43 protein-coding genes (1 of these 43 only partly in view) are annotated in these 57,671 nt (G+C 58.0%); 30 read left to right on the top strand and 13 right to left on the bottom strand.

Annotated features, from left to right (window positions below; translation table 11 throughout):
• Positions 1-1,683 precede the first annotated feature (1,683 nt).
• From DW151_RS04390 to DW151_RS04370, 5 genes are read left to right on the top strand one after another with little or no spacing between them, the layout of a single operon-like run.
• Positions 1,684-2,088, top strand: a complete 405-nt coding sequence (locus DW151_RS04390; protein ID WP_118334670.1) for a hypothetical protein — start codon at positions 1,684-1,686, stop codon at positions 2,086-2,088.
• On the top strand, positions 2,075-3,898 hold the full coding sequence (locus DW151_RS04385; protein WP_118334669.1) for a relaxase/mobilization nuclease domain-containing protein: 1,824 nt from the start codon (positions 2,075-2,077) through the stop codon (positions 3,896-3,898). Before DW151_RS04390 ends, DW151_RS04385 begins: the two co-directional genes overlap by 14 nt.
• 2 nt (positions 3,899-3,900) lie before the next feature.
• On the top strand, positions 3,901-4,407 hold the full coding sequence (locus tag DW151_RS04380) for a hypothetical protein (RefSeq protein WP_118334667.1): 507 nt from the start codon (positions 3,901-3,903) through the stop codon (positions 4,405-4,407).
• A complete protein-coding gene (locus DW151_RS04375) occupies positions 4,394-6,223 on the top strand; it encodes a DEAD/DEAH box helicase (RefSeq protein WP_118334666.1) in 1,830 nt (609 codons plus the stop codon). The genes DW151_RS04380 and DW151_RS04375 overlap by 14 nt, the downstream gene beginning before the upstream one ends.
• Positions 6,220-6,996, top strand: coding sequence for a class B sortase (locus DW151_RS04370; RefSeq protein WP_118334664.1), 777 nt, complete (start codon positions 6,220-6,222; stop codon positions 6,994-6,996). Before DW151_RS04375 ends, DW151_RS04370 begins: the two co-directional genes overlap by 4 nt.
• Before the next feature lie 130 nt (positions 6,997-7,126).
• On the opposite strand, the gene DW151_RS04365 is transcribed toward DW151_RS04370, so the two are convergent.
• The 3 genes from DW151_RS04365 to DW151_RS04355 form a co-directional block, all read right to left on the bottom strand.
• Positions 7,127-9,433 (bottom strand): hypothetical protein, encoded by a 2,307-nt coding sequence (locus tag DW151_RS04365; protein ID WP_118334663.1) that lies wholly within the window; start codon positions 9,431-9,433, stop codon positions 7,127-7,129.
• A gap of 80 nt (positions 9,434-9,513) precedes the next feature.
• A complete protein-coding gene (locus tag DW151_RS10905) occupies positions 9,514-9,609 on the bottom strand; it encodes a hypothetical protein (protein WP_118334661.1) in 96 nt (31 codons plus the stop codon).
• 1,013 nt (positions 9,610-10,622) lie between these two features.
• Positions 10,623-11,489 carry a Fic family protein gene (locus tag DW151_RS04355; RefSeq protein WP_118334660.1) on the bottom strand — a complete coding sequence of 289 codons (867 nt, stop codon included), beginning with the start codon at positions 11,487-11,489 and terminating at the stop codon, positions 10,623-10,625.
• Between the two features lie 276 nt (positions 11,490-11,765).
• Between DW151_RS04355 and DW151_RS04350 the strand changes: the two genes are divergently transcribed.
• From DW151_RS04350 to DW151_RS04330, 4 genes are all read left to right on the top strand, one after another.
• Entirely contained in the window at positions 11,766-12,134 is a 369-nt protein-coding gene (locus DW151_RS04350; RefSeq protein ID WP_118334658.1) for a hypothetical protein, read from the top strand.
• 37 nt (positions 12,135-12,171) lie between these two features.
• Positions 12,172-13,356 (top strand): hypothetical protein, encoded by a 1,185-nt coding sequence (locus tag DW151_RS04345; protein WP_118334657.1) that lies wholly within the window; start codon positions 12,172-12,174, stop codon positions 13,354-13,356.
• A 358-nt stretch (positions 13,357-13,714) separates the two neighbouring features.
• A complete protein-coding gene (locus DW151_RS04335; RefSeq protein WP_118334654.1) occupies positions 13,715-14,032 on the top strand; it encodes a type II toxin-antitoxin system RelB/DinJ family antitoxin in 318 nt (105 codons plus the stop codon).
• Entirely contained in the window at positions 14,029-14,346 is a 318-nt protein-coding gene (locus DW151_RS04330; protein WP_118334652.1) for a hypothetical protein, read from the top strand. Before DW151_RS04335 ends, DW151_RS04330 begins: the two co-directional genes overlap by 4 nt.
• Positions 14,347-14,459: 113 nt before the next feature.
• Here DW151_RS04330 and DW151_RS04325 read toward each other — a convergent pair whose 3' ends face one another.
• A complete protein-coding gene (locus tag DW151_RS04325) occupies positions 14,460-18,305 on the bottom strand; it encodes a VaFE repeat-containing surface-anchored protein (protein WP_147351762.1) in 3,846 nt (1,281 codons plus the stop codon).
• A 344-nt stretch (positions 18,306-18,649) separates the two neighbouring features.
• Between DW151_RS04325 and DW151_RS04320 the strand changes: the two genes are divergently transcribed.
• Positions 18,650-18,925, top strand: coding sequence for a hypothetical protein (locus tag DW151_RS04320; RefSeq protein ID WP_118334649.1), 276 nt, complete (start codon positions 18,650-18,652; stop codon positions 18,923-18,925).
• Positions 18,926-19,074: 149 nt separating this feature from the next.
• On the opposite strand, the gene DW151_RS04315 is transcribed toward DW151_RS04320, so the two are convergent.
• Positions 19,075-20,094 (bottom strand): Fic family protein, encoded by a 1,020-nt coding sequence (locus DW151_RS04315; protein ID WP_118334648.1) that lies wholly within the window; start codon positions 20,092-20,094, stop codon positions 19,075-19,077.
• Between the two features lie 193 nt (positions 20,095-20,287).
• Here DW151_RS04315 and DW151_RS04310 point away from each other — a divergent pair, with 193 nt between their 5' ends.
• Genes DW151_RS04310 through DW151_RS04290 form a run of 5 tightly spaced genes read left to right on the top strand, consistent with a single transcriptional unit; the run spans position 20,288 to position 32,666 of the window.
• A complete protein-coding gene (locus DW151_RS04310) occupies positions 20,288-20,671 on the top strand; it encodes a hypothetical protein (RefSeq protein ID WP_118334646.1) in 384 nt (127 codons plus the stop codon).
• A 1-nt stretch (position 20,672) separates the two neighbouring features.
• Positions 20,673-24,032, top strand: a complete 3,360-nt coding sequence (locus DW151_RS04305) for an RICIN domain-containing protein (protein ID WP_118334645.1) — start codon at positions 20,673-20,675, stop codon at positions 24,030-24,032.
• Entirely contained in the window at positions 24,033-26,951 is a 2,919-nt protein-coding gene (locus DW151_RS04300) for a hypothetical protein (RefSeq protein ID WP_118334643.1), read from the top strand.
• On the top strand, positions 26,952-29,828 hold the full coding sequence (locus DW151_RS04295; RefSeq protein WP_147351761.1) for a hypothetical protein: 2,877 nt from the start codon (positions 26,952-26,954) through the stop codon (positions 29,826-29,828).
• The gene (locus DW151_RS04290; RefSeq protein ID WP_118334640.1) at positions 29,829-32,666 is read left to right on the top strand and encodes a hypothetical protein; all 2,838 of its coding nucleotides are present in this window, start codon (positions 29,829-29,831) and stop codon (positions 32,664-32,666) included.
• 38 nt (positions 32,667-32,704) lie between these two features.
• On the opposite strand, the gene DW151_RS04285 is transcribed toward DW151_RS04290, so the two are convergent.
• Genes DW151_RS04285 through DW151_RS04270 form a run of 4 tightly spaced genes read right to left on the bottom strand, consistent with a single transcriptional unit; the run spans position 32,705 to position 37,770 of the window.
• Positions 32,705-34,219, bottom strand: coding sequence for a hypothetical protein (locus tag DW151_RS04285; protein ID WP_118334639.1), 1,515 nt, complete (start codon positions 34,217-34,219; stop codon positions 32,705-32,707).
• The gene (locus DW151_RS04280) at positions 34,203-35,708 is read right to left on the bottom strand and encodes a hypothetical protein (protein WP_147351760.1); all 1,506 of its coding nucleotides are present in this window, start codon (positions 35,706-35,708) and stop codon (positions 34,203-34,205) included. The genes DW151_RS04285 and DW151_RS04280 overlap by 17 nt, the downstream gene beginning before the upstream one ends.
• Complete coding sequence (locus DW151_RS04275; protein ID WP_147351759.1) at positions 35,692-37,191, bottom strand: hypothetical protein; 1,500 nt, start codon at positions 37,189-37,191, stop codon at positions 35,692-35,694. Before DW151_RS04275 ends, DW151_RS04280 begins: the two co-directional genes overlap by 17 nt.
• Positions 37,192-37,206: 15 nt before the next feature.
• Positions 37,207-37,770, bottom strand: coding sequence for a hypothetical protein (locus DW151_RS04270; RefSeq protein WP_118334634.1), 564 nt, complete (start codon positions 37,768-37,770; stop codon positions 37,207-37,209).
• A gap of 324 nt (positions 37,771-38,094) precedes the next feature.
• Here DW151_RS04270 and DW151_RS10740 point away from each other — a divergent pair, with 324 nt between their 5' ends.
• A complete protein-coding gene (locus DW151_RS10740) occupies positions 38,095-38,496 on the top strand; it encodes an HNH endonuclease (protein WP_118334632.1) in 402 nt (133 codons plus the stop codon).
• 73 nt (positions 38,497-38,569) lie between these two features.
• Here DW151_RS10740 and DW151_RS04260 read toward each other — a convergent pair whose 3' ends face one another.
• Together DW151_RS04260 and DW151_RS04255 are read right to left on the bottom strand one after the other, a co-directional pair.
• Positions 38,570-38,752 carry a hypothetical protein gene (locus DW151_RS04260; protein WP_118334631.1) on the bottom strand — a complete coding sequence of 61 codons (183 nt, stop codon included), beginning with the start codon at positions 38,750-38,752 and terminating at the stop codon, positions 38,570-38,572.
• Positions 38,753-38,888: 136 nt separating this feature from the next.
• The gene (locus DW151_RS04255; protein WP_118334629.1) at positions 38,889-39,548 is read right to left on the bottom strand and encodes a hypothetical protein; all 660 of its coding nucleotides are present in this window, start codon (positions 39,546-39,548) and stop codon (positions 38,889-38,891) included.
• Positions 39,549-39,854: 306 nt separating this feature from the next.
• Between DW151_RS04255 and DW151_RS04250 the strand changes: the two genes are divergently transcribed.
• The 14 genes from DW151_RS04250 (at position 39,855) to DW151_RS04180 (ending at position 56,738) form a co-directional block, all read left to right on the top strand.
• Entirely contained in the window at positions 39,855-40,097 is a 243-nt protein-coding gene (locus tag DW151_RS04250; protein WP_118334628.1) for a hypothetical protein, read from the top strand.
• A gap of 262 nt (positions 40,098-40,359) precedes the next feature.
• Positions 40,360-40,638, top strand: coding sequence for a hypothetical protein (locus tag DW151_RS04245; RefSeq protein ID WP_118334626.1), 279 nt, complete (start codon positions 40,360-40,362; stop codon positions 40,636-40,638).
• A 144-nt stretch (positions 40,639-40,782) separates the two neighbouring features.
• Complete coding sequence (gene cas9, locus DW151_RS04240; RefSeq protein ID WP_118334625.1) at positions 40,783-44,976, top strand: type II CRISPR RNA-guided endonuclease Cas9; 4,194 nt, start codon at positions 40,783-40,785, stop codon at positions 44,974-44,976.
• A 2,570-nt stretch (positions 44,977-47,546) separates the two neighbouring features.
• Positions 47,547-48,356, top strand: coding sequence for a hypothetical protein (locus tag DW151_RS04235; protein WP_118334623.1), 810 nt, complete (start codon positions 47,547-47,549; stop codon positions 48,354-48,356).
• Positions 48,353-48,802 (top strand): TadE/TadG family type IV pilus assembly protein, encoded by a 450-nt coding sequence (locus tag DW151_RS04230; protein WP_147351758.1) that lies wholly within the window; start codon positions 48,353-48,355, stop codon positions 48,800-48,802. The genes DW151_RS04235 and DW151_RS04230 overlap by 4 nt, the downstream gene beginning before the upstream one ends.
• Positions 48,802-49,275: a pilus assembly protein gene (locus tag DW151_RS04225; protein ID WP_118334620.1), complete on the top strand. Its 474-nt coding sequence runs from the start codon at positions 48,802-48,804 to the stop codon at positions 49,273-49,275. Before DW151_RS04230 ends, DW151_RS04225 begins: the two co-directional genes overlap by 1 nt.
• Complete coding sequence (locus tag DW151_RS04220; protein WP_118334619.1) at positions 49,276-49,923, top strand: hypothetical protein; 648 nt, start codon at positions 49,276-49,278, stop codon at positions 49,921-49,923. It begins immediately after the preceding gene.
• A 124-nt stretch (positions 49,924-50,047) separates the two neighbouring features.
• A complete protein-coding gene (locus DW151_RS04215) occupies positions 50,048-50,269 on the top strand; it encodes a helix-turn-helix domain-containing protein (protein WP_233543348.1) in 222 nt (73 codons plus the stop codon).
• Positions 50,266-51,216 (top strand): Flp pilus assembly protein CpaB, encoded by a 951-nt coding sequence (cpaB, locus tag DW151_RS04210; RefSeq protein ID WP_118334617.1) that lies wholly within the window; start codon positions 50,266-50,268, stop codon positions 51,214-51,216. Before DW151_RS04215 ends, cpaB begins: the two co-directional genes overlap by 4 nt.
• Positions 51,206-52,507: a CpaF family protein gene (locus tag DW151_RS04205; RefSeq protein WP_118334616.1), complete on the top strand. Its 1,302-nt coding sequence runs from the start codon at positions 51,206-51,208 to the stop codon at positions 52,505-52,507. Before cpaB ends, DW151_RS04205 begins: the two co-directional genes overlap by 11 nt.
• Positions 52,504-53,406 (top strand): type II secretion system F family protein, encoded by a 903-nt coding sequence (locus tag DW151_RS04200; protein ID WP_118334614.1) that lies wholly within the window; start codon positions 52,504-52,506, stop codon positions 53,404-53,406. Before DW151_RS04205 ends, DW151_RS04200 begins: the two co-directional genes overlap by 4 nt.
• 10 nt (positions 53,407-53,416) lie before the next feature.
• Complete coding sequence (locus DW151_RS04195) at positions 53,417-54,286, top strand: type II secretion system F family protein (protein ID WP_118334613.1); 870 nt, start codon at positions 53,417-53,419, stop codon at positions 54,284-54,286.
• A gap of 465 nt (positions 54,287-54,751) precedes the next feature.
• On the top strand, positions 54,752-56,164 hold the full coding sequence (locus DW151_RS04185; RefSeq protein ID WP_147351757.1) for a hypothetical protein: 1,413 nt from the start codon (positions 54,752-54,754) through the stop codon (positions 56,162-56,164).
• Between the two features lie 28 nt (positions 56,165-56,192).
• Positions 56,193-56,738, top strand: coding sequence for a DUF5067 domain-containing protein (locus DW151_RS04180; protein WP_118334608.1), 546 nt, complete (start codon positions 56,193-56,195; stop codon positions 56,736-56,738).
• Here the strand turns inward: DW151_RS04180 and DW151_RS04175 are convergent.
• Together DW151_RS04175 and DW151_RS04170 are read right to left on the bottom strand one after the other, a co-directional pair.
• Positions 56,735-56,962, bottom strand: a complete 228-nt coding sequence (locus tag DW151_RS04175) for a hypothetical protein (protein WP_147351756.1) — start codon at positions 56,960-56,962, stop codon at positions 56,735-56,737. The two genes, DW151_RS04180 and DW151_RS04175, sit on opposite strands and share 4 nt — an antisense overlap.
• Before the next feature lie 97 nt (positions 56,963-57,059).
• Positions 57,060-57,671, bottom strand: partial view of a hypothetical protein gene (locus DW151_RS04170; protein WP_118334605.1) — the 3' portion only. 390 nt of this gene lie beyond the right edge of the window; the window shows 612 of its 1,002 coding nt (coding positions 391-1,002); the start codon falls outside the window, past its right edge — the gene reads right to left on this strand; the stop codon is at positions 57,060-57,062.

Below are 57,671 nucleotides of genomic sequence, written 5' to 3'. Positions count from 1 at the left end.
CGTTTTGCCCGGTAGCGTACCGCCGCCAAGGGCGGCGCTTGTTAGGGCTCTGCCCTAAAACCCGGCGCCTGCGGCGATAAATAGTTACGCAATAACGTTATTACGTTATTGCGTAAATACAAAGTTCGTTAGTTCATCTCTTACGTAGTTCATCTCTTACGGAGTTACGTTTTACCTATATTGAGCGGTTAGATAGATCTTCATTTCGTAGCCTAAAAAGCATTGCCGGTCATCCTTTACAGGCGTGGCCCATTCGGTTTCATATTCGCAATGAGCCATAACGATACCTAGCGGATACGCCATGCTCCGATCTTGATGAATTTCACCTTGCGCGCTCTGTCAACCGAACTGCCGCCATTAGGCTGACGTGAGACGCACTAATAGAATTCGTAAGTTTGGTCAGCGGTCTTGGCGGCTTAAGCGTGGGCGCGGGATCAGGTGGTGGTATTTGATGAAGGGCATTGTCTGGAGTTCCAAACGTCTGCTACCAGCATTCCCGTTCTTTAAGTGCCCAACAGTTCCTTGTGGCATGGTCGCGCAGTTATGTTATTCGGTTTTTCTTTTGTTACGGTATGACGTACTGTCGTTATCACGTAGTTCGGTTGTTCGCGTTTCGCATAGTCCGCTTATTTGCTTTGTCCGTTAATCAGTTATCCGGTGATAACGCAATATCACTGTGTTGCCATTGCGTTAGTGCGAACATCGCACCCTCGAAAACTGAAGCTCGTTCATAAAGTGGATTACAATGCTGCCTTGCGGATAGGTCAAACTCTGGTCTTGTCGGTTTTTACTTAGTATGCCCGCAACCAAACTCAAACCGAAAAACTGTCGAGAGGCTCTCTGCTTGATCTCGAAATTAAGGTCTGTTACCGAGAAAGTTCAGACACGAATATAGGGTCGAGTCTTATGGTATTTCCTGCAGGGCATTTCCCAGAATATTGAGTGACCGCGACCATCTTCCCCATTCGCTGATTGTTGAGTAGGCACGCTATGTTGTAGTTTCGTATTTAGGCTATTCCGCTTTTACGTTGTTACGTCATTACGTCCTTTCGTTATTACATATTTATTTAGTTCACTTCTTGCATAGTTCACTTATCTAACAATTACGCTTTACGAGAATGAGTAGCTTGACTATCAAACTGGATCCAAAGAGTTGATGAGAGGCGTTCAGCCATTGCTTGGAATAAGGTCGGCTTTCGCTACAGCTCGCATGCGAAAGTGGGATTTCAGCTGTCTGTATTTTAAGAAAGAGGTTTGTCCAGAGTGCAAAGCGAGCGGGACCAGTGCCCCATTCCCTGAAATGTTAAGTAGTCCTGTTATGCCGCAGTCACGTGGTTCTGTTATTCCGCTTTGCCGTTATTACGCTATTACACAGTTACGCTACTACATAGTCGCGCTATTGCACAGTTGCGTTATTACGTAGTTCAGTAGTTCTCTCTTATCACTATTCGCCTTTCCACTTCTACTGAAGTTACAAAATACCGTTAATCGGGTGATCTGGAGATGCCACTTTCCGTAGTTCGGGAATGACATAGACCCTTACTGATTTAACGGACCCTTTCTTCTGGCAGGTATTCCAGTAGATAGGACGTAAAACACATTGGCACCACCTGTCACCAAATTGTACGGCACGGTACGTATCACTGCCCTACGCTTGAAGAAGCATGAATTAGGAGACAGTGCATGAGCAAGAAGCCCCGTAAGAAACAGCTAAAAGAGGCGCGCATAGAGGCCAGAAGCACTATCGAGGAGGCAGACGCCATTCGTGCATTGGCAAAGGGCCTCAACATGTCCATCACTGAGTACATCTTGTATAAGACGCTCTACGAGACCCATGCTTCATCGGGGTCCACCCTAAGAAGCATCTGGGACGAGCTCATTGCAATTTCAGTGCAGCTATCTGAGCTCAACTCGAACGCCAAGGCGATAGCGGGGCAGTCCCGGGCCGCCGAAGCCAGAAGGCTGTCTATGGCCATTTTCGCGGCGATTGATACCGTTGAGCCCAATTTAGTTGACGCATGCGAGCGGCTATCTCGTGCAATCGAGGCCGAATATCCCGCCGAAAGGAGGCGCGATGCCCTTTCTTAAGACAATTTCTGGCGGCAGCGGCAGCTGCAAGCAGGTCGATGACTATCTGTCGTTTGGCCATAGGGGTGCGGAGGATCACGAGGAGAGGATGGAGAAATACCTTACCGGTGACAAATCCGCCTCGCGATCCATGGCGTTCGGCCATTCCCCAGGTCTGCTCGATACCCCGTTCGGATGGCATAAGGTCATGGATGCAACGCGGAAAAGATTTGGCAAGGATAAACCCCCGGAGTGGTTTGAGCGGAAAAGAAAATCAAACCCCGACCTAGTTTGGAGGAACTACTACCAATGGGTCCTGTCGCCCGACCCTAGGGACCGTGCATCTGCAGAGGAGGTTGGCCAGCTCGCCCAGGAATGGTGTGAGAGGGTTTGGCCAGCAGAGCAGGGCTGGCAGTGGATCTGGTCGGTTCACGACGACAACGCACATGGGGTCATGCACGCGCATGTTATCCTCAATGCGGTAAATTCTTCCAATGGACTTAAAGCTCAAATAACGCCCGAGGACAGTGACACCATGGCGCGTGTTGCACAAGAGATAGCGCGCGAGCATGGCATGGGAACGCTGCCGGATCTCTCTGAGCGCAGGAAGGCAATGCGAGAGGGGCGGCAGGCCCCCACAATCCAGTCAGTTCGTATGAGTGCTGCCGAACGCTCGCTTAGGCGTCGTGGGCGCCGAAGTTGGGTGGCGGAGATTAGGGATGCTATTGATAAGTCAATCGCAAATAGCTCCGACTGGGATGAGTTCGTAGAGAGATTCGAGGCTGAAGGCTTTACAGTGGAATGGAGTCGTCGGGGTATTGGCTATAGGCATCCTGACAGCGGCGGTCACGACAAGAAGGTCCTTGCGTCTTCACTCGGGTCGAATTATGACGAGTTCGGAATTCGCGCCCGACTGGGGATACCCGTCGATGTCGTGAATGGGGAGACGAGCTCTAGAATCACAAGGCGACAAGAGCATAAATCTCAGGTTCCAAACGCGGGCTATTCGCCGCATAACAGGGGGCTCGAGGATGCCCTCAGGTCAAGAATTGCAGCAAAATCAAGCCGTCGTGGTATAGGTGCAATTGGCGCCGGCATTAAAGCCCTTTCCGCAATTTCTGCTGACGGGTATAGCTCCGTCTCAGAAGTTGAGGAGGCTTTCAGGTCTCAGATGCTCAAGGTTGAGGCCATGGAGCAAGAGGTCCATGAAATAGAGTCATCGATATCTATTGCAGAAGATGTATTGGAGCGCTCGGAGAGGATTGCATCTGCCAGGGCGAGGATCGACGAGTTGGGGTCGCTACCGTCGATAACGCAAGCAGAAAGAAAAGAGCGTAACGCCCTATTGGATCAGATTGACGACGATACCGCCTTTTGCAAAATGGCGTTTTCAAAAGTCGCTCCCGAGGTATCGGGGGCCGATAGCTACGAAAGCGAAGCGGGAGCAATTCTCAACAGGCTAAGAGATGAGCTAGGTGGCCTCTCCGTGTCGCTTGATGGCGCACGAGCTGACGCCAAGTCGTTAAGCGAGTCCCTTGGGGCAATCGAGGGCTTTGTCGGCGCAAGGGCCGTAAGGGATTTGCGAGGCGTCCCCTCGGTTGGCGAGTTCCTGCGAAGGTCCAAAGGACGGCAACTCAGCGTTCCGACTTCAATCCAAACCAGAGATTCGATGGCTATTGCGGCCGCGTTGGAGTCGGCCGCTTCAAGGCGAATCCTTCATGAGAACAGAGGTCGTTTCGAGAGCATCGAGAAAGCGACAAAAACCCAAGCACCTTCGGTTTACATCCGTCCTGAGGTCGCGGCGGTTTCCGAGAGAAAGAACACGGTTTAAAGATGAACACTTCATCCTTGAGGATCTACTACGAGACCGGTTGCATCGATGAGGTGCATATGCCGGATCCGTCGTATGAGTCGGGTGTCGCGCTGCAACGTGAATACCTCGATATCTCCAACCCAGACAACGGCATATTCCTCGATCGAAGCTACAAGATGCCCGGAGGCGACAACGACGAGTATCGCGAACTGTGCGACAGGATGCTAGTCGTGAGCCCAGATGACTTGGCGCGGGCACTCCTTGTGGAGTCTCATGGACTTGCGCTCCTCACTCGCGATCCCCTGTCCGATTTCGAGTGCGGGCTATCTATCACGTTGCCAGACCGCCTTGGCTTTAGTGATGATGCGTGCCTGATGAATGAGGACTGGTATTTCGGCAACATTCAAAAGCTCATCGAAAAGGTAATTGCCATGGGGCCCGCCGCGCATGCCGCGCTCGTCAACGGACTAGCAGCAGGCGTGGAGGGGCTTACCGTTGAGGAGGGCTGGGGCAATGTCACCCGATGAGATTGTTCTCAGGGACTATCAGCAGGAGTGCGTGGATATCTGCAATTCCCTAGAGAGTGGTTCCCATCTCGTGCAGATGGCCACGGGGCTCGGTAAAACCGTGACTTTCAGCAAAATAGGCAGGAAGGGGAGGGTACTACTTCTATCCCATCGTGAGGAGCTTGTGACCCAGCCAGTTAAGTACTACAGCTGCCCGGTCGGCATAGAAAAGGCCGAGCGGCACTCGCATGGTGAGGAGGTAGTCTCGGCTTCGGTGCAGACGCTTGCGAATCGCCTTCAAAGGGAATTTAAACCCGGCGACTTCGACATGGTTATCACCGATGAGGCGCACCACGCCCTGGCACCATCCTATCGGAAAATCTACGACTACTTGAGGCCTCGCCTCCACATCGGTTTCACGGCGACGCCGAGAAGGGGAGACGACCGAGGGCTCGGAGCGGTATTTGACGATATCGTTTTCCAGAAAGACCTGCGTTGGGGAATCACCAACGGATATCTTTGCGATATTGATTGCCGCAGGACCATCGTGGACTGGTCGACGAAGGGTGTCCGTACTGGTATGGGCGATTTCCGGGTGAGTGAACTCGCGAAGCGGGTTGACCGCCCAGAGACGAATCGACAGGTCGCTGCTGCATACGATGAGCTTCATGTAGGCCAGACGCTTATATTTGCGTCGAGCGTTCACCATGCCTATTCACTGGCCGAACTCATTCCTGGATCCGTGGTGGTCGATGGAAACACGCCGGCAGACGAGCGACGACAGATCATTGACGCGTTCACTACGCGCGAGATTCCATGTCTTATCAACTATGGGGTATTTACCGAGGGCACGGATATGCCGTTAATTGAAACCGTATTGCTGGCACGCCCGACGAAGAATCCATCCCTTTATACGCAAATGGTCGGGCGAGGGCTGAGGCTCTACACCGACCCTGTAACCGGCTATAAAAAGAAATCACTTAGGCTTATCGACTGTTTGGGCGTGTCGGACGACAAGAGTATCTGCACTCCGCCAACGTTGTTCGGACTCAATGAAAGGGATTTCCCCGAGAGGGTCGGTAAGAAGCAACTCGATGGCTCGCTCCTCGATTTGGGAAGAAGGGTCGAGGAGGTGGAGGATTGCCCCTCCGGCTGGGTTCTCACGTCGCGCAAGGTCAACGTGCTATCTTCCACGGGATCCATCGCATGGGTTATCCACTACAACGGCGATCGCAATATCGCCGGCCCCGGCGCATCAGACAGGGGATGGCAGGTCACGCTTTATAAACCGGATCTTCTCGATTGCTGTACTGCGGACCTTACGAGGTTGGGGGAGACGGAGCGCAGGTATTATAGGTCGCTTGAAGTTGCCGAGCAGGACATTCTCCTTTGGCTTGAATCAAACTACGAGACTTCGCACGATAGAGCGCTATGGGACCGCGAACGCGCGGCAAAATGGGCCGAGGATCCAGCCTCGGAGCCTCAGCTGACTTTTATAAAGAGGCTTCTGGGTGACTCCGCGGGCGACCTAGATTTCGACAACCTTACCAAAAGGGATGCAACGATTGTCATCGAGTGCGCCAAGAGGCGCGCCCATGAGAAGAATCTCAGGAAATACGGGGTCTGTCCGTTGTGTGGCAGCGCTTTGAAGGTGTCTAAGTCTGGGAAATCCATCGTTTGTGAATCTAACAGCTGGGCCTACAGAGGCGGGTCTTTCGTGCTTGCGTCCGGCTGCGGTTTTCAGGTCAAACGTTTCCACGATGATGAGGAATTTTCGCCTGAAAAGTCTATGGGTTGGCCGGGCATCAAGGAGCAAATTAAGGAGAAGAAGGGATGAATCCCCTTATGGGTCCGGTCAGCGAGCTTGCAAAAAGGCGCTTCGACCGGAAATGTAAACGCGCAGCATCGGGGTCTAAGCATTTTGCCGCCGCAAGGATCGCCGTAGGTGTTCTCGTGACTTCGGCGCTCATCTTCATATGCCTCGGCGCAGAAGTTGTAAGAGAGACTGTCATTACAAATACAGCTGAGCAGAAGGCGCAGGCAGAAGACGGTGGACAGTCTCTTGCAGATGAGAACCCGGACTATGCCGGCTGGCTCACCGTTGAAGGGACCTCGATCTCGACCCCTGTTGTCTCATGCCGGCAAGGTGATTCGAAGGGCTTCTATCTCAATCACGGCTTCGATCGCACACCGTCTTTTTCCGGATGTCCGTACATTGCAGAAGGGTCGTCGCCAACAAGCTCGAACATGCTTATTTACGGTCACAACATGGGAATCGGGTCCTTGGCGTTTAGTGAACTCCAGAATTGCTATCGAACGGACTGTTTTTCAAGTATCGGTACTGTGACCTTCAAGGACAAGGATGGCAGAACCTCTCGCTATACACCCTTGTACGGCTTAAAGGTGCCGATGAGCTATGACGTGCTGCTCAGGTTTGATTTTGCCGGGAAATCGGATTTCGATGCCTGGCTCAACACGCTGTCTGACTGCGCAAGTGAAAAATCGGATTTCGGCGGCACTGATTCCGTCATTACACTGGTTACTTGCGCCTCCGCGTTGGGTGGGGCGAAATATCGAAGCGTTCTGGTTTGCAAGAAAATCGCGCATTAGTAATGGCTCTGTTAGACCAGAATTGACATAAAGGCTTTCATGCATAGATAAATTGACTGTACCCCCAGAATCTGATAATCGATTCAGGAGGCACAGTCAGAAAAACAGATTACTCGATTCAATCGACGCACTATTTTAGGAACTCATATTCGAAAAGCTTAGGGACAATCTCCTTAAGGTAGTACTCCTTGTTAAGCTCCTTGAGAGTACGAATCGACCCGTTTAGGGACGGGTAATCATATATTCGTCCCTTTTTTCCATTTGGCGGCTCATGCCATGTGTTGAGCTCTTCCCCTATCTGATAGAAACCATACGTAAGTGAGCTGTCGTATAGAGTCGTTTCCTTTGCCTCCTCAAGGACCCTAGACCATGCGGCCAGAAGCTCGCTTTCGCGAACGCGGCGATCGAGCTTCTTGAGCGTCTCGGAAGCCACCGTGCTGCCATTCGAAGTGTCAAGGCACAGTTCGTTCCTGTATGTTCTACCGTCGCCGCCCGTAAACGAGCGCATGTGATTCTGGTACTCCAAGCATGTGAACAGGAGCGTCCTCAACAGCCATTGATTCAACTTTCCGGAAGCAGCGTCCTTCAGAAATATGTCCGCTCCGTCGGCAGACTTCATAACGCGCCCTCGCTCCGTCCAAGATCCGTTGTAGGAGATGTAGCGGGAGGCAGCGAACATGGGCAGCTTCTGCAAGAAGTTGTCACGGCGGAGATAGAAGCCATTGCCGTTGAATATGCCGGCCGAGACAAGTATCGAATGGAGTTCGGGATTATCGAACCCGACCCCGTCCGCGACCATATAGCCGAGAATGTTCTTGTTCCAGCGGGGTTTAAGCCGCTTCTTCTGCGTCGTTGCCTCGATCCCAGTTTTTTGCAGAAGGATTCCGCCATCGATGTCATCGTTCATTTTGCGCTTGTCGTAGTAACGAGAGCTGTAGAGCGAGTCGACTTTTCTGAAATCTAGAGAAACCGGCGCCCCGAGTTTTCCTTTGACGATATCGAAGCCGTCCACCGTGAACGAATCGCTCTCTGCGTCCTCATTCGACCATAGGGCGACAAGGACACATGAGTGCTTCCTTGCATGGAAATGGAATCTGTCCCCGGCGAAGCCGTCAATGAAGCGCTTCTTCACGAGACCCTGGGCCTTCCAGTACTTAACCGGTGAAAAAACGACATAACTGTCGGTTGGTTGTCGGAGATAGTACTCGAACGCGGACCAGATGAAGGCGTTTCCCATATCGTTGGTCGACGTTCCAGAAATCGATGGATTCTCCTTTACGGCCTTTCTCATCTGTTCCAGAACCCAACTTGCCTTCCAGCCAGAAGACGACCGCTTTCCCTCGCCGCGCTTCTGATGTTCCATTGAAGTGGTCTCAGCGAACGGTGGGTTTTCGAAGAGAATAATCGTACATGACGGGTCATCGATATAACGCCTGATAAGTGGATTCTCGACATACTCTTGAGTTAAAGCGTCGGCGCCCCTTACGTTACCGGCATCGAAGGTGTCCTCGGCCTCGATGGGCGGGATGATATGGCGAACCTTCGAGCCGATCAGCTCTTGCAGCACCTTGTACTCGTAATACTCCTTCGTCGATACGATGCAGTGTGACAGAATATCCTCGGAAAGGCCCCGTTCTAGGTTTCCCGTACCGGCGCAGCGGTCGATGACGACATAATCGTTTCCTGAAGGTACGCGCGAGATAGCTTGCGCCAAAAGCTCCCTGGCTTTTTCCACATAGGGCTCCGGGGTGAAAAAAGCCCCCAGGTCCTTTTTCTGAAGGAAATCGTTCAGGCAGTCCATCAGATAATCGAACTTAACATTGGTCTGACCGGTATAGGGAATCAGGTACCGCTCAAAAATCTTGGGCTGTCTAATCTCTCCAGTAACTTGATGTTTTCCTGTGCTGTCGCCGATGAAGTGCTCTTTGCGAGCGTCCGGTCTCAGCCGATAGTATTCCTCAGCCCATCCGACGATGCAATTTTCGTCTATGTGTGTCTTCGTGTAATTGTCGGTCTTCAGCGTCATTACGAGCCTTTCGGCAGAAAGCTGGTCTGAATAGTCCAGCTTGTCCGCATACTTGCCTGCCGTGAACCCGCTGTTGTTCTTGGACGAAGGGCCGTTGTACACCGTCTCAATCTGTCCAAGGTAGTCCTCGGAGCGATAGATGTAGGCAACGGAATCTTCAAGTGAGACGATCACCACGTTCGCAGGAACCGGCTTTCCCTTAAGTCGGCGGGCGGAGAGGTACTTGACGCATTGGAATAGAACGGCGTTAAGATCGATGACGCGAAGCTTAAATTCCAGGAGGTTCCCATTGATAACGCCGTCGTTGTCGTCAGCGAGAATCCCGTCCAAATCCAAATCTGGGTCTACCCTCGGGATGAACGTCTCGTAGAACTCGATCTGTCCCTCGCGCTCGGTAGTGTATGACGCCATTTAGAACCACCGCCCCGCGATGGCCTCCATGTACGCGAGGCCTCTATCTGTCTTCTCTTTCTCGATTTGCGGCATCCAGGCTACTCCTCGTTCTTCTTTGGCGCGACCTTCATCTCGAATGGCATCCCGCCTTCTCGGTCGAGCGCCTTGAGGCATGCGTTGACGGCAGTTGACATGAAGAGGCCGAGTTCGTCGAGGATGGCGGATGCCTCTCTTCTTCTCCGGCTCGATCCTGATGGTGGTTGCTGGTATGTTCGACGGCATTGCGGCTCCTATCTATCGTGTATACCACGATGCCGCCATTTTAGCGGACTACGCCGCCGGTGTAACCAGTAGTCCATATAGGGCGGCAGGACGTTGAACATGTCACAGATGAGGGTGGCGCAGGTGCCGTTGGCGAGCTGACGTAAACAGGACAATGCCAGCAAGTCGATGACAGATGAGCTCTCTCTGCCGTTGATTAACTGCATGTTCAACAATAACGGCATTATGTATTACTGACGGTCGGCTGATTTCGTTCACCATCGGAACGTGTTGTCCATCATTTACAATGGTCCGCCGACTGAAGGACAGACTTATTTTCAGGATTCCATAGGAGTCTATACAGACGCCTATTTGATTGGCATGAAGGATAGCGACATACCGAATCGTGAGGTTGGATTGTACTTGGCAGCGGCAATAAACGCATCAATTCTTAACGAAAAGAAGCGCAAGTATTCTCGCGGACATAAAGCCACACCCGGAGGCAGGGTGGAGTACGACAAGATTATTGTTCCAGTTAATGCATAGGGAAAAGTGGATTTTGTCTATATGAAGCGATATACGCGCGATCGAGAAGTTGTCAATTGCTGAGCTTGCCAAGTACAAGAACAGCGTTGTTGTCGCCACAAGACGGGTTGTGGGAGCTTAGGCGATTCAACGACCCGTCGTTACATGTGTCGTTACTTGTTGAACCGCATGTCAAATCTTGACGCCCTCAATTATGACTAGATCGGGGAGGGTCTGATCCCGGAACTTCTCCGGGGTCAGACCCTTCTTCTCGATCTTTATAGTGCTTAACAGAGATCCCTGTGGAGTCCCGAGTTCGCAGCAGAAGTCGCCTAAGGGGGCGTTTAGGTGCGCTTGGAGGAGCTTTCATTCACCCGCTGCTCTATATTTCGGTCTAGATATGGCACTGCTAAATTGCAGATCAAACGCCGTGGGGATTATGTCCCTCACTCAAAGGTGCGTTAGCTGCTCGGCCCTTATTTTCGAGAGCCTTTAAGTCTGCCTGGATCTTGGCGGTCGACGGAAGGGAAGGGTCGATTGAACGCTTCCCCTCCTCAAGAGTCTCAGGGGTGTGCTGGATGAGGAAGTCTGCACCCATCTCGTGCATCCTGGCGTCAAAAGAAGATTGGCACTTCCGAAGAACCTCATCGAAGAAGCGGAAATTGCCCTGAGTCTGCGCGATCTCCATCCAGCTCTTGTACTCGTCCGCATGTTTTTCGTCAATGACGATTAGGTCGACACCGTTTTCGATGCACTGCTTCATCATAATGAGGCGGCCGATTCGCCCGTTGCCATCCTGGAACGGATGCAGATGTTCGAACCTTGCGTGGAAACGAGAAATCGACTCGAAGTCCTTCGGGCTGGTGTTCCATTCGGCGAGCAGCTGCGGTATGGCGGTCGGTATGTCACTCGGGAGGGCAACCTGTACCGAACTGTTTCTGATGCGGTTGGGAATATATTTGAAATGCCCGCTTTCACCGTTGGCCGCCATGGTCGTTCCCTTGTGTAGGATCGTCTCGAATTCAATGAGGAGTTCCGGCGTCAACTCAACACCGAGCGTGTCGACCATTCGATCGAACATCTTGAAGGAATTCTTGGTCTCGATGATGTCGTCAAAGTCATGGTCTCCGGTCACCTTATTCCGCACATAGAGCGTCTCGATCTGATCGAGCGTGAAGGTGGATCCCTCAATCTTATTTGAGTGGTAGAGGAACTCCGGAAGGATGACCTCATAGGCTGAATTCGGCGCCGCCTTGAGCGTCTGCATCTTGTTTGCGGAGATAATCATCGTTCATCCTTCGTAATCGTTATGCCAAGCACTTGTCTTTTGCATATTCTATGATAAACGAGCGCTTGATAATAGCTTTGCAATTCCCCAGCAGGACATGCGTCTCCAAATGCCCTACAACGGCCGTATAAGAGGTACCCCTTACCGGAAGAAGGGTAAAGTTCCTTGTTTTTGCGCCAATCATGGGGTATAAGTGGTTAAAGTGATCGACACCGTCAATGCGCCGCTATTCAGGGCGCCCATCAGTCCGCGATAGGGATTTAAGGAGACGGTGTTATGCCGAATGACCAATTGCGCTACTCAAAGCAAATATCAGACCAAGGCCGTGAACGCTCTGTAGAGGTGCGCCGGGAGCGCGCTGCTCTCAAGGAGCGCCTCAAGGCAGGTGAGATAGCCCCTGTCGATGTGCTCAACGATGAGAGCCGCGCCGCAGCTAAAATCAGAATGTTTGCGTTCCTCAAGAATTGTCCCGGAGTGGGGGCGGTAGGTGCGAGGACGCTACTCCGCGCGCTGGGCCTGTCCGAGACCAAGACGATCCGCTCCCTGGGGCCCGTGCAGAAGGCCCGCATACTGACCGCGTTGGAGATGATCGCCGGAGGCGTCCGGGTCGACCGCGTGGCCGAGATCATCATGTCCGAACGGTAGAATAGAATCCGATAGGGGATTAGAGAAAGGCAACATCATGGATGAGAACGACAACAAACCCCAGGACGAGCTGGACCAGGAACTCAACCTCGTACCCGATGGAGACGACGGCGGCACAATGCCTTTGAAGCGGAAGGTCGCCATCGGCGCCGCGGTCGCGCTCGTCGTCGCGGGGCTGGGGCTCGGCGGCGCATGGGCGACCGGCGCCTTCACACCCACACCCGAGTCCTCCAAGGTCGAGGCCGGCACTGGCGCCAACAAGAAGCAGGTCTCGGATAAGGCCGAGTCGACGGTTGATTGGACCGTCAAGATCGAGGCCGAGGGCGTGACGGTCGACTCCTCGCCCCTCATCACCCGCTATGTCTGCACCGACGGCGCCGAGGCGGGCACCGAGTTCTACCATGCCACGCCGGCATCCGACGCCATCGAGGGCAAGGACAGCGTGCGTCTTACCGAGGGCACCTGGGAGATCACCGCGATCCCCATCATCAACCCGGACGGCTCCATCACCACCCCCTCCGGCGGCGGCGAGCAGGCCGTCCCAGGCGACCACAAGGGCTCCGGCTGCACTGATTTCACCGGCGAGACCAAGCCCGCCGGGGACGTCACCCAGGACGACATCGATGGGGTCCTCGACAAGGTGAACGATGCCATCTCCAAGGGCGACGGCACGCTAACGGGGGATGCCGGCAAGGACGTGGTGAACAAGGTCACCGACAACGCCTCGAAGGCCCCTGCCGCCGACAAGGAGAAGGTGGAGGAGAAGAGGGACGCCGCGACCGACAGCGCCGCGAAGGCCGAGGAAAAGAAGGCCGATGCCGTGAAGCCGTCGACAGGCTCTAGCTCCGCGCCGTCCAAGTCGGACTCCAAGCCGTCCTTAGGCTCTACCTCAAAGCCCTCTCATGAGCATACGTGGCAGGCGCAATACCGTAGCGAACCGGTGTACGAGACTCGCACTCGAACTGTGGTCGATCAGGCTGCATGGGATGAGACGGTTAGTGCTGGCTACGATGAGTTTAGATTCTCTGACGGTTATGTAACCACTTCTCTCACTGACGCCATCAATCATCAAGATAGCACCGGTTGTTCATACTCTATTTATACACCCCAAGTGACTGTTCACCACGATGCCGTTACGCATCAAGAGCAATATCAGGTGCAGACCGGGACCAAGCAGATTCTCACGGGCTACCGCTGCTCCGGTTGCGGCGCCACGAAATAGGCCCGAAGCGGAAAAGATGGACCGGCTCTATGGAACCAGGTGTGAATTTGCTCCACGCCATCTCGCTCTTCGGTCGATTTTACTTCGCCCTGCTCCTGATAATACGACTGGATCACTTCGGGAAGAGGACATGTCTTTATAGGGGAGTCGGGCTGCTCGTTCTGCTTGGCGCGCTCCTGCGCCTGGCGCGCGGCATCTTGCGATATGTTGCCGGGCTGATGCGAGCTTTGCCGCCTTTCCAAAGGGTGACCACATGGAAATGGGGATATCAAGGCGGCAACATCGCATCTAAACGAAAGGCTTTTGGGTACTATGATTATGCGATAGTATGTCATTATCATATTGAGAGGTGATATATATGGCACTGATACAGCTGAACGTCCCCGATGAGGTGAAGGACCGCGCTGACAGGGCTTTCGCCAGGAGCGGTCTCACGACGCCGTATGCGATGCGCATTATGGTCAATCAGGTTGCCCAGACCGGCAGGACGCCTTTCGACGGCCTGTTCTCATCGCCATCCGGCCGCCTCTACTCGGAGGAAGTGCGCGTAGCGATGCTTCGTGCCGAGGCCCAGGAGTACGGTTTGATTGAGGACGATTCCGGGGAGGACCCGCTCGAGATACCGGCAGGCATACTTGCGGAGATGGGCATCGAGCCCGAGGAGGTCGGGCAGTGAACCGCTACGATGTCAAGGTTCCCGCCTCCTTTTGGAAAACGCTCGTCGTGCTGAAGCCGAAATACTCCCATACCGAATACGTGGAAGTCGTCAACGCGGTCAAGGGATGTATTGACGAACTCGGCCGCACCGGAATGATAGAGGAAAGCGGATGGGACGACCACGTTCTCGTCCATCCGCCCTATTCTGACGGCAAGCACCGTGAGGCCCATACCTACGACGACGATGTCCTGGTCGTGTATTTTATCCGCGAGAGAAACCGCCGAATCCGCATGGTCGGCGTGTTCGACCACGAGAATATCCCGCATTCATAGTCGCATCCCGATGGGGGCGCATGGAAAACCCCTTACAAACCGACAGCTCCTTTCAAAAAGAGAAGGGCCCCGCTCGTGTGAGCGGGGCCCTTTGGCTTTATAGCGAAAGCGCCTTAGATCTTGTGCTTGTGATGGATCAGGACGATACCGGCGATGCAGGCCGCGACTCCGGCAGCGATTGCCGCGTAGAGGATCCAGTTGCCGGTCTGGTCGAGGTTCTTGCCCTCGGGGGCTTTCTCGATATCGATAGTCTGGTCGGTATCCTCGAGGTCAGTCTCCTTGGAGATCTCCTTGCCATCGGTGTCGCGCTGCAGACTCTCGAACACGACCGCCTGCTGACCTGCCACGTCGGAGGCCTTGAACACCATGGGGACATCTACGTCGAGATCGGACACGGCGGGGGTGAAGCACACCTGCCCGTTGGCGATGACCTCGTAGATGCCCAGCGTCGAGTTCTCCACGTTCGATTCCGAACCCGCTGCCGTGCCGTCGCCGTCCGCCTTGTCACCCTTATCGGAAGGCTCGAGTTTCACCTGGCTGCCGCTCAGCTTCGTTACGATGTCGACCGCGTCCTGCGTCGCGCCCGGCATCGTGAGCGTGTAGGTCCCGTCATCGTTCTTGGTGAGTTTGGGGCCATCGGGAATACTGACAAACGAGCCCGTCCCGGTGACGTCGACGAGCGCCTTCGAGAGGTCGGTGCCGGATGCGGTACCAGTGGAGCCCTTCTGGATTCCATTGCCGGCAAGGGTCGAGGCGTCCTTCACGTCCGCGAGCGTGAGCTGCGTACCATCGGCCTTTTTGTTGATCGATGCTGTGAGCGTATAGCTCTGGCCGGGGCGCAGCCCCTTGAGGTGGACGGTGTCGACGATGGCGACCTCGTCCTCGGGCTTCACGACCTTGCTGCCCTGGATAGTGGCCGCCGTGGTCTTGAGGCTCGGGGAGATCTCGACCGTCTGTCCCTCATCGGTCGTGTCCTCGTGGGATCCGATTAGCGTGCCGTCGACGAACAGCTTCTCGAATACGACCGCCTTGGCGCCGCCCAGCTCGCTTGCATCGAACGTGAATGTCACGTCCTGGGTGCCGTCCTGGGACTGCGGCGTGAACTTGGCCGTGGCGGTGATCTCCTTGCCATCGGCGCCCTTCAGTGCCTCGCCGGTCTCGGCGTCCATGAGTGTGCCGATGAGTTCGTATTCGGTACCGGGGACGAGGCCCGTGTACTTGACGGCGTCGATGATGGAGGCCTTGCCGTCGGCGGTGATCTCCTTGTCGCCGTCGGCGCCATCGGCCGCAGACGTGCCGATCTCGGGAGGAACGACCTCGACGGTCTGCCCCTCGTCCGTCAGGTCCTCATGGCTGGCGATGACATTGCCATCTGCCGCGAGCTTCTCGAACACGACGAGCTTCTTATTGGAAAGGGTCGAGGTGTCGACCGAGAACGTCACCTTCACCTTACCCTCGGTTTTCTCGGGCTCGAAGGTCGTGGATGCGGTCACGGCATTTCCGTCTGCGTCCTTCAGGGGTTCTCCGGTCTCGGAATCCATCAGCGTGCCGGTGACGGTGTACTCGCGGCCCGTGGCGAGATTCTCGTAGGAGACCTCGTCCTCGATGGTCACGGCCTTGCCGACCCCGATGGCCTTGTCTCCGTCGGCGGCGTCGGTCGCGGTGGTTCCGATTTTGACGGGCAGGAACTCGACCGTCTGGTCCTCGTCCTCGGGATCCTCGTGTGACGCCTGGATCTTGCCTTCAAGGTAGAGGCGCTCGAACACGACCGCCTTATGGCCACCGAGAAGCGTGGCATCGAACTTGAACTTGACCTTCTGCTTGCCGCTGGATGCCTTGGGCGTGAACTTGGCCGTGGCGGTGACCTCCTTGCCGGCGACGTCCTTCAGCGCCTCTCCGGTCTCGGCGTCCATGAGGGTGCCGGAGAGCTCATACTCCAGGCCCTTCTTGAGGCCCTTGTAGGTAACCGTGTCGACGATCTCGGCCTGGTTCGATGCCAGGAGCTTATGGTCCCCGTCTGCGGCGTCGGTCGCGGTCGTGCCGATCTCGATGGGGTTGTCGTCCACGGTGCCGCGGTCGATAGTGTAGGCGTCGCGGCTCACGGTCACTTCGAACTTGACGAGGTTGAGGCTGTCGTTTGAGGCGCAGCGGAGCTCCTCGAAGGTGTATGTGTCATACGGAAGCGCGCCCTTCGCATCGTCTGCCGCGGTCTGGGCGTCCTTCGAGCCGGAGAACCACAGGCCGTTGTCGATGGAGAGCTTCGACTCATCGAGGGTGCCGTCGGCGTTGAGTGCCGCATCGTTACCGTTGGTGTTCTGGGTATGCGGGCAGGCCGAGGACTCGGTCGTCAGGATACCGTTCGCATCGGTGATGGCGATGTGGCTCTCGCCCGTGGTCTTGGAGGTGATCTTGAACGGGACGTTCGCGAGGCCGGTCATATCCTCGCCGTGGACCTTGTTGAAGGCGATATCCCCGCGCTTCACCTGCTCGCGCACAGTGGGGGCGTCCTCGCTGGGCTCAACGAAGGTCGTTACACGCTCTGTCGTAGTGTTAGATGTAATTTGTTGAATGTGAACTGAATTATCAGAAAGCAGGTACCCGCTTGGAGCTTTTGTCTCTTGAACGGTTACAGTACCAATTGGAAGGGTTATGTTCCCATTTGTGCTTGTGTAGAAGCTGTCACCCGAAATAAAGTACTTGTCCTTGTCAAGTGTTACACGCGCAAGAGAAGTTCGGCCGTTTTCATCCGTTTTCAGAATCCAGGCCCTCGTGGCCTTCTCGGGCAGGTTCTCCTGTGTGTAGAAGCCGTCGTAGTACTTGACGGTGAACTCCGCGCCCGCGAGCGTGCCGGCACCGAGCGGGGAGGCCTTGCCCGTCTCGGCATCGACCTTGGCGACCAGCATGTCGGCAGGGTCGTTCTGGGGGGCATCGGTGACGTTCACGGTCGCCGTCTGGCCACCCGACACGTTCACCTTATGGATCCCCTCATCGAGCGCGTAGGACTTTCCCGCCTTGGTCTCCTTGACATAGTAGGTGCCAGGTGCGATATCGATTTCGTTCGAGTCGCCGGAGGCGTTGCATGTGAGGGTGCCCACCTGCTGGGTGCAGCCCGAATCGGAGTAGACGCCGTAGGTCGCGCCCTCGAGCGAGTAGCAGGGGTTGTTGTCGGAGATGCTGGGGTTCGAGCTCCTCTTCTTGAGCTTCATCTTCCCCTTGTTGTGGAAGGTGATGAGGCACTGGGTGCCGGTGCCGTAGTTGACCAAGTAGATTGAGTTCTTGAAGGACTGGGGTGCGGGTCCCGGCAGATTCTTGTCCAGATTTGCAAGGAATGTGCCCGCGTTGATATTGCCGTTGTAGTAGAGGATGGTCTTATAGCACCAGTTGCGGAACGCGGCCGTCGTGCCCTGCATACCGTACTGGCTGGAGCTCTTCGAGAGGGCCGAGAGGGCGATGTGCTGGATAGCGAGCATCTTGCTGTAGTCCAGGGGTGTGCCGTCGTACCAGTTGAAGTTCCACAGGCCCTTTGCCTTCGCCTCCTCGAAACCAGGACCCGTGGGACCGTAGTAGAGGACCCTCGCCATCCCGTCGGTGCGGTCTATCCGGGTCTGATCACCGCCGCCTCCCGTGTAGCATTTGGTCCAGTCGGTTTCAATGGGCAGCTGTGCGGTGGCCGTCATGGCATCGAGCGGGTGGCGCTTCGCCGGGTCAAGACAGATCGCCGGGGTACCCTCAGAGGTCGTCGAATTGTACATGTAGTAGCCGCCGTAGTTCACGCGCTCGCCGCGAGTGATCGTCTCGGACGATGCGGCATATGCCGCGGTCGGCGCCGGCACGACGGAGAGCACCTGGCTCGCGATGAGCACCGCGCCCGTACCGATGACCGCGCCTTTCTTGAGACGGGCGCCGATGCGGCCGAAGAGCTTGCCGGCGCACTCCTTCATCTTTCCTCCAGGTCGCATGACTGCTCCATTCTCTCGGTTACCGGAGAGGGGACGCGGGTTTCTGGCTACATTTATTGGCATGCGCCCCCATGGTCTAACGTACCGCCGGCATCGGCGCCATGAGCACCGATTTGGTGCCACAGGGTGACAGTTTGCGCGTGCGGTGCGGGACGGACCTATCATTTCCACACTAACGGGAGCGCTCGATTGGATATGGACTCGGAACAAGTGTTCAGGCGTTCCCGAGCCCTAGCAAAGCTGCCCGTAGTAAACTATTAGAGATAGCCATCCGGCCGGCCATCTGGCGACTACGGAACAATGGCGCGAACGCGCCCTCGTCAACGAGCAACCGGAGGCAAATAATGAATGAATTCAATTTCGGCATGGGCGCTAACTCATCGGGCCGCAGCATGACGGTCCGTGAGTTTCTTGAGAGCGCTACCGAGGTGGGGGAGCTGGTTGTCGTCACATGCGGAGGGTGGCCCACCTGCACCGTACATATCGATAATGAGGACTATTTTCGTATGCCCGCCGATATCGCCCATCGAAAGGTTCTGAATTCGAGCTTCGGAACGATTAAGGTCACGACCCGTGGGCCGTTGCCCATGGACGTCCCCGTTCGTTTCGTCGATTGTTAAAGCCGGTTGCAGGTCAAAAAGCCGCTTCTGAGAATCTGAGCATCGAGTAATAAAGGGCGCAGTGCTCTCATCGCTGAAATGCCACGACACCGTGCCCTGAAACCGGGTTTGGGACCGTTCGGGAAGAACGGTCCCATCATTGCTTGAGGCTAAATCCGACGAGTGCGATGCGTCTTATGATCGGACTTGATCTCGGATCCAGATTTTTCGACTGATTCGAGGCTGGATTTCAACGATTTTGTGGAAGGGCCGACAAAGCCCGCGTCATCCTTGAAGTTCGGTCTCTCTATGCCCAATTTTCCAAGTAGGCTGTCGGACAGAGAGCGGTCGGCGAGCATGGGCGCTATCGTGGAAACGAAATCGACCTGCATTGCCTCGGCATAGGAAATAAGCGGTGTTGTAGTCCCCGCCCTGAACTCATCGAGGGAGGCGTAATAGGTTTCCTTCGAGGCGTCCGTCACGATAAAGGGAATAAGTCCGGCTCGCAGGCATTCACGAAAGGCGATGGCCCTTCCGACTCTTCCGTTACCGTCCGGGAAGGGGTGGATCGTCTCGAATCGAACATGGAACCTGACGATGTTCTCCAGGGACGGCTCGAATTTGTTATATTCCGAGACCAGGCGGTCGATTAGCGAGGGAACCTCCTCTGGGCGTGCCGTGATGACGCTTCCCACGCCGTTGCCCAGAATCTTCCACTGGCCGGGCACGTCCATTACCCCTGCCATGAGCTGCAGATGGATCTCCTTGATGAATTCGGGGGTCAGCTCCCTGTCCAGCGAATCGAAAAGGAAATCGAACATTTTCGTATGGTTTGCCGTCTCGCGGACGTTTCCGGGGGTGGTTGAGTCCGCGAGAACGGTATCCCTGGTTTCGAAAACCGTCCTTGTCTGCCATTCCGTGAGCGAGCTGCCCTCAATCCTTTCATGGTTGAACACGAAAGAGACGATAGAAGTCTCGTACACGCCATTCGGGATGCCGCCTTCGCGCTCGGAGGCGGTCTGTTCGATATAGCTGCGGACAAATTGCCGCTGTAATTCCCGGCTCAGGGGCATATCTGCACGCGAGCTATCGGCGGGGTTCTTTTCCCTTTTGGTCCCAGCAAGCAAATTGAATAATCTGTTAAACATATATCCGAATACTCCGATAGACGTGCCGATTTCTAGGGACATTCTACCCCAGGATAGCTTCCCTTCACGCTCGGCCTGTCACCCAATGGCACCAAACCGCCCGGCACTGAGCGGATTGTCGTCTTACGCTATTGATGGGGCCGAATGCCCATGGGCGACCATGGGCTAGTGGCGGGCTGGTCGCCACAAGGCCCCGACCAACTGACGGCAAACGTAGTTCCTTGGAGGATATCGAGTGCTGGATAACCTTTCACTTATGGGGCCCGATGAGGATGAGCTCTCACTCTCGGCGGCGGTGTCTTCCGCGACCCTCCTGCCCGCCTGCGCATACTCGGCCTATTCCATCATCGTCAACATCATGCCCGTGATGGGCAAGCGGGCCGCCCTGTTCTACCTGACGCGAGGGTCTGTTGAGACCATCTGGATCCCCGTCGCCATATTCATTTTCGCTTTTATAGCGCGAAAGGTCGACGATTGGCGCTTTTACGCACTTACATCCTTGTTCGGGCTCGCGGCATGTCTGCTTGCATCCATGAGGCTGGATTTGTACCAGGCTGCCGTCTATCTGGCGGTGGCCTTGTGCTGTGGCCTGTCTGCCATCAAGTCGAGAGGATACTGATATGGGCTCCCGAAATAAAAGGGGAATCGCCCGCTATGAAGCGCGCAAGGCGACCGGAAATGAGGGCCGACCCCATGGCGACGGATCCGACACCGGTATCTCCGCGCCCATTTCGCGCCGCGGTCTTTTCGCGGCCCTCGCGGTTGCAGCCGGGCTGGGCATCCTATCGAGAACCCAGGCATATGCCCTTGCCGCGCAGAATTTCGGGCGCGGGCAGTGGATCGGCAACAAATGGGTGAACGGCTATATCTCGGGCGAGATCACGCATCCCCATGCTGATCGCGGGGTCAACGATTTCTTTTTCGGCAAGTCCACCAACAATGGCGCATGGAACGCCACCGCAGACGGCAGTCAGAAATTAATTGCAGAGTTTGCTTGCGTGGTGGAGTGTGACTGGTCTGACGAGCTCTATGACCATATCGTGTTTCGTCCGTTCTACTACTGCTCCTCGCTTAGCTCGAATGGCAATCACCTCTGGTATGGCTCCAGGGATGGCGATGACAATCGAAGCTACGTATTCCTCAACGACAATCTGGTCGGATCGTTTCAGGGAAACCTCATCAACAGCGGATGGGGCACCGGTTGGCTCGCCAACGGGTTCTATGAGGGGCCCGGGTGCGATACCTTCGTTCGTCGCCAGGCGAAACCCCATGATGAGAAAGTTAAGGCTCGCATGGATATCTGGAATGTCTGGGTGAACGGAGTTCCAGCAAATAAAAACCCAGACGACATCAAGTTTCGCCGTTATGCCCCCGATAACGACATGGCCATAAACGTCGAGAAGATATATCTCGAGAACGACATGTCCATCATGGGCGGTATCTTCAAGATTATCCCGGTTTGCGCGCCCGAGATGAGGCTGGACCTTTCCCAGGGGGTCGTCGACTCCAACAACAATGCGATCGCGTCCTATGAGAATGGGCGTCAGGTCGTCATCTGGACGGACTACGAGGGCGTCAACCAGAATTGGATGATGAAGCCCAACAAAAATGACGGCAGGGGCACGTTCACCTTCTGCGTCGCGAATATGCTCGGTCCAGGCCTCGATCGCGGCCTGGACAACAGGGGACATACGGCTCCGACCATGGATAGGGGACATGCGGAAATCTGGCGAAACCCCGAGTCCGCCAACCTCACAAACTCTTGGTGGGTCCACCACGAGCCGTCTGTCACGAGCGAGACGGATCACAAGTGCTGGTTTTTCACTTCGGACGCCGACGGGCAGAGGCTGGATCTCTGGAGCTCCGGCAAGGGCGCCAACCCCCAGGTCTACAGTGCGGCCTGCCCTGGGCGATGGGGCCAGCAGGCGGGTGCCCAATGGATGCTGGAGGAGGCGTGCTGCCACGGCAGCGTCGCCCTGTCGCAAGACCTCATGAAGGTGGGCGAGACTGTTGAGATCCAGGGGTGGCACAATAGGATCGGCGACGATGCGCAGATGATCCTGCCACTGGGCTATATCAGGGACTCCGTCAACGAGTCCTCCCTTCCCGTCTATCCCATCTTCAGGCTCTACATGACCGACGTGCGAGCCGAGGTCACCGACGACCCGGATGCGGTCATTATGGCATCCTGCGGCGTCGTCACCTGGGACAGCAAGCAGCTGGAATGCCCCTCGCACCGCCATATAGGCTGGCCGCACGGAGGGCATTCCATCCATAATCTTGAAATGAGGCTCGAGGGCTCGAAGTTCCCGGGGTCCATACACTATGCCGCACGGCCCCAGGCCGGAGGCGAGTGGATCGAGGGCTCCGACGGCGTCCGCATCCTCGAGTCTTCCTCGTCGCCCATAGCGCAGGTGAAGGTCTGGCTCGAGGGCGAGATCTCCAAGCATTACGACCTCTGCTACCGAGCCTTCGTGGGCGGCCTCGGCTGGATGGGGCCGTACTACTCCAATTCCGGCACCGCCGAGGGCGCGCCGGCGGCGGGCGCGAACATCACATCAGACGATGAATCTCCCCAGACCGGCTGGTTTGAGTTCCGGACCCCCTCCGGGCTCTGCCTCGATGTCTACGACGGGGTCAACAGGGGCAACGTCAACGGCCAAAACGTCGAGCTTTGGACGACGAACTCGACGATCGCGCAGCAGTTCCTCGTCCAGGAAACCGCGTCCGGCACCATCTATATCGCGAATACCTTCGGTTGGCTCATCGACGTCTATTCGAACCATAACGTGCAGATCTGGCAGAGCAACGACGGCCTTGGCCCGAGGTGGCAGATTGAGGAGACGGAGGGGGGCGTCCTCGTCCGCAGCCAATGGACGGGCGGCCTCATGACCTACGCCTCCGACACCAAGGGTGCCAACGTCTCCTGCGAAGCGGAGCGCGCGGACCACGCCGGCCAGGTGTGGTCCATGGTCGGCGTGCCCGCCCGCTCCGAGGGGCTGACCGGCAAGATCGCCGGCCTGAATGTCCATCTCATCAGGAAACCGGAAAACGGCCGCGTCGTGCGTGAGTTCTCAGGCGACGAGGATTTTGTGGTCGACGAGTCCTGGGGGTCGGGCTATATTTACGCCGCCGCAATGCTCGGCATTCGCACCGTCCCCTTCACAGACGTGACGGTCTGGACCGACCGCTACAAAGGAACGGTGGTGTCAAAGCCGAGCAAGGTCGAATCTGTCTGCGTCGAGTACTACGCGGACGGCATTGACGCCAAGCACCTCGTCTACCGAGACTCGAATGTCTATTCGGGCGATGCCTACGCGCCCGTCGAGGCCGCCCTTGAGGCGGCCGGGAGAAAGCCCTGCAACCTGGATGCCCATTTTGTCGAGGATTCTGCATCGGGATTCACCGGATGGTTCAAGGATGCCGCGCTAGTCGATCCGGCAACCTCCCTTTCGATTCCCGACAAGGGAGCATTGAAGCTCTACGGACGCAACCGCTGCACGCTGCGCATCGAATATGCGGAAGGATCGGTCGAGCCCGACGCTGGAACCGTCTTTAGGAAGAAGCCGAGCGATAAGGCCGAAGTGGTCGACGGCGCACTCGGGCTAATCGACTTCACCGGGCGTGTCGAGAAGCACCGGCTCGACAAGATCGACCTGCCCGCCATCGGCGATGACGGGGTGGCGCACGCGGCCTTCTACCGCGGCGAGTCGGTGACGCTCGCCGGATCGGCTGACGTTTTCACCAAGCTGGAGGACGGAACGTGGCGACGTCTCGTCTTCAAGGGCTACATGTCCGATAAGGCGGGGGGGGGTCGCCTCTCACGACTATCAAGATGGAACGCGACACGACCGTATATGCCGTATGGGCGTTTGCGGAGTCGGACGGCGTCGCCACGGCAAAGAAGTAATTACAAATCGGGACGGAGGTGCGGCCTCCGTCCCGAGGCCGCGCATGTCCCTTGCGGGAGGTGCGCGTAGATGAGGGCTGACAAATACGAAAGCAAGACCGCTGCCGATAAGACCTTAAAGGAAACCCCGATTAGCAGGCGAGGCCTGTTCGCCGCTTTAGCAGTCGCAGCTGGGTTGGGATTGCTTGGTGCCGACGATGCTTTTGGTTGGGACTATTGGGGCCAAAACGCCGGTATCGGCCAGGGATTTTGGGACGCATACGGCATGCTAAAAGGCCATGTTGGCAGGAGTAGGTCGTATACGAACCCCAGCGCCAAGTGCATGGGCTATGCTACAAGCTGGTGCGAATGGACATGTTGGCCGGGAACCCAGCAGCTTCGTTGCGCCCTCAACCTGCAAATCGAGTGCGACTATGAGAACACGCTGTGGTACCACCTCAGCTTCTATCCGCTCTCGGCCTGCGGCGACACAAACTACGGCACCTCTCACCGCCTCTGGTACGATAACGGCGAGGACGACAACCGCGGGCGCATTTATGAGGATGCCCCCGATGACCCCCATAAGATTCTTGACTTTAACTGCGACCTCAAGAATAACTATGCCGGTTGTCCGTCCCCGGGCCAGCAAGCGACATTCAACACCGGGTGGGAGCGCCGCTCCTACAAAGACTCTTCCAAGTGGTATCGCCGGACGGGCAGCGGTTTTTCGCACAGTTTCGCAGCATGGTTCGAGCTACGAGACATCAGAATCGATAAGGTCTGGCACAGCGAATGGGGCGCCAAGGCATTTGGAACGGGCTGGTGCGCGACCAGCTTCCCCGCAATTCCGCACGGGTCGCGTCAGGACTTCTTCGGGATGGTCTGCCGTGTTCACGCCGCCGTTGACGATTCACTCAACTGGGACGTATGCAACGCCAAGTCATCAAATCGCACGCCAATCTACCAGCAGGAGCTCTTTGCAGGAAATGACAAGACCAGGCCCGAGCCGAATTTGAACCAGCTGTTCCTGACAGAGTTCGCGAACTACCAGGAGATTGGCGGCAACTATGCGGATGCCGACCAAAGCTATCTCATCACCTTCCGTCCCGCCCATGTCGTTGATGGCTCTGCGGCCCTCAATGCGTGGGGCGGAGGCCCCTTCGACGGAACTGACATCAGGACGAGCACCAAACGCGAATTCGTCATCTGCAAATATACTGTCGCTGACCGCACCTGCGGATGGTGGCTTGTCGATAAATGGAACTCCGACGGCACCAAAAATGCCGTACAGGTCATCAGCGATGCGTCGGGGCAGGCTGTGAACCGCTATGGCGGCACGACCGCCAAACCGACACAGCTATTCATGTGGCATGACGGCTATGATACGGATACGTCAAAGAATAAGGCTTCCGAATGGGTCATCGAGGAGGTTCCCTTTACAGGCAAGCTAGAGCTAAATAGTGGCGCCGAAGAAATCACTTGGCCCCAGGCCCCGACCTGCGGCGACCCCTTCGCCACCTGCTATCCTGCCAAAAAGGAGCTGTGGGAAACGATGGGAAAGCCGACTGCGATGATCTATCGCTGGTACGCTGCGAACACGCCAGATCCAGCACCCGATGAGGATGCCGTGGTCATGGGTCAGGCCTACATCTCTAAAACGGGCGACTTCATGGAAGTCCCCGCCTACCGCCACGTTGGCACGAACTTCAACCCGGACTACGTGCTCGAGGCGTTCCGTCTCTACCTCAAGGGAACGGGTTATGAGGGATCTATCGGGTACATGGCGCTTTCCCGCGACAGCGGGACGTGGTCTGACGCCCGCTCCGACGGCGAGTGGGTCGGTCAAAGCGGCGCCAGCCTGCGCTGGAGCCAGATCAAGGTCTGGCTCCAGGGTGAGGTCGCACGTCACTACGACCTCGAGGTTCGCGCGTTCCAAAGCGATGTGTCGTGGTGTCGAACTTATGTGAGCGCCACGGATGCTGAAAGCGCCCCTGCAGTGGGCGTGGCGGGCAAGACCTTGCGCTGCATCCAGGTCGACCTTATACCGAAGCCGACAGATGCCGTGCTCGTCAAGGAGTTCTCGCGTGACGCGCAGATGCTCGAACTTACCGAGGACGAGGCCCGTGCTGTGGACGGAATGTACCTGAGCTGTGCCGTCCAGCAGGAATTCAAAACCGAGAAGCGCTCAGGCACAGCCGAGGTATGGCCACTCGTCCACCGTTTCCACGGCACCATCGTCACGCCCAGCGTTAAGTATTGCGCAAAGAAATCGCTCATCACCTACTACGCTGACGGCGTCGACGATGAGCATATCGTCTATATCGATCACGCTGACCCGGGCAAGTACACGGCATCCGATGCCGCCACTCAGGCGGCGGTAAAGGCTGTGTGCAACCTCAACGAGCATTTTGGCGACACCGCTTCTAGCGGCTTCACCGGTTGGTTCACGACCAGGGAGCTTATTGACTCCTTTGGGGGCATCGACCTCGACAGGGGGCAGAAACTCGACCTCTACGGCCGCAACCGCTGCACGCTGAGGATTGACTATGCAGACGGATCCCTGAGACCTGAGAATGGAGTCGATTACAAATCGCAGCCGAAGGACGGGGCGGCATCCATCTCGGGTGCCCTTGGACTCCCGGACTTTTCAGGCGATATCGAGTCACATGCCCTTGACGGTATCGACCTTCCCGCCATCGGCGACAACGGCGTCGGTCACATGGCCGTCTACTACGGCGAGCGCATCTCACTCGCTACGCCGACAGACGCCTACCGCAAGATGGGCAATGGCACCTGGAGACATATCGTGTGCGACGCATACCTGACAGATAGAGCGGGGGGGGGTCGTCCCTGCAGAACATCAAGATGGTCCGGGACACCACGCTCTACGTCAGATGGCGCTACGCCGATTCGGACGGCGTCGCCACGGCAAAGAAGTAATTACGAACCGGGACGGAGGCGCGGCCTCCGTCCCCAGGCCGCGCATGTCCCTTACGGGAGGTGCGCGTAGATGAACGGTCTCGATGCTCGGAATGAGGACCGAGCAGACACTGAGAAAAATGGAACACCGATATCGAGACGCGGCCTGCTGGCAGCGCTGGCGATTGCTGCCGGGCTCGGCCTTGCCGGCCTTGCATACGCGGATACGGATGAAAGCCATGGCGCGGGGCGCGGCGGTCATTACTATTGGGGTGACTGGAATAACGGAGCCCTTTACAACGGTAACGGCTTCGGCTGTGCGACGCATTGGCTCGAATGGGATGCCCATGCAGGCCAGACACTTCGAGTCGCGATGGCAGTGGAGCTCTCCTCCAACTATTCAAACCCCCTATACGAATGGTGTTGCATGCAGCCGTTTTCACAATGCGGCGACACGAATAACCTCAACACGCACAGGCTTTGGTACCCACGCTATCAAGACAACTATATTGAGTACTACTGGAACGGTGCCTACTGGAAGACCGAGACGGGACGCTTCGCGTTCGATAATACATTCCTAGGCGCGGGATACGGCCGCCACGATACCGCCATGCACACCTTTGGCTATCCCAGCTACGGATGGCTGGAGAGGAAAGGCGCGACGGAGTCGACCAGTACGCTGAGGGCGAACATATACCTGTTCAACATCGTCGTAAACGGATACAACGCCTTCGGGCAAAGATATGGCGCGGACACGCCGTTTGACTTCAACAACGCGGGCCATATCGCATGCGTGCAAAAGGGGATGAATACGCATGACGATGCGGGCGGGGACCTGAACGTAAAGCTCGAGAAGATCGCCATCAGGAATCGATATGACCTATTTGGTGCGATTGTATCCCTTTCCAATCGCTACAGCGACTCTGACCTGGTGATTCGCGGCGATGGTTCGGGAGAGTGGTCGAGGCTTTGCCAGAAGAAGGACGGAGCCGGCACGACTGACGGCAACTTTGCCGTCGAGCTCGGCAGCGCATGCGATGAGTATGGCGACTTCCTACACTGCCTGAAATCCGTCTGCTTCAAGGGCTGGAACTCAACCCTGTACGCCGAGTCGGGTCGAGGGATCATCTCAAAGGGACTGTCTGCAGATGCGTATCCCCATGTGGATTCCGGCTTCTCAAATGCCTACTTTGAGAAACTCTGGGTCTGGCATAATCCGCAAGCCTCGAATTTCTGCAATTTCTGGGTGACCGATAGCCTCAAGTCTGAGGAGGGTTATTCGCAGATCGTGAGCAATGAAACAGGGCTCTGCATCTCGCTCACAAAGTCGGTTAAAAGCGACGGCGCGGATGTCTGCCTATGGCACAGCGGCACCCGGAACGGCACCAGGGGTGTTTCAAGTGTCGACTGGAAAGCCAACGAGGTCGTGTTCGTGGGCGATGTCTCGTTCAAGGAGCCCTCGAATGACTCCAAAGAGATTGAGATAGGGGACCCGTCTTCGAGCTGCACGCCGATTGATATATATAAGACCCTTTCCGTTGAGCACCTCACGAGATTTATCCTGTGCGACTCGGATGCCGGGGTCCGTTCAGCCTCCCTCGATATCGTCGGTGGCGCCTCGCAGGCCCCCTGGGGACTGAATTGGTTCAAGGAGACTGCCGCCAACCGCCTGATAGGCTTTCCCTTCGCGGCGGCTAACCTCATGAGAGGGTTCTATTTAAAGCTGGCTTCTGCCGACGTGCCGGGTTCAATCTGCTATTCGGTACTAAAGAGCGCAGATGGAAGCTGGTCGGAGACCTACAGAGACGGCCAGTGGACCGAGCTTTCTGATGAATCGCGTATCTGGGGAATCAAGATCTGGCTCGAGGGCGATGTATCGGATGGTTTCGACCTCTCGATCCGCTGCTGCACCGAAAAGACCGGTTGGGGACTGCGCCATGAGTCCTTCAAAGTCGATGCCGAACATGCCTCCGAGATCACTTTTGCAGGAGAGAGACTTATCGCGTTTCAGCTGGAAGCGGTTCCGCGCCCTGTCGGCGCTATCAAGTTGCTTGCCGATTTTTCAAATAGCCTTAAGGTCCAGTTGCCCGACGATGCCTCAGGCTACGTCTACGCACAGACCTGCCTCGTGCGAAACGCTGCTTACGCGACCACCGATTCACTGCATAGCGCGGCTCAACGCTACAGGGGAACGGTGACCTCCTCCACGCCTCTCTTTATCGGCGCCATCAGGGTCGTCTACCATGCCGACGGCTTCGATGACAAGTCCGTTGTGTTTACCGAGACGGCTCAGCCCGGACCCCATACGGCAAGCGTCGACGCCACGTCTGCCGCGACAAAATCGCACTGCAACCTTAACGACCACTTCGACGAGGATCCCGGCATGGGCCTTACGGGCTGGTTCACGAACAAGGGACTGACCGCACCCTACGGAGGATCCGAGCTGTCGGCGGGCGACGAGCTGCATCTCTATGCGCGCAACCGCTGCACCCTGCATATCGAGTATGCCAAGGGTTCCCTTGAGCCGGAGGAGGGCGCCGTCTACGCGTCCGAGCCCAAGGACGATGCCGCAACCGTGCAGGGCGCGCTCGAGCTGCCCGACTTCACCGGTTTGGCCGAATCCCATAGCCTCGATGGGATCGAACTTCCCGCCATCGGCGACAACGGCGCCGGTCACATGGCCGTATACTACGGCGAGCGTATCTCGCTCGCTGCGCCGACGGGCGCCTACCGCAAGATGGAAGACGGCACCTGGAGGCATATCGTGTGCGACGCCTACCTGACCGATAAGGCGGGGGGGGGTCGTCCCTGCGAAACATCAAGATGGTCCGGGACACCACGCTATATATCAGGTGGCGCTACGCCGATTCGGACGGCGTCGCCAGCGCAAAGAGATAAATATCATCCGGGACGGGGGTGCGGCCTCCGTCCCGAGCCCGCGCACGTCCCTTGTAGGAGGTGCGCGTAGATGAGGTCTGACAAAAACAATAGTGAGCAACCGGCCGACAAGTCTTTAATTGAAACCCCGGTTAGCAGGCGGGGCCTGTTCGCCGCTTTAGCGGTCGCAGCTGGGTTGGGATTGCTTGGCGCCGAAGATGCTTTTGGTTGGGACTACTGGGGCCAGAACGCCCGTATAAACCAGGGAGCCTGGGATATGTACGGGATGATCAACGGAAAGATCAACTGCTGCAGAGGAAGGTCGAATCCAACAAATCAGTGCATGGGCTGGGCGAATGACTGGACCGAATGGTATGCCTTCCGCTATGCCTACGTCCAGATCCTGCGATACGCCCTGAATTTACAGGTCGAGTGCGACTATGAGAACGAGCTATGGTTCCACCTCTCCTTTTATCCGCTGACTGCCTGCGGAGACACTAACTACAACCCCAACGGAAAACGCATATGGTTTGCGGCGGACCATGATAACCTCGGGGCAATCAAGGAGGACGAGCAGGAAAATAACATAGTCACCTTTGATGGCAATTTGACCAATGAGGAACTTGGGGTCGGCACCGGTCGGCACGATACCGGCTGGAAGCACTATCAATACCATGACACGGGGAAATGGTACAGGCGCACCTCGAAGGACGTGTCCCATAGATGGTGCGCGGACCTCAACATCTTCAATATCTACGTCGAGGGGGTTTCGCATGACGAGACGGTCGACACCCTCCACTCTCAAACCGGCTGGCTGACCTCTACCGTGAAGCAAACGTACCTAACCAGCGAGGACATCCAGGGCATTGTCTGTCGCGTCCATGCGGCAGACGATGACTCCCTGAACTGGGATGTCGGAAATGCCTCGATTAAAGATTGCACGGGCCTATTCCAGCAGATATTCAAAGGCAATTACAATCAGCTCTTCTTGACTGAATTCTCGAAAGTTCGCGACGATTCCTATTTCGATGACTGGGGACCCATCCCTGGGTTTCTCACGACTTTCCGACCGGCCCATGTGGCCGACGCGTCCTGTGCCGTCAATGCCCTAGGGGGAGGCCCTTGGGACGGAAAGGAATTCAACCACGTCGCGAACACGCAGCCGTTCGAGATCAATAGAGCCGGAGTCGCTTCGAGGGCGAGCGCCTGGTGGGTTACAAAGGCGTTTTCCGAAGGAACGCCCCTATTCGAAGATGGCGCGGTCGCGATTATCAGCGACGCATCGGGGCTGTGCGTGAACAGGCCGAACGCAACACAAACAAGGCCATTTAAATTGAACCTCTTCCATAATGGCTACAAGGGAGGCGTGGCGGGAGACCGAGCCTCGGCCTGGGTCGTCGAAGAGGTCCCGTTCACGGGTTCACTGAGCCTGAATGACGGGTCAAAGGAGATCGGGGCCGACCAGACGGTGACGTGTTCGGATCCGCTCCTCTCATGTACGCCGTGCCATAACTGGTCGGACGTCAAGGGTAACAATGGCGGGACTGCCGTATCCGACTTTATGTACCGCTGGTATTATGCCGACACAGATGAAGTTCCGCTTGACTGCTCCGGTGCGTCCATCATCGGATCTTGCCATCTGTCGAACTTCGGTGATATGCCCGACTGTCCCGCCTATCGGCATGTGGGCATGAATATGTCGGCCAAAATGTGCATAGAGGCGATCTCGCTTCGCCTGGACGGTTCCCCCTGGCAAGGCTCAATCTGCTACAGCATGCTTACAAAGGGCGGCGAATGGAGCGATGCCGCCGCAGATGGCGCCCGAATCGGCGAGGGCGGCAAGTCCTTGCGCTGGAGCGCCATCAAGGTATGGCTTACCGGCGAGGTATCCCAACATTTCGACCTCGAGGTCAGGGCGTTCAACTCGAATTTGTCATGGACCGGGGGATATGTCTCCGGGCACGATCTCGATTTCACGAGCGTTAACGGCTTCGGCGATCTAAGGGGCGTCAACGAGCTGCGCTGCGTTCAGGTCGACCTGATTCCGAAACCGAAGGGCGCTACGGTACTGCGCGAGTTCTCGAAAGGCTTGAGGGAGCTCAGCCTAACGGAGCTGGAGCTCGATTCGCTTTCGGGACGCTATCTTTCCTGTGTGGTCCAGCAGGTGTTCCCCACGGCATTGCGAAGCGGTATCGACTTCGATTCGCCGCTCGTCCACCGTTTCCACGGCTCGGTATCTGCCGGACCCGTTCATGTCGGCGGCATCAAGGTCGTCTACCATGCCGACGGCATCGACGATGAGTCCGTTGTGTTCACCGAGACGGCTCAGGCTGGACCCCATACGGCAAGCGACGACGCCACGTCTGCCGCTATTAAAACCCATTGCAACCTCAACGACCATTTCGATGAGGACCCGAGCACAGGGTTCACGGGCTGGTTCACGGACAAAGGTCTGACCTCCCCCTATGGCGGTTCCGAGCTGTCGGCGGGCGACGAGCTCCATCTCTACTCCCGCAACCGCCTGACACTCAGGTGTGCCTTCACTGATGACTCCGTGGACACCACGGAGCTTGTGCTCAGGACTTCGCCCGAATCGACCGCCCCGCTTGCCGAATCATGGTCCCTGCCGGATTTCGGGCTGTCTGACGAAAGGCATGCCCTTGACGGCATCGGCCTTCCCGCTATCGGCGATGACGGGCCCGCCCACAAGGCGCTTTATCTCGGTGAGTCGGTCACGCTCGCAAGGCCCATGGGCAGGGTGTACGCCCGCATGGAGGACGGAACCTGGGCGGGCTTTCGCGCCGTAGCATGGCTTGCCTCACAGGATTCCGATTCCCAGATGACGAAGGTCACGCCGACACGCGACACCTGCGTATACATGAGGGTGGAGCGAGCCGACTACGACGGCGTCTCATCGACTAAGAACTAGCAAGAGGGCCCTCATGGGGCCCTCTTCTTTAGTCTGATTTAATAAGTGAAATAGCCCGGTCGCTTGTTGTGGCTTGGTGTCTTTTTGGGTTCAGCCTTCTTCTCGAGCTTCGCAAGTTCGTCCTTCAATGCCGCAGTGCCAGGCATTTTCTCCGGGGTCTTCTGCTTTAGGGGGTAGACTTCGCGCAAATGCTCGAGTTGGGCGGCGTAACGGGCGTTGATGAAGGGCGGCACGCCATCTGTCTCCCTGAACCCGTTATGGTCTGCCGCAATCTGGTCGATGAGATTGTTCGGGTAGGTTTTCGTTGCGCTCGATTCCGTGACCTCGAATTCGGGCCCTTCGTAGGAATCCCATGCGTCGATACGCTCGATATGGTAAAGACGATCTGATTTCGAGCGCGAAACGGCCATCCACTCCTGGGCGTCGTCCGAACGCCATTCGCTCATACCGCACGCCAGAAGGATGCGATTGGAGTTGCCGTTCGCGTCGAGATCATAACCGAGAGAAGGATATTCAATCCGCTGGTTAAAGAAAAGGCTCCAGTCTGCACATGATTTGATGGCGGCGACCAGTTCGGTTAGTTCGAACATGCGGAGAGAATAATCCAGCCTGGAGGAGGCGCCCTTCCCCCTTATCGACCAGTAGAAATTATGCTTTTCGTGAGCCCTGTCAATGTTCAGCCTTATACTCTCGGCATCCATCTCATTGAGAGTGATCGCCGTTTTGCCCAAATGAGCCATCGGTACTTTGTCGCCGTTGAAGTCGGCATACAGGTCGACGTGAATCCTGTCCGACTTGCGAATTTCGTCTATGAACTCACCCACCTTAACAAAGGGCAGGACGGTGAATGAATCGGCGTTACCCCCGTTTTCCACGCGCGATTGCCTGCATAGGCTAACCACGGCATCTCGATATGAGGGTTGCTCCTGCCTTCCGTTCGCAGCCGTCATGCAAATCTGCTCGACGACCTGCCTGGGCATCTTGTGCGGGTCGGCGAGCAGATAGTGGTCTCTGAAGGCGAAACTCTTACCGAGCGTGAGCTCCTTGTACCCGGTCACAGTGAACAGGGACTCAAATGCACGATTCGGCCAGTTGTCGGGCCCTTCGTACAAGGCGTTCAGACGCTTCGAGCAATCGATGAGGCCGAAATTCATGTACGCCTCGTCTGGCTCGCGGTCGACCGAGTAGCTCCTCGCGATTCGCTCCATGCGGCCCGCCAGCTCATCGACTGCCATCGCCTTTCGGTAACCCGGCCAGTCAGCGGGGGAGAGCCAGGTGCCGCTCACGATTTCCTCGAGCGTGTGAAAGGGCGAGAAACGGCCCTCGAATTTGATTTCCGAGGCGCTGGGGATAAGGGGCGTCTTGCCATCCCATTCGACCCCGGGGCCGTCCATAAGGCCGGCATCTACCGGATCGGCACAGTGACAGTCTCTCAACGTCATGCCGTCCTTTTTCGCGGTATAGCTGAACAGGCCGTCCTTCTCGTCGAAGCTGAGGGAGATCTCGCAGCCCCCAACCTTCCCGCTCCACACCTTCTCATACATGTTGACCATGGCTCCCAGTGCCTTGCTTTCGATCTACATTTATCTTCGTATCGAGTTTCGCCAGGTTCTCCTTAAGCGACTTCGTGCCGGGCACGACCTTATCTCGGGCACCCTTGTAGGTGCGTTCCTTGAGCAGCCGGTCCGGGTCGCTCGCATAGCGGGCATTGACGAATGTCGCCGGCTCACTACCGTCCATGACCATCGGCATGGTGTGCATGTCCGGCATGAATTGTGACGGGAACGAGTCGAAGGTGCTGTCCCGTTCTCTCCAGGCCTGTTTACTGCTCTTGCGGTCGTCCGCAAGATACTTTGGCGCTTGCCACAACTCGACATGGTAGACGTCCTCCGATTTAGACCAGGAGACGACCACCCATGAGCAGCTCCTTTGAAGAAGGCCGCACTCATTCATACAGTCGCCCTCATCAACCACCTTTGCTGAGATGAGAACCCGGTCTGCCTCGCTCTCAGGGCCTACTTCGTACTCACCATTGAGGAAGGCACCAGTCCAGGCCGTGTGCAGGAGCCCTCTTGCGGATTGCACGAGGTATTCCTCCAGCTCCCCGATCTGGAGCTTTCCCAAGGCGTGACCATCTAACGGTCCGTGCAGGAAATTTTCGCTTTGAAGCATATCTCTAAACCAGGCGGCAGATTTGAAATCGACCCGGACATCGCCCAGCTCCGCTGCGCTTCCGCAGAATGAGTTGAAGCTGGCGGCAAGCGACAAGGTAACAATGTCACCTTCGGATAGCTCCCTGATAAACTGAGCCGCGTCCACGCTGGGAATGACGCAAAAGCAGTTCTTCCAGTCCTGTTCAATAAACAAGCCATCGGACTTAGCTTTCTCGTATAGGGCGTATACCGCATCGCGATAGCCCAGGGTTCTGCCCGCCAACGCGCTTCCTGCGCGCATGATGGCGGCAGAGAACTCCGGTGGAAGAATGGCGCCACTGAGCCATGGGTCACGGTATCTGTTTCCGGGCATAGTGCCACGCGGATAGCGGAGCACGGCGTCAACAGCACGGCGCGGCCAGCGGGATGGATCTCCGTACATGCCGTTCAGAAGCCTAGAGCACTCCATGATGGCCAGTCGGTTGGGATTTACGTCATCGGTCAATCTCACAATGTCGTTTCTTCTAAAAAGGAGCTCCCTGACCGTCGCGCCCTTTCGCGCATCCGGCCAATCCCGAGGGGTGCGCCATGAGCCCGCGACGATCTGGTCGGGGGAGGAGAAGGGGGCGAACCTGCCCCGCATCTCCAAGGGAGCGGGAGGGATGAGCGCCATCATTTCGTGGCTGTCCGGCCGATCGAATTCAGACCTCGCCATGAGGCCGGATACTACCGGGTCGGCGCACTCGTGGACCTGGGGAGCCTCTCCGTCCAGCGCGCCGCAGACTCGGAACAGTCCTGTATCCTCGTTAAAGTCGAGTGTGAGGTCCCATTCGGTCCCGTCCGGGCCGGGCGCCGCACCTTCCCATACCCTCTCATACATGATGGCCACGATTCCCATTGCCCTGCGCACGGTTTACATTTGCCTTCCGGTCGAGTTTCGACAGGTTCGCTTTGAGCGCCTTCGTGCCGGGTACGGTCTTGACTTGGGTGTCCTTGCGGGCATGCCCCTTGAGCAGTCTGTCCGGGTCGTACGCATAGCGGGCGTTGACGAACGCCTCCGGCTCGCCGCTCATCGTCATGGGCATGTTGCGCATATCCGGCATTTTTTCCGACGGAAACGAATCGAAGGTTCTGTCATATTCCTTCCAGGATTGCTCGGAGCTCTTGTGGCTTCCATCGAGGTACTTTGGAGCCTGCCACGTCTCAACGTGGTAGGCTCCTTCCGATTTGGACCAGGAGATAACCTCCCATGCAAGCGCCTTATGGTGAAGGCCGTAATCGTCATGACTGTCCCACTCATCGAATGCCATCGCCGAGATGAGAACACGGTCAGCCTTACCCTCGAGGTCCATTCCGTATTCGCCATCGAGGAAGGCGCCGGCCCAGCGCGTATATAGGCGACCATTATGGCAATTTCTGAGATAGTCACTGAATTCTTGGAGGGGAAGTTTTCCAAGATTCTGTACATTTAGAGGGCCGTGAGAGAATTCACAACTTTTAAACTTATCTCTATACCAGTTGGCGGATTTGAGATCGACCCGGACATCTCCCAGCTCAACGATACAATTACCGAATCGACTGAAGCTGGCGGCAAGCGATAGGGTAACGGTGTCGCCTTCGGATAGTTCCCTGACAAACCGAGTCGCGTCCACACTGGGAATGACGCCGAAGTGGTCCTCCCAGTCCTTCTCTATATACAGGCCGTTGGACTTAGCTTTCTCGTAGAGGGCGTATACCGCATCGCGATAGCCCAAGGCCTTGCCCTTCAACGCGCTTCCGAAGCCCACGACGGCAGCAGAGAACTCCGGTGGAAGCGTGATGCCCCAAAGGCCCGGGTCATTATATTTACTTCCGGGCTTGGTGCCGCGTGGATAGCCGAGCGCGACGTCGACAGCGCGTCGCGGCCAGCGGGTCGGATCTCCGTACATGCCGTTCAGGAGCCTCGAGCACTCCTGGATGACCAGTCGGTCGGGGTCTGGCTCATTAGGCAATCTCACAATGTCGGATCTTCTCATTCTGAGTTCCTTGACCGCTTCATCCTTTCTCGCCTCCGGCCAATCCCGTGGGGTGCGCCATGTGCCCGCGACGATCTGGTCAGGGGAGGAGAAGGGGGCGAATCTGCCCTTCATCTTCAGGGGAGCGGGTGGGATGAGCGCCATGATATCGTGATCGCTGGGTCGATCAGTTGCAGATCTCGCCATGAGTCTGGATGCTACCGGATCGGCGCATTCCCACATCTCGCTATGCTCTCCGTCCAACGAGCCGCCGACTCGGAACAGTCCCGTATCCTGGTTAAAGTCAAGGAAAAGGTCCCATTCGGCCCCGTCCAGCCCGGGTGCCGAGCCTTCCCATACCCTCTCATACATTGCCATCAGTCCTTTCTGTCATCAATGGCCGAACTTGGGCCCGCGGCCCTTCGTTTCCGGGTCTTGTAGGGGTCTCATGCCGCCCACTGGCGCCATGCCTATCGCATGGCCAACCGAATTCTGCGGAACCACGCCGCCTGAGCGGATCTGCGTGTCCTTGAGCTCGCGCGATGTGCCGTAGGCGGCCATGTTGTAGTCTTTCTCCTGGCAGGCCATCTCCCGCGCAATCGTTGTGCCAAGCAGCGCCCTGTCCGCATCCGAATAGAACGCGGCGGCACAGGAGACGAGGCGCGACAGCGCCGCGTGCCCGTCGGCAAAGGTCAGGGGGACCGAATAGCGTTCCCTGCACCACTTGGCCGCGACGGCACACGTCAGGCCCTCGCGCCACCATTCGCCCTCAACTGCGGCAAAAGAGCTGAGGGAGCTGTAGCCGTTCTCATTCAGGATGTCGATGAGGTCCTCGGGCTCGATATAGCCGTCCTGCCCGGCTATCGGGTCGTAGATGTCATAGGCGTCCTGCAGGACTTGCCAGCCCCCGTTGCCGATGGGCCAGGCCATGGCGAAATCGGTCGTCGTCCCGCTCATCGCGTGGAATCCCAGCCGTGGACCGTGAAGCTGCCGCACCATGTGAGGCAGGGATGGGCGCTCCCATCCGCACCGGGTCTCACCGACGCGCCGACATCCATGTCCCTCAGCCAATCGGGAAGCATATCCAGATTAAGCACCTCGGCCATAATTCTTCCTCCGTCCAGTCTCTCGATGCACCAATCATCGTTTGGAGGGCAGGCGTGCGGGCGGCTATGAACAAGTGTTCAGGGCGGGTGTCACCCTGTGGCACCAAGTGGACGGGCGGCGGCATCTGTAGGAGCTTAGACTTGTGGCGTATATCCCCCAATAAGGAGGCAGATCATGGAAACGTCGGGTCCCGCTACCCAGGTAATGCAGTCTCTATTGCCGCTCCTGCAGATCGTTGTCGCGCTATGGGCCGCGGAGGCAATCCTGACGATGTTATTGAAGGAACATCGCAAATCGAAAAAGAAGAAGGAGCGGGATAAGCGCCGCCTAGAGTACCAGGATCGCCGCATGGCCAACGACGAGGAGCACGCAAAGGTAACGCGCGCGATGCGTTATGACGTGCTGCGCCGGGACGGTTTCAGGTGCGTCAAGTGCGGACGCGGACGCGAGGACGGCGTGAAGCTCCACGTCGACCATATCAAGCCCGTCTCGCGCGGGGGAAAGTCTGTAATGAGCAACCTGCAGACTCTCTGCGAGGACTGCAACTGCGGGAAGGGCAACAAATACGAGGAGTAGCGTATTTATTAACAAAAATAGAGGGCGGGGCACATTACTGTATCCGCCCTCTATTTTTTATCAGTTCAGCCCTCTAAGTATCCTTCTCATCGTGAATCACCGTAACGCGGCGAGTGCAGACTGCTTCGAGATGCGAGCCGCTGAATTCCTTTCGGTCGGGCTCTAGCTCGAAACAGCCATTCTCAAAGGGGGTGGCTATGCGCTCGAGGTCGGCATCAGTGATATCGTGCTTCGCCATAAAATCGTTAACGTTCATGCTAATCACCTATCCAAACCGGGTTTCCTAAGTGTCTTGCCGCCCGGTGAAATCATCCCGTGGAATTGATAGAAGCAATCATCCACTGAATCTAAGAAGCAACGAACTAGATGAGCCTGCTGTTCAAGCCCTGTATTCAGAAATCATAGTGTTCTTCATTTTGCTGCCCCTCAATCCATATTTGGACAGCGAGGCAAGCGAGGGCATTTGGCACAGGTCCATGGGGGTTGTTCCCCCAAGCGTAGCCCATTTTTTCGGCAGCATCGGTTAGCTCGATGTTCGCAAGGCAGTTTCGGTCGTGGTTCTTTTCACTGAGCCATCGGCAATATTCGTACATCGTATCCGTGACCCTGGTTCGAGATCCGGGAGCCATGTCGCTGTGCTCCAAGAATTTCATAACGCGCGGGGCATTGTAGACGATAACTTCGTCGGCACCCCAGATGATCTCCCTGATCATTTCCTGGTCGTCGAAAACAGAGTGGAGGTCTATCTGGTTGTCGGGTGCGAACTCATTGACCTCAGATGCCGCCTGCCACAGCTCCTTGCGACTTGGCCCGTATTTCCCCTCATGGACCACATTTCCCGCCCAGTCCACGATAGCGATGGCCACGATTTCATCTTCAACGGGGTTAGGCCCCGTCGTCCCGAGGTCTAGACAGATAATCTTTGGGGCCTGTTTCTCGAAATAGCCAGCCATCATGCCGTCACGCCGCCGCTGGATCCTGGGGGCAGCTCCGAGGGAGCGAGCGATGAGCTCGATTTCATCTGCCGTTCCGATTACGCGAACCTCTGCCATACACCGCTCTTTTCGCACGCAGACGGACCTTTCAATTGCTTCTCGACTCTAGCACAACCCCGCTTAGGATAATTCGGCACGGTCGGTGCCACGGCTGCCATTTAATCTGGGCGAACATACGTTATACGGCTACGCACATGTCGCCTACCCGCGCTTTTCAGTGTCACCATTTGTCACCCCTTGGCACCAAATGGCCCCTCACGGATGCATTTACGGGAGCAGAATGTATCTCGGGGGCGGGAAGCAAGCCCCTATCGTGTCGACGGGGGCCAAAGACTCGAACCCCCTAATCGAAAGGAGCGCATCGTGGATTCTGCAACCATGAACGCCATGGCCACGTATCTCGCGGCCAAGACCTACAATGTCCGCCGTGCGGCTGACAAGAAGTTTGGTGCCGTCATCTCCACCGAGATGATCATCCTCATCGGCCTGCTCGCCCTCGCCCTCGTGAGCGTCCTCGCCATTTACTCCGGCAAGCTCCGAGGCGTCATTACTATGGCTACCGAAGTTGTAAACAAGATCGGCACTAGCGGTTATCCCACGGCCTAAATGCGAATACGCCTTCCCCTTTGGCCCCGCCCCGGCTTAATTGCCGGGGCGGGGTTTTGCTTTCGAAAGGAAGGTTGTTTGCCCCAGAATATCCTCTGGCTCAATGAATCTATTTATCAATATCGAATCGTTAAATCTGACCTTATGGCGATACCCTGAATCACCGATGGAATAGTCCCCGCGCCAGTCTATAATTTAATAAAACCCTCCAATGCCGGGAAAGGCCCGGCCTCATGCCTTCTTGCAGAGGGGGAGGGTAACTGTGAACAGTTTCCAAATAAATAGCCTGAACCTGACCGAGGCCGGCAGCGGCACGGTCGAGCGCTGCCTGGACTCCAAGGGCCAGATGCACGTGCGCAACCAAGTGGGAAAGCTCCGTATCGACTCCGAGACCGGCGCCACCGAGATGGAAGTGTCGCGCGGGCTCAGCGATGCCGTCTACGTCGATGTGGCGACCGGCAATATGATCCACGAGAACACGGTGGGCAGCATCCGCTTCCGCACCGATTCGACCGGTACCGTCATGGAGCACCTGCTCTAGATGCCTATGGAATGTCGTGATAAAGAAAAAGCCCCATACGGGGCGGCCTGAAAAGGCAGTTTGTGGCTTTTAAGCCGTATTTCGACTTAGGTACTGCGTTTCGAGCAGCAACTCACAATCCCTTTATATCACACAGGAGAACTCATGGCTAGGAAACTTAAAAATATCAACGGTCCGTGGTATGTCGGCATCGACCTCGACGGCACGAGCGTCGGGTTCGTGGCCACCGACGAGTGCGGTGAGGTCCTCTACCACAAGGGCCAGCCCGTGATGGGCACACGGTGCTTCAAGGAGGCGCTCCACGCCTCGGAGGCCCGCATGCCGCGCGCGGCGAGGCGCAGGCTCCAGCGCGCCCGCGGCAGGGAGCGCGAGATGGAGCGCGTGTTCGCGCCGGCTATCGCACCTACAGACCCCGATTTCTTCATCAGGCGCAGGATGTCCTATAGGCTCATGCGCGAAGATATCGCGACAGATCCCGCCGCCGCAGCCTGGCAGGGCCTTCTCGACGGATATCCCACGCTCGCACACCTCGATGTCGACCTCATGGAGGCAGACGGCCCGCGCGACCCCAGGCTCATCTTCTGGGCCATCGCCAACCACGTCGTTCGCCGCGGACACTTCCTCATGGAGGGCAACGACGTGACGTCCGCCAATTCCGACCCCTCCGCTCAGGTCGATGCCCTCGTGCGCGAGCTCGACGCCCTGGGGGAGGCCTGTGGCGAGGCTATCGAGCTCGACGGCGGAGCGCTTGCCGGTATGGGCGGCTCCTGGACTGCCCGAGAGCTCCAAACGGCCGTGTCCGGCGCCGTATCGGTGACAGGCGACGATATCGACGCCAAGATCGCCCGCGCGCAGGCAAAGGCTCTGGGCGACCTCGTCGCCGGCTACAAGGCGAATATGGACGCCTTCGCGCTCGAGGGCGAGCAGATCGGCAAGATATCCGTATCCGACGCCGATGCGATCGATGAGTTCCTCGCCAACTGCCCCGACCGACTCGCCCCGACCATCGAGGCCGCGAGAGGCCTCTACTCCGCGTGGCGCCTACAGGGCCTTCTCTCGTTTGCACCCGGAAAAACCCTCTCGCACAACCAGGTGGCCCAGTACGAGGTGTACGGGCGCCAGCTGCGCACACTGAAGGACCTCGCACTGAAATACATCGTCCATGCTGATTCCGAAAACGGTCCCGACGAGGACGGGCTTGCCCTCTACAGGGACTTCTTCGGCGGCCCGAAAAGGTCCGGCCGCAGGGGGTACGACAAGGTGCTCGTGAAGAAGCTCGACGGCGCCAAGAGGAATATGGGCTATACGGCCTACGACCTCAACGTGATTCCCTATGAGGAGTTCAAGAAGAGAGTAGAGAGGCTCTTCAAGGGAACGGATGCCACAAAGGACCCGGTCTACATCGATATGGTCTCGGCACTTGCCGAGCACAGGTTCCTTCGTCGCATCCACACCACGGACAACAGTGCTATCCCGTACCAGCTCCATGCGGAGGTCGTGGGCCGCATCATCGACGCCCAGGGCAACTTCTATCCCTGGCTAAAGGACGCAGGCGCCCATATCCTGAAAGTGCTGACCTCGAGGATCCCCTACTACGTAGGGCCCTTGGATTCCTCAGCTGCGCCCTTGGACGCCCACGGCAAGGCGAGGTTCGCGTGGTCGCGCCGTCTTCCCGGCCATGAGCGCGCCTTCGTCGCACCCTGGAACTACGAGGAGCATATCGACACCGATGCGGCCGCAGAGGCATTCATCCGGCGCATGACGGGCAAGTGCACCTATCTGGTAGATGAGGACGTACTTCCGGCGAACTCCCTCATCTACGAGCGCTTCCGGTTCCTGAACGAGCTGGCGGGCATCCGCTACACCGAGGACGGCCAGGACTGGCTGCCGCTCGATGCAGCGATGAGGGCGGCCGTGGTCGAGGCCGCATCGGACGGCTCGGTCATGGCCCTCAGCCGGATCGAAGGCATCCTCTCGCGCGATTTCAAGATGGCTCACCCCCACGTCAAGGGCACATCCGACGCAAAGAGGATGACCTCGCGACTGTCCGTCGCGGCCTGGATGGCGGGGCTTCTCGGCGTGAGGTCGCTCACCACCGCGCAGAAGTCCATGGCAGAGGACCTCATCCTGTGGAACACCGTGTTCGAGGAGCGCTCCATCTTGAGGCGCAAGGTCGCCGCGGAATACGGGGATATCCTCTCGCAGGACGCCATTGAGGCCTTCTGCGCGAAGCGCCTCAAGGGCTGGGGCGAGCTCTCCGAGCGCCTGCTCACGGGCGTGTGGGCCGATACGGCGCGCGGGGACATGTGCATCATGGACGTTCTCGAGCAGGGTGCCCCCCACGGCAGGTTCCGCGGCACTTCCATGAACCTGATGCAGGTCCTGGGCGACACCGAGCTCGGTTTCCGCACAAAGATCGACGAAATCAACGCCGCGGCGCTGGTAAAGGCCAGCGAGCTCGGCATCGACGGACTCCCTGGCTCTCCCGCGCTTCGCCGCGGCGTGACGCAGGCCATGAAGGTGATCGAGGACATGGCGTCGGTTGCCGGGTGCGCCCCGGTAAATGTCTACGTCGAGGTGACGAGGACCGCATCGAACAAACTGAAGGGCAAAAGGGCGCGCAGCCGCGCCCAGGAGATCGAGGCCGCTCTGAAGGCGCTCGACGATGACACACGGCGCGATCTCGACGCCGCCAGGCTCCTGCGCGAACTGGGGATGTTCGACGAGAAGGAAATCAACGAGCGCCTGTACCTCTACTTCCGACAGGCTGGAAAGAGTCTCTACTCTGGCAAGCCCATCGACATCGCGCGGATCGCCTCAGCGGACTACTGTATCGACCACATCCTGCCCAGGTCGGTGCGCAGGGACGAATCACTCGACAACAAGGCGCTAGTCATGAGTGCCGAGAGCCTCGATAGGCGGGGCTCGACGCTCATTCCCCAGCCCGTCCAGAGGAAGATGGCGCCGTTTTGGATGCAGCTGCGCCGGGTCGGCCTCATGACCGAGCGCAAGATCACAGCGCTCATGAGGACGCAGATCTCGGAGAGAATGCTGAAGTCCATCGTCGGGCGCCAGATGACCGAGAGGAGCCAGGAGTGCAAGCTCCTGGCCGCGACCCTCGAGGCTACCTACGCGGGCGTCAAGGTCGTCCCGGTCAAGGCCGGTGTCGCCGGCACGATCAGGAGGCGCGCGGGGATTCCGAGGAGCCGCAAGGCCAACAGGTACTACCATGCCCACGATGCCCTCATTGCCCTCCAGACCGGCAGGTTTATCGAGACAAGGGCGCCCATATGGTCCAACAACAGAGTGTTCTACGAGCGCACCATGCGCGATATCGAGGCGCAGGGGCGCCAGGGCGGTGCGGAATCAGAGCTCGACTTCTTCACCGGCGGCTTCTTCCGCGACCTCGTCGATTATGAAACCGGCGAGGTGCTGTGGGATGCTGACTTCGAGCGAGAGAGGCTCGTCCGCGCCTGCTCCTGGAAGAACCTGCGCGTGACATTTGCCCCCTACGAGGAGGGCGGGGCCTTCTGGAAGCAGACCGTTTACTCCCCGCGCGACTCGAAGACGAAACTCATCCCCGTGAAGGGCGATCGCGACGCTGCCCTGTTCGGAGGCTACTCCTCCCAGACGTTCGCCCATTTCATGGTCTACGAGAGCAAGGGCAAGAAGGGCAGGCAGTTCAGGTTCGCCCCGATACCCACGGCAGTCGCGGCCAAGGCCACCGATTCGCTGGTCGAGCTCTACGCGCGCTCGCTGTGCAAGGAGTCCGGCGAGACGTTCGTCCACATCGTGCGCAACAGGATCCTGAAGGAGACCGTGTTCGATGCGTACGGGGAGCGTTTCAGAGTCAAGGGCCTGAAGGCGGCCGGCCCCGTGCGCCAGCTGGCCCTTGGTGCGGCAGATATCCGCCTGCTCAGGGTCGTCGAGCGTATGGTCGACGGCGAGGAGCCGAGCCCCAGGCACGACCTGGACTCCGATGTCCAGGTACTATGCCGCCTGTGGGCGCGCCTGCTGGAGCTCGCACCAGCGAACTTCCCCCGCGTCTCCAAGGTGCTCAAGCTGGCTGACCTCAAAACGCCGGAGGAGGTGTTCGCCGAAACGAAGGAGGAGGACCTCGCAAAGGCCGTCCGCGCGGTAGCCGAGTCCGAGGTCCAGGTCGTGGAGCTCCTCTCGGGAATCAGGAACAACGCCGATGTGAGGCCGTTCGGGGGAAGCGCGTTCGCAGGCACGATCCAGATGACCTTCGATAAGGTCATCAACGACCCCAAGGCGGGGTTTGCCATCGTGGACATTTCCGCGGCAGGCCTACATGAGAGGATTACCGAACTCGGGTAGGACGCTCCCCATGGGAAGCACAGGGAAACTTTGCCATGAGGCGGGATGGGTCGCCGTTCACCGCGACAGCGGCCCCCGCCACGTTTTGATGTCCGGCAGCGAGCCCGGCTTCATCGTCGGCGACGGGAAGGCCACATCCATATCGTCCTACCTTCCCGTTGAGCTTTCGGCGCGGGGATGCAGCGTCATCCCCGCCGATGCCCTCCATGTTCCCCGTCCGCTCCGATAGCGTTCTCGAGATTCCGTTATGGCCATAGATAGGGAAGGGGCTCCCTTCTCCCGTGACGGTTTAACCGTTAAACTGATGGTTGCACCTTGAAAACTCAAATAAGGCTAACCGCCTGACAGTCCGGTTGTCCGACGATCCGTCGGCTGTCAGGTTATTTCAAAAACTCACAGTATCGTTCCGTTTCCGGGCGGATACGGAACGTTTTTCTAAAATCGTCGGGTCTTCCATTCTTCCATTATTCAGTATTTCAGCTTCAGTAGCTGCTCTTATTCGACACCTGATAATTGATAACGCTTTATCGGTTTTACAGGTGCGGCGTTTCGAGCAGTTACTTACCATTACGGGGGTTTACCTGCGATGATGCTTAGTTTTACAGGTGTGGCGTTTCGAGCAGTTACTTACCACCAACAAGGAAATGGGTACGGCTGAGGTGTTTCGCAAGTATGGCGTTTCGAGCGGTTACTTACCGCACTAAGTGCGCCCTTAACTAAGGTTAAGGTTTTACAGGTATGGCGTTTCGAGCAGTTACTTACCCTTACCGCCGGAGATGCGTGTAAGGCTCTTGTTTTACAGGTATGGCGTTTCGAGCAGTTACTTACCTTAAGTCCGATTAAGAGTGAAAATAGTGGGCTTCGGAAGTATGACGTTTCAAGCAGTTACTTACCCAAGGATGCCGTTTGAGCCGCTGATCGTATGTTTTGCAGATATGGCGTTTCGAGCAGTTACTTGCCCCTTCGAGGAAGCCGATAGCTGCATGAGCAGTTTTGCAGGGATTTCTTCTCGAGCAGCTACTTACCCACCGGTTTTTGTAATTTGCCTGAATCCAGATTTCGAAAGTATGGCGTTTCGAGCAGTTACTTACCTTACCGAGGCGTCCATGCTAGGCCTCCCAATTTTGCAGGCGTAGCGTTTCGAGCAACTTCTTACAAAGTTCGGTTGCAGCTTTGGAGTTTATGAAGTTTGACAGGAACCACGTTTCGAACAGTCACTTATCCGAATATGAACCCGAACGCGCATAGATTCCCATTGCCAACTCCTACTTCGTAGGCACTGCGCTTCGGGTTCCTGCCCTTATATGCTCACCGGCGGCATTGTGTAATCAGTTTCGTAGTTCCCGCGTCCGAGTAGTTACTTACCAACGTACGGTTCAGGTTCGACAATCATGGTGTTTTACAGGCATGGCGTTTCGAGTAGTTACTTACCCTTGCAGGCGATTGGGGGCTGTAATAGGTTGTTTTGTAGGTATGGCGTTTCAGCAGTTACTTACCCTTGATTCACTCGGCGGTAGCAGTGCGTTGTTTTGCAGGAATGGCGTTTCGATTAGTTACTTACCTTCGAAGAGCCATTCTGCCTTGCAATGTCAGTTTCGGAAGTATGGCGTTTCGAGCAGTTGCTTACCGAGTATGCCGTTCGAGCCGCTGATTGTGTGTTTCGGAAGTATGGCGTTTCAAGCAGTTACTCACCTTTGTTCAAATCAGAGGCGATTTGCGGCTCGTTTTGCAAGTATGGCGTTTCGAGTAGTTACTTGCCCCATCTTTGCCGTGACGTAAGCCCACCAATGTTTCGCAAGTATGGCGTTTCGAGCAGTTACTTACCTGTCTTGCACATGGCTGAGCGGTCGCTGAAGTTTTGTAGGCATGACGTTTTGAGCAGTTACTTACTTCGATAATAATCTGTCCGCACGAAATGGTGTTTCACAGGCATGGCGTTTCGAGCAGTTACTTACCAGCGCATTTCACGACAGATTGGACTTAGGGCTTCGCAGGCACCGTGTATCGAGCAGCTACACATTGGGCACGAATATGGACCTTCCCACTCTTATACTTCGCAGGTACCGCACTTCGAGCAGCTGCTTGCCCAATTTCAAACACAGGGCATATTGCGATCGGCCTCATTTGCGACAGTGTTCATGGGTGACTAGTTACCCATGCTTAAGCATTTGTGTTTTTACACATTTGCCATCTGGCACCACGATTCGGCCGACTGCTTCTCACGTACGTCTTCAAGACGGAAGCTCCGCAGTTTCGCATTTATTGCGTTTCGGGAACGCGCTCCGCAGAAGGGAAGGGAAATGATCGACGCGCTTGATGGTTTCGCAGGCACCTCTTTCGCAGCGGTACGCGATTCCGCTTCATGCGTTTTTCGCTCGATGCCGTACTCTCGGCAGTCTCTTCGCGGCCACTTCGGTTTCGCAGGTCATCCATTGCCACGGCCTTGGGTCGAACGGATGGGCGTTTCAATCGAAATGGTGTCACCGCTTGGCACCAAATTAGCCTTAATTTGAGCAAACGCAACCCCAAAATTAAATATGAGTATCTATGCCTATATCGAGGAGGCTCCCGTGTCTTTTGGCGTCAGATTGGCGACCACATTAGCCGTCGGTTGCGGCTTTTGGTGCGCCTCCCATCTTTACCAGCGCTGGCGCTATGCCGCACTGGAGCATGAGGACAAGTCAATGCTCCAGGCGCGACCCTCCGATGCCGAAAGGGATAAATGGATCGGGGCCGTGAAGAGAGAGGCCGTCAACTACGGCGTCAGCCCCTCGACGCTCATCTCCTTAGGCGATACAGGGGGTATCGACGCGAGGCTATCCCAACAGGCGGATACCGGAGCATATGCCCGACGCCACAACCCTCCCTTGGCCTCGGAAATCACCCTCGTCTACCCCTATCTGCTTGCATCGTGGGCAGGGTCGCTCATCTCGGTTCCCTACGCCGTCTTCCTGGCGGCCTCGGTGGCACTCGGCCAGGAGGACATGAGGTTCAGGATCGCCCCGGTGCCCATGCTGCTCGTCTTTGCCGGCGCGGGTGCCCTGTCATCCCCCTGGGGGCCCTATGCGTGGGCGGTTATCGCAATCCCCCTTGCCGCCGCGTTTGCCCTGATCTCCTTTGTCATGAAAAAGGTCGGTGGGGTCAGTTGGCACGCCGGCGACTACCTCACGTTGGCCATAGCGCTCACGGCGGTACTTTCTGCCGGAACCGTATTTGAGTTTCTCGCCATCCATCTTCTATGTGCTTGCATCCTGGAGCTAGCCATCAGGCATATCCCCGCTTGCGTCCGCCTCAAAGACAACGTCCCCTATAACGTCGTGCTGTCGGCGAGCCTGGTCGGGGCGACGCTAATCGCAATCTTGAAAGGTTATCTGCTATGAGGTCTAAACGTACGGGGCTCAGGGCCGTCATGGTGACCCAGCTCGTCCTCCTCCTTCCCATCATGATCGCCATGCTAGCGCTCGTCGTGGATTGCGCGAACATGAGCAGGTGCAAGGCCCTCGCGTCCTCTGCCGCGTCCGAGGGCGCACGCTACGCCGCGGCAAACCCCGATCTGACCGATTCAGAGGTCGAGGCCTACGTCAGGGGGGCAATCGGCCTCGACGACAGCTGTACGGTCGCGATCGTGCACAATTCGCTCGCAGCAAAGGACGTGACACTCAGGGTGGGAGACAAGTCCAGGGATTCCTCCATCGAGCGCAAATCGGTGACGGTCAACGTCCAGATTCCGTGCCGTCGCGTCTTCACCTTGGCCGTCATCGACGGCCTTGCCGAAAGCGAGCCTGAATCCTCTTCTGCCACCGCGATCTCATCGGAGGTGAAGTGATGGTGCGCTGCAACCGTGTGCCCAAGGCACTCATCTCGACCGAGTTCATCTTCGTGTTCCCGATCGCCCTTACCGTCGTACTCGCCATCATGGGCTTCGGCTTCACGGGCTACCAGCGGGCGAGAATCGACTATTCGCTGGCGCACCTCGCAGACCAGCTACCCGCGGGCTGGGATTCCATGGACGCGAACGCTCTCGTGACCGAGCTCGTGAGCGCGTCTGCCGATGTGGACCCCGACTGCCTCACGGTGAAGAACGCCTCCGTCACCCTCGACTCCGACGAGGACCTCGGGCAGGGGAGCGCCGTGGCAGGCGACCTGGGCACCGAGAACCTCAGGACCGAGAGCAGGACCGTTACGGTATCGGCAGAGATCGTCTACGACTACCCGGCGCCCTACAACGTGTTCGGGAAGAGGTCCGTACGCAATATCACGCGCTCCTACATCAGCTATTCGGACTGGGAGGTCATCTAGATGAAGTGCCATGTGTGCAGGGGGAGTGGGGCACATGCCCAGCTCACGACCTTCTTCGTCGTGATGCTCATTCCCCTGTCCCTCCTTATTGCCCTTGCCGTCGATCTGGGCGGCGCGCTCGCCTACAGGACGTGGCAGGGCTCGCTTCTCGAGAGCACGCGACAGTCCTGCTTCGGCGAGGCCAATGCCGTCAAATACGCCGACAATCCGGGCGAGGAGGCCCGCTCCGAGGTGCTCGAGATGCTGAGGGCCAACGGCTATACCGGAAAGGCCACGGTCTACTACGTCGAAGCCCCCGAGAGCCTGTGTGGGGCCGCAGACCGCTACGCAGGCGTCTATGTCGTCCTCGAGGGAACGTGGCCGTCGACCTTCGCGAGGTTCGCCGGCATCGATGAGCTAAAGGTCCGCTCCGATGCCGTCTGGACGCTCCATCCCTATTCGTCCACGACGGTGTGGCGCCCGGCCGATACCGGAAACGGCTGGTGCGAGTACACGATCGACAAGGACGGCAACGTCTCGGCAAATACCGGCGTCTGCTCGCTCGACGATGCGCCCGAAAGCCTCTCCAGGGCCGTGAGGGATATGCTGCCGGCCTCTACGGGAGGCGCCGGTAAGTCCGGTGAAACGACACCCGACGGCACCGAATAGAGCCAGTCGCGAGCCTCGCCCGGATTGTCACCCGATGGCACCAAATCGCCCCGCACGATAGCCCGTGCGGGGCGATTCTTTATGTGTCGGAACAGCACGACAGATCGGAGGACCCTTGGGTCTGATGTACGACCTGATGCGCCAGGGGAGATATGACCTCATGCCGGCGCTTTTGTCGTCGCGTGAGGCGGCGGACGCGGTCGGCGTCACCCCCAGGACCATCGAGAGGATGTGCGCGGCGGGAAAGCTCGAGGGCGCCCGTTTCGGTAACCGCTGGCGCGTCAACCGTGACTCGCTGCTCAGGTATTCGGGACTCATCGGTCCCGGGAAGGAAGCTAGACGATGAAGAAAAGGTCCCAGGAGGAGATCAAGGCCGAGATCGCCCAGGTCGAGGCAGAGGAGCGCGCGGCCGTGGAGGCTGGGCGCATGCGTAGCGTCGACAGGCTCCGCGGGCGCAAGCAAGCGCTCGGCCACGAGCTGGAGCGCGCCATGGCGCAAGAGGCCGCCATGGGTGCGACCAAGTCGAGCCCCATGCCAAACACGGCCTCCAAGAACGCAAAGAGCGGCCAGAGGACGACAGCCACGGCAGGGGCCGCGACAGCACGCCGACAGCGCGGGCCGCAGCCCGGAGGTACCCGCAAGGAGCGCAGGCTCGCCGCGGTGGCCGGCGTGGCCATCGCCGTCTCCGTCGCGACGGTCGGCTTCTCCGGTTGGCGCTGGACCCAGGCACAGGGTGAACTGACGCGCCTCGAGCACTCGACCGTCAAGGTCGTCACCGTCACGCGCGACATCGCCCCCGGCGAGGTGATCTCCTCGGCAGACCTCACGGTCGCGAGCGTTCCCAAGGCGTTTGCGCCCAAGGACGCGGCAAAGAAGGTCTCAGATGTGGCAGGTCGCCAGACCGTGACCCAGCAGACCTCCGGTACCGCGGTCTCGCTCTCGTCCGTCTCCGGCTCCAAGAAGCCGGCCTCGATTACCACAGCCGTGACCGAGGGGCACGTCGCCTACACCGTCGCACTCGACAGCTCGACCGGCCTCTCCCCGCTGCTCTCCGTCGGCGATAAGGTGGATGTCCTCGCGAGCGTGAGCGACGGCCAGGTCGTGACGACCGAACGCGTGGCCGATTCCATCCGCGTCATCGCGCTCGACGGAAACCTGTCGGGCTCCAAGTCTGACGGATACTCGAATGTCACCATAGAGGTGACCGAGGACCAGGCCCTCGCACTCTCCAGCGCGAGCGGCATCAGGCTCGTCGCCCTTCCCGAGACGGGGGAGACGAACAATGCTGAATAGGGACCTACTTCGAATCGAGCGCGACGCCGTGTATCAAGCTACCGGCGTGCTGACGGCAGCCAACGACGCATCCGAAAGCAATGAGCAGAGAGACGCTCGCGCACGCGACCTCCTTGCCGAGATCGTAGATTCCAGCCCCGAGGGCTCACGCCTGGACGATGACTCCTTCGATGCGGTTATCCAGGCAGGAATCAACGACCTGTACTATCTCGGACCCATCGAGGAGCTGCTTCCCGATACCACGATCTCAGAGATTATGGTCAACGCCCCGGATGATGTCTGGGTCGAGCGCGCGGGCCTGCTGCAGAAGACCCCGGTGACATTCGAGGACGACGAGCATGTCAAGTTCGTCATCAACCGCATCGCGTCCGCCGACGGCCGCCGCTGCGACGAGGCGCAACCGCTGTGCGACTGTATCCTCAACCGACCCGGCGCCATCTTCAACGGCTCGCGCGTCGCGGCGACTGCCAAGGGCATCGCCGTCGACCACAACATCCTCAACATCCGAAAGTTCCGACCGGACGCGGTGGAGCCCGAGGACCTCATGGCGCTCGGCACCTTCGACCAGCGCATGCTCGAGTTCATGGAGGCCATCGTCCTGGGCCGCATGAACGTCGTCATCGCCGGCGGCACGGGCTCGGGCAAGACGACCTTGCTCAACGCCTGTTCCTCCTTCATCCCGGACAACCAGCGCATCGTCACGATCGAGGACGCGCCGGAGCTGCGTCTCCAAAAGCCCCATGTCGTGCGCAAGACCGCACGCCGCCCCAATATCGAGGGCGAGGGCGAGATCACCATCCGACAGCTCGTCATCCATGCGCTGCGCGAGCGCCCCGACCGCATCGTCGTCGGCGAGTGCCGCGGCGGCGAGGCTTTCGACATGATTCAGGCCATGATGACGGGCCACGAGGGCTCGCTCACGACCGTGCACTCCTCCAACGCGCGCGAGGCAACGACCCGCCTGCGCTCGATGATCCAGCAGACCGGAACCGAGATGCGAAGCGAGCAGATCATGGAGCTCATCGCCTCGGCCATCGACTTCATCGTCTTCGTGAACCGCTTCGACATCGACGGCTCGCGCAAGATCACCGAGATCGCGGAGGTCCAGGGCATGCAGGGCGATGTCATCACGATCGGCACCATCATGCGCTTCGAGCAGACTGGCTTCTCCGAGGACGGCAAGGTTCTCGGCGAGTTCATGCCCACCGGCGAGCGCATCACCCCGGCGCATCGCGAAAAGCTCTTCGCGCGCGGCGTATACGTCGACGACGACTTCTGGTTCCGTCGATGAGCGGGCAGATAACCCCGGCGGCCCTCATCCCCGCGCTGCCGGCGCTCCTTATGGGAATAGTCCTGTTCCTGACGGCCAGAAAGCTGCGCGTCGAGCGCGAGCGCGCGGAAACCGGCCCCATCCCGGAGAACCCAACCGAAGATGCCGGCGGGAACCGACTCGTCGGCACACTCCGTCGCGTGTGCCAGGGAGCTGCTCCCCAGCTATCGGTCTCCGAGGCCGCGCAGCTTTGGGCCGTTATCGCCTTCGCCCCTTCCGTGCTTATCCTCGCCACCGGTTCGGCGGTGGGTGCGCTTGCCGCACTCCCGCTCGGCATCGCGGCATTTCCGATCTGGGTTAGGTTAAAGCGCGGAGCGGAGCAGGGCCTTTTCGAGGAGCAACTCGGTGAGGCCATGCCCCTGATCGCGTCGAACCTGCGCACGGGCGCCTCAGTCGCGCAGTCAGTCGCACCTGTCGCCGAACACATGGCAGAACCCCTGAAATCGGAGTTCGCCATCCTCGAACGCGACCTGCGCAACGGCCGCCCCATCGAGCAGGCCCTCGACGACATGGCCAAGAGAACTGAAAGCTCGAACTTAAGACTCTACTCCACGGCCGTCTCCGTATCCCAGCAGACCGGCGGCTCGCTCTCCGAGATCACTGAGCGAGTGGGCGAGGCCATCCGTGCAAAGGTAAAGGCCAAGCGTTCGGCAGAGGCCAAGACGTCCTCGGCACGATTCGAGGCGAAACTCGTCGGCTTCGCGCCGGTCGTCATGCTGCTGCTCATGTCATTCAGCTCGGAGATCCACCGTGAGTTCTTCATGACGCCCGCGGGGTGGGCGTGCCTTGCCGTCGGCGCGGTTCTCGATATCGTGGGCTTCTTGGTCCTCAAGCAAATCAGCAACATCAGGTACGACTAAGGGAGCTCAGATGTTCGAAACGATAACGACCGGCTTTATATTCCTTCTCTTCGGAGTCGTCGCGGGCCTTGGCGTGGATATCGCCCTCAAGCGGATCTTCGAACTCGAGTCGCCTGTTGACGAGGGATCGTCCTCGACTCTTCCCGGCATCGCCGAGAAGGTGTCCGACGTCGTATCGCAGCTCGCGCCGATCTCACGCTCGGTCATGGAATCCACGCGGGACTCCCTCGACCGCGCCGGCCTCACCATGCAGCCGGCGACCTTCTGGGCCTTCCGCGTCGCGAGCGCCGCAGGGTTCATCGCGGTCGGCCTCATCGCCTCGGTCTTCATCGGCGGCCCCAAGGGCCTCGGCGTCTTCGCCGCGATGGTCCTCATGGGGCTCGCGGTGCCGCAGCTGTGGCTCTTCAACGAGCGCTCGAAATGGCGCGATGAGCTTGACAGGCAGCTCCCCGACGCCCTCGACCTTCTCGCGATCTGCATGTCGGCGGGCTCGTCCATCGACTTTGCCCTCCATACGGTGGGTAGCAGGATGGACGGCGCCATTGCGCGCGGCTTCGAGCGCGTGGCCAACGAAGCCAGCTTCTCATCTCGCACCGAGGCGCTCCTGCGCTTCGCGGAACGCGCGCGGGTGCCATCCCTCACCATCTTCGCGGCATCGTTCGCTCAATCAGAGCGCGCGGGCGGCTCGCTGGTCGACATCATCCGGGACCAGGCCGAGACCGTCCGCGAGCATCGTCGCCTCAAGGTGGAGTCCGAGATCGAAAAACTGAGCTCCAAGATGCTCTTCCCGATCATCCTGTTCATCCTGCCCGTGTTTCTGATTGTCGTCCTGGCGCCCGTGGTTGCGCAGATCGCCCAGACGTTCACCTCCCTCATGTAGGAGACGGCCAATGAGCTTCAAATACGATATCCCCTGCGTGGCCACGACCAGGTCCGGTGCCGAAGTCCCGCTGTCCCTGAGGGCCGCCAGGACCTTCAGGGACAAAGCCATCGGGTATATGGGCGCAAGGTCGATAGAAAAGTCCTGCGGAACGGTCTACGCGAGGGGCAGGTCCCTTCACACCCTGTTCATGCGCATCCCGGTCGATGTGTGCTGGATAGGCCGTTTCGACCCATCGAATCAATCCTGGCCCGTCGTCTCGCTCGATGGCTCGGTTGCCCCCTGGCGCATCCTCTTCGCGCCACGAGGGGCAGTCGGGGGCATCGAGGTCGCACCCGGTACGTTCACCGAGTCAGACCGACCTCTCTTGATCAGGAGACTCGATTGATGCGAATTGATGCAGAAAGGCTCGTTCATGGGGCCTGCACGGCGCTCGCCCTTCTCTTATCCATAGCAATCATTGCCATGATCCCTGCTATCAGGTCGGCCGGGACGCTGGATACCGACGGCTGGTTTCTTCTCGCCTCGGGGCGCGAGGTCGTCGAATCCGGCATCCCGACAACGAACCCCTTCACCGCAGTCGAGGGCCAAGGCATCGTGCTCCAGCAGTGGCTCCACGACGCGTGGCTCTATCTGTGCTGGAAGGTGGCTGGCTACACCGGTGTCGCCGTCTCCGTGGCGATTCCCGCCGCGCTGGCACTGTGTACCTATACCGGCGCCGTCTGCCGGCTGGCGCGAGTCCCGCGCCATCCATGGGTGCCACTGCTGATCGGCGCGCTAGGGTTTTCCCTCATGGCCTCATATCTATCCATCCGTCCGTCAATCTGGACGGCGGCGCTGCTGTTCGTCGCCATATCCATCTGCCTGGAATGGCGACAAAGCGCTAACCCGCGATGCCTTCTGGCGCTTCCGATCGTGTCGCTGCTCTCCGTGAACCTGCAGGCCGCGCTCTGGCCCCTGCCGTCGGCCGCCGCCGCATGCTTCCTGCTCCCCGAAAAGGGCGAGATCTCGACACAGGCGACCGCCGAGACGCTTCGCGCATGGTGGCGCTCCAGGCTGCCCCTGCTTGCGGCGGTTGCCGGCATGTCCGCGGAATCGCTTGTAAACCCGTATTGTATCGACGGGTCGCTCTATATGCTCCGCTCGCTCGGGGCCGCATCCTACGGCGGGGTCATCCTAGAGCTGAATCCGGTTTGGGTAATGCCTGCAGCGGCCCTGTTCTGGGGCGCCTCAATCCTTGTGGCCTTCGTATCGTGCTGCCTTGCCCGGCGGTTCCCGCCCAGTTGGCTTCTGGCCTTTTGGGCGGCGTCTGCAATCGCCGGAGCACTGGCCGTCAGGTGCCTTTGGATAACGTGGACGGTTTCGTTTCTCGTTGTCGCCGCATCCGTCGACCAGAGCGACACAATCGGCCCCCGGGCGCATCGCCTGCTGATTGCCGGGAGAGCCGTTATGGTCCTCATCCTAGCGTTCTCCATCGTCAATAGCGGCCTTAACTCGCTTGATTCGGAAACCCGCGGGGTCGAGACCGGATGGAGGGGCATCGACTCGGATATGGCGCAGATCGTCGAGGCCCTGGGTGACAACCCGGGCCGCATATGGTCCGAGGACGCCACGGTGATGAACTACCTCGAGTGGGCGAGGGTGCCCGTGACCTACGACATGCGTCCCGAGATCTGGTCTGAGGCGATCTCCAGTACCGGCAAGGCAAACGACTACCGCGCCTACGTTGACAGTCTGGAAGGGGGCTACGGGGTCCTTAAGGAGGATGGCTGGACGTGGGCGATCGTGCGGGATTCCAACGTAAAACGCTTTGGAAAAGCCTGCCCCGGCGCCGATAAGGCGGCAAACGGCAGGGGATACGTGCTCTATCGGTTGTGATATTAAATTGATTGATGGGTGGTAACTCATGGATATCGTCAACGTCAGCAGGAGGGCCGTTCTGGCCGCCATGGCCTCGCTGGCCCTTACGGGATGCAGCGGCTCAAAGAAGGCAAATGGATCGGACGATTCGAAGAAGAATAAGGACTCCGAGAAGAGCGAGGACGAGGCGTTTTCCTTTGGAGGGATAGGCGACACGAGCTCATCCGATGCTTCCAGGGGTCTTTCGGTCGATGGCGTCTACAAGAGGGTCGCCACGGACTCGAGCGGCAAGGAGTACCGGTTCCTCCTTGTCGGCATGAAATTCGAGAACGACCTCGACCATGACAGCCGGGCGCCGATGTCATACGTCTCGTGCTACCAAAACGGCGTGAAGCTCTCCCAGTGCACGAAATATAGCGATCCCAACACGATGAAGACACTCGAGCCCGGTTATTCGATTTCGGTGTGCAAGGCATTCCTCCTAGTGGATGAGGGGCAGCCCGTGAAGGTGAAGATAAAATCATCGAACTCGTCGGACTACGTCTACGAGGACACCTATCCGATCTCGCACCTGGACTATGCGTCCCTCTAGGAGTCCTCTCCCGAGCGCACGATAAAGTACTCATCGTTGTCCCTGACGATGAAGCGGTGGACGGGCCTGCCCTTCCACTCTATCTCAACGCTCCAGATACGGGCAATGTGGCCCGTCTTTCGCCCGGGACAGGGGACAGATGCGCCCGTGGAGCGGACCTGGAACCTGCGGCCGTCGGAAAGCTCGATCCACCTGAACTTCGGCTCCCGACCGGGCCTCTCCACGAGGCTGACCGTAACGGGAGTCATTTTCGCTCCAAATGATTCTCATGGCCATAGGGAACCGGAAAGCTGCCCGATGGGCGCACCTGCGCACTCATGGCTATTCCGGCCTATATACGGACAGGGCACGGGCGAGCTCCGAAACAAACCCTTCTCGGGGGTCCTGCTCACACTTGAGCTCAGCCTTTCTCGGATTGCCATAGAAATCCCCTGCGACCCAGGGCATATTCAGGTCCAGATGCTCCTTGAACATCGGCGCGACACGCTGATCCCATAACTCGAGGTCGGTATCGAAAAGCTCACGCGCTTTCCTGAGAATCGAATCACGGTATTGAGCAGGAACCCCCTCCGAGATGAAGCCGGCCTCATTCATTTTGCGTATGAAATCGGGTGAGGAGCCGGCGCCCAGGACAAGCTCGACTCTCTCCTGGACGGTAACCACATTTCCGTCGGCGGGGCCGAGCAACTCCTCCGCGTAAACAGGGCTGAAAACCGCAAGCCTTTGCAGCCCCGCCAGGTGGTTGACTATTTCACGTTCCTCACAGCAGACTTCCGTGACCTTGCGATCCGGCATGATTTTAATATTTAGGCCTTCGGTCTCCAGACGATCTTCACTGGCCCCACCCCTGCGGGGCTGATCAATATAGTAAGTTTGATTCCTCCGATATAACTTGCCGTAGCAAAGAGCTTCGGCTGGCATATCTACCGCGAT

Origin of the sequence: Collinsella sp. AM13-34 (assembly GCF_003473055.1) — a bacterium.
Taxonomy (GTDB): domain Bacteria; phylum Actinomycetota; class Coriobacteriia; order Coriobacteriales; family Coriobacteriaceae; genus Collinsella.
Note: the sequence above shows the minus strand (reverse complement) of the source record. Positions and strands in the feature narration are given on the sequence as shown.

Coding starts and splice junctions, on each gene's coding strand:
- DW151_RS04225 (WP_118334620.1), top strand. CDS start 48,802: ATGGTGCGCTGCAACCGTGTGCCCAAGGCACTCATCTCGACCGAGTTC.
- DW151_RS04285 (WP_118334639.1), bottom strand. CDS start 34,219: ATGGTCAACATGTATGAGAAGGTGTGGAGCGGGAAGGTTGGGGGCTGC.
- DW151_RS10905 (WP_118334661.1), bottom strand. CDS start 9,609: ATGTCAACTGCCGTCAACGCATGCCTCAAGGCGCTCGACCGAGAAGGC.
- DW151_RS04305 (WP_118334645.1), top strand. CDS start 20,673: ATGGGCTCCCGAAATAAAAGGGGAATCGCCCGCTATGAAGCGCGCAAG.
- DW151_RS04275 (WP_147351759.1), bottom strand. CDS start 37,191: ATGGCAATGTATGAGAGGGTATGGGAAGGCTCGGCACCCGGGCTGGAC.
- DW151_RS04385 (WP_118334669.1), top strand. CDS start 2,075: ATGCCCTTTCTTAAGACAATTTCTGGCGGCAGCGGCAGCTGCAAGCAG.
- DW151_RS04220 (WP_118334619.1), top strand. CDS start 49,276: ATGAAGTGCCATGTGTGCAGGGGGAGTGGGGCACATGCCCAGCTCACG.
- DW151_RS04205 (WP_118334616.1), top strand. CDS start 51,206: ATGCTGAATAGGGACCTACTTCGAATCGAGCGCGACGCCGTGTATCAA.
- DW151_RS04335 (WP_118334654.1), top strand. CDS start 13,715: ATGGCACTGATACAGCTGAACGTCCCCGATGAGGTGAAGGACCGCGCT.
- DW151_RS04315 (WP_118334648.1), bottom strand. CDS start 20,094: ATGTCCCTAGAAATCGGCACGTCTATCGGAGTATTCGGATATATGTTT.
- DW151_RS04325 (WP_147351762.1), bottom strand. CDS start 18,305: ATGCGACCTGGAGGAAAGATGAAGGAGTGCGCCGGCAAGCTCTTCGGC.
- DW151_RS04375 (WP_118334666.1), top strand. CDS start 4,394: ATGTCACCCGATGAGATTGTTCTCAGGGACTATCAGCAGGAGTGCGTG.
- DW151_RS04365 (WP_118334663.1), bottom strand. CDS start 9,433: ATGGCGTCATACACTACCGAGCGCGAGGGACAGATCGAGTTCTACGAG.
- DW151_RS04215 (WP_233543348.1), top strand. CDS start 50,048: ATGTACGACCTGATGCGCCAGGGGAGATATGACCTCATGCCGGCGCTT.
- DW151_RS10740 (WP_118334632.1), top strand. CDS start 38,095: ATGGAAACGTCGGGTCCCGCTACCCAGGTAATGCAGTCTCTATTGCCG.
- DW151_RS04300 (WP_118334643.1), top strand. CDS start 24,033: ATGAGGGCTGACAAATACGAAAGCAAGACCGCTGCCGATAAGACCTTA.
- DW151_RS04290 (WP_118334640.1), top strand. CDS start 29,829: ATGAGGTCTGACAAAAACAATAGTGAGCAACCGGCCGACAAGTCTTTA.
- DW151_RS04200 (WP_118334614.1), top strand. CDS start 52,504: ATGAGCGGGCAGATAACCCCGGCGGCCCTCATCCCCGCGCTGCCGGCG.
- DW151_RS04295 (WP_147351761.1), top strand. CDS start 26,952: ATGAACGGTCTCGATGCTCGGAATGAGGACCGAGCAGACACTGAGAAA.
- DW151_RS04270 (WP_118334634.1), bottom strand. CDS start 37,770: ATGAGCGGGACGACGACCGATTTCGCCATGGCCTGGCCCATCGGCAAC.
- DW151_RS04230 (WP_147351758.1), top strand. CDS start 48,353: ATGAGGTCTAAACGTACGGGGCTCAGGGCCGTCATGGTGACCCAGCTC.
- DW151_RS04390 (WP_118334670.1), top strand. CDS start 1,684: ATGAGCAAGAAGCCCCGTAAGAAACAGCTAAAAGAGGCGCGCATAGAG.
- DW151_RS04345 (WP_118334657.1), top strand. CDS start 12,172: ATGGATGAGAACGACAACAAACCCCAGGACGAGCTGGACCAGGAACTC.
- cpaB (WP_118334617.1), top strand. CDS start 50,266: ATGAAGAAAAGGTCCCAGGAGGAGATCAAGGCCGAGATCGCCCAGGTC.
- DW151_RS04320 (WP_118334649.1), top strand. CDS start 18,650: ATGAATGAATTCAATTTCGGCATGGGCGCTAACTCATCGGGCCGCAGC.
- DW151_RS04260 (WP_118334631.1), bottom strand. CDS start 38,752: ATGAACGTTAACGATTTTATGGCGAAGCACGATATCACTGATGCCGAC.
- DW151_RS04370 (WP_118334664.1), top strand. CDS start 6,220: ATGAATCCCCTTATGGGTCCGGTCAGCGAGCTTGCAAAAAGGCGCTTC.
- cas9 (WP_118334625.1), top strand. CDS start 40,783: ATGGCTAGGAAACTTAAAAATATCAACGGTCCGTGGTATGTCGGCATC.
- DW151_RS04380 (WP_118334667.1), top strand. CDS start 3,901: ATGAACACTTCATCCTTGAGGATCTACTACGAGACCGGTTGCATCGAT.
- DW151_RS04350 (WP_118334658.1), top strand. CDS start 11,766: ATGCCGAATGACCAATTGCGCTACTCAAAGCAAATATCAGACCAAGGC.
- DW151_RS04180 (WP_118334608.1), top strand. CDS start 56,193: ATGGATATCGTCAACGTCAGCAGGAGGGCCGTTCTGGCCGCCATGGCC.
- DW151_RS04255 (WP_118334629.1), bottom strand. CDS start 39,548: ATGGCAGAGGTTCGCGTAATCGGAACGGCAGATGAAATCGAGCTCATC.
- DW151_RS04185 (WP_147351757.1), top strand. CDS start 54,752: ATGATCCCTGCTATCAGGTCGGCCGGGACGCTGGATACCGACGGCTGG.
- DW151_RS04195 (WP_118334613.1), top strand. CDS start 53,417: ATGTTCGAAACGATAACGACCGGCTTTATATTCCTTCTCTTCGGAGTC.
- DW151_RS04355 (WP_118334660.1), bottom strand. CDS start 11,489: ATGATTATCTCCGCAAACAAGATGCAGACGCTCAAGGCGGCGCCGAAT.